The organism is Mycobacterium sp. NGS67 (assembly GCF_059812185.1).
Window position 1 is genome coordinate 228,733 of the sequence record NZ_JCALCF010000003.1, and the last position, 57,053, is coordinate 285,785.

At 66.1% G+C, this 57,053-nt stretch carries 49 protein-coding genes and 2 pseudogenes (2 of these 51 only partly in view); 23 read left to right on the forward strand and 28 right to left on the reverse strand.

Annotation, left to right across the window (positions count from 1 at the left end; all coding sequences use genetic code 11):
* Together AC5Y4D_RS03950 and AC5Y4D_RS03955 are read right to left on the reverse strand one after the other, a co-directional pair.
* On the reverse strand, window positions 1–327 hold the 5' portion of the coding sequence (locus AC5Y4D_RS03950) for a type II toxin-antitoxin system Rv0910 family toxin (RefSeq protein ID WP_499942488.1). 102 nt of this gene lie to the left of the window's left edge; 327 of the gene's 429 nt are visible here — the first part of the coding sequence; its start codon is at window positions 325–327; its stop codon lies beyond the left edge, outside the window.
* A gap of 91 nt (window positions 328–418) precedes the next feature.
* Window positions 419–982, reverse strand: a complete 564-nt coding sequence (locus tag AC5Y4D_RS03955; RefSeq protein ID WP_499942490.1) for a hypothetical protein — start codon at window positions 980–982, stop codon at window positions 419–421.
* Between the two features lie 210 nt (window positions 983–1,192).
* Between AC5Y4D_RS03955 and AC5Y4D_RS03960 the strand changes: the two genes are divergently transcribed.
* Both AC5Y4D_RS03960 and AC5Y4D_RS03965 read left to right on the forward strand, forming a co-directional pair.
* Window positions 1,193–3,034 carry a DUF4407 domain-containing protein gene (locus AC5Y4D_RS03960; protein WP_499942491.1) on the forward strand — a complete coding sequence of 614 codons (1,842 nt, stop codon included), beginning with the start codon at window positions 1,193–1,195 and terminating at the stop codon, window positions 3,032–3,034.
* A 160-nt stretch (window positions 3,035–3,194) separates the two neighbouring features.
* On the forward strand, window positions 3,195–3,641 hold the full coding sequence (locus AC5Y4D_RS03965) for a DUF6941 family protein (RefSeq protein ID WP_499942492.1): 447 nt from the start codon (window positions 3,195–3,197) through the stop codon (window positions 3,639–3,641).
* A gap of 35 nt (window positions 3,642–3,676) precedes the next feature.
* Here the strand turns inward: AC5Y4D_RS03965 and AC5Y4D_RS03970 are convergent, their stop codons facing one another.
* Window positions 3,677–4,891 (reverse strand): cytochrome P450, encoded by a 1,215-nt coding sequence (locus tag AC5Y4D_RS03970; RefSeq protein WP_499942494.1) that lies wholly within the window; start codon window positions 4,889–4,891, stop codon window positions 3,677–3,679.
* 185 nt (window positions 4,892–5,076) lie between these two features.
* Between AC5Y4D_RS03970 and AC5Y4D_RS03975 the strand changes: the two genes are divergently transcribed.
* Entirely contained in the window at window positions 5,077–5,640 is a 564-nt protein-coding gene (locus tag AC5Y4D_RS03975) for a TetR/AcrR family transcriptional regulator (RefSeq protein WP_499942495.1), read from the forward strand.
* A 5-nt stretch (window positions 5,641–5,645) separates the two neighbouring features.
* Here the strand turns inward: AC5Y4D_RS03975 and AC5Y4D_RS03980 are convergent, their stop codons facing one another.
* Both AC5Y4D_RS03980 and AC5Y4D_RS03985 read right to left on the reverse strand, forming a co-directional pair.
* Window positions 5,646–6,455, reverse strand: coding sequence for a DAPG hydrolase family protein (locus tag AC5Y4D_RS03980; protein ID WP_499942497.1), 810 nt, complete (start codon window positions 6,453–6,455; stop codon window positions 5,646–5,648).
* Between the two features lies 1 nt (window position 6,456).
* On the reverse strand, window positions 6,457–7,797 hold the full coding sequence (locus AC5Y4D_RS03985) for an FAD-binding oxidoreductase (protein ID WP_500036429.1): 1,341 nt from the start codon (window positions 7,795–7,797) through the stop codon (window positions 6,457–6,459).
* A gap of 66 nt (window positions 7,798–7,863) precedes the next feature.
* On the opposite strand from AC5Y4D_RS03985, the gene AC5Y4D_RS03990 reads away from it, so the two are divergent.
* Complete coding sequence (locus AC5Y4D_RS03990; RefSeq protein WP_500036430.1) at window positions 7,864–8,610, forward strand: IclR family transcriptional regulator; 747 nt, start codon at window positions 7,864–7,866, stop codon at window positions 8,608–8,610.
* Between the two features lie 48 nt (window positions 8,611–8,658).
* Here the strand turns inward: AC5Y4D_RS03990 and AC5Y4D_RS03995 are convergent, their stop codons facing one another.
* From AC5Y4D_RS03995 to AC5Y4D_RS04015, 5 genes are all read right to left on the reverse strand, one after another.
* Window positions 8,659–8,967 (reverse strand): ANTAR domain-containing protein, encoded by a 309-nt coding sequence (locus tag AC5Y4D_RS03995; protein ID WP_499942501.1) that lies wholly within the window; start codon window positions 8,965–8,967, stop codon window positions 8,659–8,661.
* Between the two features lie 165 nt (window positions 8,968–9,132).
* Entirely contained in the window at window positions 9,133–10,485 is a 1,353-nt protein-coding gene (locus AC5Y4D_RS04000; RefSeq protein WP_500036469.1) for a wax ester/triacylglycerol synthase domain-containing protein, read from the reverse strand.
* 117 nt (window positions 10,486–10,602) lie between these two features.
* A complete protein-coding gene (locus tag AC5Y4D_RS04005; RefSeq protein ID WP_500036431.1) occupies window positions 10,603–11,895 on the reverse strand; it encodes a D-arabinono-1,4-lactone oxidase in 1,293 nt (430 codons plus the stop codon).
* On the reverse strand, window positions 11,892–13,115 hold the full coding sequence (locus AC5Y4D_RS04010) for an amino acid deaminase/aldolase (protein ID WP_500036432.1): 1,224 nt from the start codon (window positions 13,113–13,115) through the stop codon (window positions 11,892–11,894). The genes AC5Y4D_RS04005 and AC5Y4D_RS04010 overlap by 4 nt, the downstream gene beginning before the upstream one ends.
* Window positions 13,116–13,140: 25 nt before the next feature.
* A complete protein-coding gene (locus AC5Y4D_RS04015) occupies window positions 13,141–14,361 on the reverse strand; it encodes a CaiB/BaiF CoA transferase family protein (RefSeq protein ID WP_500036433.1) in 1,221 nt (406 codons plus the stop codon).
* Between the two features lie 157 nt (window positions 14,362–14,518).
* Between AC5Y4D_RS04015 and AC5Y4D_RS04020 the strand changes: the two genes are divergently transcribed.
* Genes AC5Y4D_RS04020 through AC5Y4D_RS04050 form a run of 7 tightly spaced genes read left to right on the forward strand, consistent with a single transcriptional unit; the run spans window position 14,519 to window position 22,284 of the window.
* Window positions 14,519–15,529 carry a thiamine pyrophosphate-dependent dehydrogenase E1 component subunit alpha gene (locus AC5Y4D_RS04020; protein WP_500036434.1) on the forward strand — a complete coding sequence of 337 codons (1,011 nt, stop codon included), beginning with the start codon at window positions 14,519–14,521 and terminating at the stop codon, window positions 15,527–15,529.
* A gap of 14 nt (window positions 15,530–15,543) precedes the next feature.
* Window positions 15,544–16,554, forward strand: a complete 1,011-nt coding sequence (locus tag AC5Y4D_RS04025) for an alpha-ketoacid dehydrogenase subunit beta (protein WP_500036470.1) — start codon at window positions 15,544–15,546, stop codon at window positions 16,552–16,554.
* Window positions 16,547–16,783, forward strand: coding sequence for a lipoyl domain-containing protein (locus AC5Y4D_RS04030; RefSeq protein ID WP_500036435.1), 237 nt, complete (start codon window positions 16,547–16,549; stop codon window positions 16,781–16,783). Before AC5Y4D_RS04025 ends, AC5Y4D_RS04030 begins: the two co-directional genes overlap by 8 nt.
* A gap of 27 nt (window positions 16,784–16,810) precedes the next feature.
* Window positions 16,811–17,683, forward strand: a complete 873-nt coding sequence (locus AC5Y4D_RS04035; RefSeq protein ID WP_500036436.1) for an enoyl-CoA hydratase-related protein — start codon at window positions 16,811–16,813, stop codon at window positions 17,681–17,683.
* Between the two features lie 8 nt (window positions 17,684–17,691).
* Complete coding sequence (locus AC5Y4D_RS04040) at window positions 17,692–19,212, forward strand: acyl-CoA synthetase (RefSeq protein ID WP_500036437.1); 1,521 nt, start codon at window positions 17,692–17,694, stop codon at window positions 19,210–19,212.
* 13 nt (window positions 19,213–19,225) lie between these two features.
* Window positions 19,226–20,587, forward strand: a complete 1,362-nt coding sequence (locus tag AC5Y4D_RS04045) for an aromatic ring-hydroxylating oxygenase subunit alpha (RefSeq protein ID WP_500036438.1) — start codon at window positions 19,226–19,228, stop codon at window positions 20,585–20,587.
* The gene (locus tag AC5Y4D_RS04050; protein ID WP_500036439.1) at window positions 20,584–22,284 is read left to right on the forward strand and encodes an FAD-binding protein; all 1,701 of its coding nucleotides are present in this window, start codon (window positions 20,584–20,586) and stop codon (window positions 22,282–22,284) included. Before AC5Y4D_RS04045 ends, AC5Y4D_RS04050 begins: the two co-directional genes overlap by 4 nt.
* Here AC5Y4D_RS04050 and AC5Y4D_RS04055 read toward each other — a convergent pair.
* Genes AC5Y4D_RS04055 through AC5Y4D_RS04065 form a run of 3 tightly spaced genes read right to left on the reverse strand, consistent with a single transcriptional unit; the run spans window position 22,281 to window position 24,792 of the window.
* Window positions 22,281–23,120, reverse strand: coding sequence for an enoyl-CoA hydratase-related protein (locus AC5Y4D_RS04055; RefSeq protein WP_500036440.1), 840 nt, complete (start codon window positions 23,118–23,120; stop codon window positions 22,281–22,283). The genes AC5Y4D_RS04050 and AC5Y4D_RS04055 overlap by 4 nt on opposite strands.
* Before the next feature lie 24 nt (window positions 23,121–23,144).
* Window positions 23,145–23,684, reverse strand: a complete 540-nt coding sequence (locus AC5Y4D_RS04060; protein ID WP_499942533.1) for a class I SAM-dependent methyltransferase — start codon at window positions 23,682–23,684, stop codon at window positions 23,145–23,147.
* A gap of 10 nt (window positions 23,685–23,694) precedes the next feature.
* Complete coding sequence (locus tag AC5Y4D_RS04065; protein ID WP_499942536.1) at window positions 23,695–24,792, reverse strand: NAD-dependent epimerase/dehydratase family protein; 1,098 nt, start codon at window positions 24,790–24,792, stop codon at window positions 23,695–23,697.
* Window positions 24,793–24,958: 166 nt separating this feature from the next.
* Here AC5Y4D_RS04065 and AC5Y4D_RS04070 point away from each other — a divergent pair, with 166 nt between their 5' ends.
* The gene (locus AC5Y4D_RS04070) at window positions 24,959–25,552 is read left to right on the forward strand and encodes a TetR/AcrR family transcriptional regulator (protein WP_500036441.1); all 594 of its coding nucleotides are present in this window, start codon (window positions 24,959–24,961) and stop codon (window positions 25,550–25,552) included.
* Between the two features lie 33 nt (window positions 25,553–25,585).
* Here the strand turns inward: AC5Y4D_RS04070 and AC5Y4D_RS04075 are convergent.
* From AC5Y4D_RS04075 to AC5Y4D_RS04085, 3 genes and pseudogenes are all read right to left on the reverse strand, one after another.
* Window positions 25,586–26,946: pseudogene (locus AC5Y4D_RS04075) on the reverse strand (HNH endonuclease signature motif containing protein).
* Between the two features lie 88 nt (window positions 26,947–27,034).
* Entirely contained in the window at window positions 27,035–28,261 is a 1,227-nt protein-coding gene (locus tag AC5Y4D_RS04080) for a hypothetical protein (protein ID WP_500036442.1), read from the reverse strand.
* Between the two features lie 208 nt (window positions 28,262–28,469).
* Window positions 28,470–31,773: pseudogene (locus AC5Y4D_RS04085) on the reverse strand (LuxR C-terminal-related transcriptional regulator).
* A 151-nt stretch (window positions 31,774–31,924) separates the two neighbouring features.
* Between AC5Y4D_RS04085 and AC5Y4D_RS04090 the strand changes: the two are divergent.
* The 6 genes from AC5Y4D_RS04090 (at window position 31,925) to AC5Y4D_RS04115 (ending at window position 36,326) form a co-directional block, all read left to right on the forward strand.
* Window positions 31,925–33,148 (forward strand): cytochrome P450, encoded by a 1,224-nt coding sequence (locus AC5Y4D_RS04090; protein ID WP_500036443.1) that lies wholly within the window; start codon window positions 31,925–31,927, stop codon window positions 33,146–33,148.
* Window positions 33,149–33,264: 116 nt separating this feature from the next.
* Window positions 33,265–33,672, forward strand: a complete 408-nt coding sequence (locus AC5Y4D_RS04095; RefSeq protein WP_500036471.1) for a hypothetical protein — start codon at window positions 33,265–33,267, stop codon at window positions 33,670–33,672.
* A gap of 50 nt (window positions 33,673–33,722) precedes the next feature.
* Window positions 33,723–34,919, forward strand: coding sequence for a cytochrome P450 (locus AC5Y4D_RS04100; RefSeq protein WP_500036444.1), 1,197 nt, complete (start codon window positions 33,723–33,725; stop codon window positions 34,917–34,919).
* The gene (locus AC5Y4D_RS04105) at window positions 34,916–35,110 is read left to right on the forward strand and encodes a ferredoxin (RefSeq protein WP_500036445.1); all 195 of its coding nucleotides are present in this window, start codon (window positions 34,916–34,918) and stop codon (window positions 35,108–35,110) included. Before AC5Y4D_RS04100 ends, AC5Y4D_RS04105 begins: the two co-directional genes overlap by 4 nt.
* 44 nt (window positions 35,111–35,154) lie before the next feature.
* Window positions 35,155–35,943 (forward strand): heavy metal-binding domain-containing protein, encoded by a 789-nt coding sequence (locus tag AC5Y4D_RS04110; protein ID WP_499942557.1) that lies wholly within the window; start codon window positions 35,155–35,157, stop codon window positions 35,941–35,943.
* Window positions 35,943–36,326, forward strand: a complete 384-nt coding sequence (locus AC5Y4D_RS04115; protein ID WP_500036446.1) for a DUF5073 family protein — start codon at window positions 35,943–35,945, stop codon at window positions 36,324–36,326. The genes AC5Y4D_RS04110 and AC5Y4D_RS04115 overlap by 1 nt, the downstream gene beginning before the upstream one ends.
* A gap of 26 nt (window positions 36,327–36,352) precedes the next feature.
* Here AC5Y4D_RS04115 and AC5Y4D_RS04120 read toward each other — a convergent pair whose 3' ends face one another.
* Window positions 36,353–37,756: a WS/DGAT/MGAT family O-acyltransferase gene (locus tag AC5Y4D_RS04120; protein ID WP_500036447.1), complete on the reverse strand. Its 1,404-nt coding sequence runs from the start codon at window positions 37,754–37,756 to the stop codon at window positions 36,353–36,355.
* A gap of 192 nt (window positions 37,757–37,948) precedes the next feature.
* Here AC5Y4D_RS04120 and AC5Y4D_RS04125 point away from each other — a divergent pair, with 192 nt between their 5' ends.
* Window positions 37,949–38,875, forward strand: a complete 927-nt coding sequence (locus AC5Y4D_RS04125; protein WP_500036448.1) for an antibiotic biosynthesis monooxygenase — start codon at window positions 37,949–37,951, stop codon at window positions 38,873–38,875.
* On the opposite strand, the gene AC5Y4D_RS04130 is transcribed toward AC5Y4D_RS04125, so the two are convergent.
* A complete protein-coding gene (locus AC5Y4D_RS04130; protein ID WP_500036449.1) occupies window positions 38,865–39,746 on the reverse strand; it encodes an SDR family NAD(P)-dependent oxidoreductase in 882 nt (293 codons plus the stop codon). The two genes, AC5Y4D_RS04125 and AC5Y4D_RS04130, sit on opposite strands and share 11 nt — an antisense overlap.
* A gap of 39 nt (window positions 39,747–39,785) precedes the next feature.
* Complete coding sequence (locus AC5Y4D_RS04135; RefSeq protein WP_500036450.1) at window positions 39,786–42,617, reverse strand: MMPL/RND family transporter; 2,832 nt, start codon at window positions 42,615–42,617, stop codon at window positions 39,786–39,788.
* A gap of 205 nt (window positions 42,618–42,822) precedes the next feature.
* Here AC5Y4D_RS04135 and AC5Y4D_RS04140 point away from each other — a divergent pair, with 205 nt between their 5' ends.
* Window positions 42,823–43,899: a hypothetical protein gene (locus AC5Y4D_RS04140; protein WP_500036451.1), complete on the forward strand. Its 1,077-nt coding sequence runs from the start codon at window positions 42,823–42,825 to the stop codon at window positions 43,897–43,899.
* Window positions 43,900–44,246: 347 nt separating this feature from the next.
* Complete coding sequence (locus AC5Y4D_RS04145; RefSeq protein WP_500036472.1) at window positions 44,247–44,954, forward strand: DUF4344 domain-containing metallopeptidase; 708 nt, start codon at window positions 44,247–44,249, stop codon at window positions 44,952–44,954.
* A gap of 276 nt (window positions 44,955–45,230) precedes the next feature.
* On the opposite strand, the gene AC5Y4D_RS04150 is transcribed toward AC5Y4D_RS04145, so the two are convergent.
* From AC5Y4D_RS04150 to AC5Y4D_RS04190, 9 genes are all read right to left on the reverse strand, one after another.
* Window positions 45,231–46,532, reverse strand: coding sequence for a hypothetical protein (locus AC5Y4D_RS04150; protein ID WP_500036452.1), 1,302 nt, complete (start codon window positions 46,530–46,532; stop codon window positions 45,231–45,233).
* Window positions 46,532–47,296: an SDR family NAD(P)-dependent oxidoreductase gene (locus tag AC5Y4D_RS04155; protein WP_500036453.1), complete on the reverse strand. Its 765-nt coding sequence runs from the start codon at window positions 47,294–47,296 to the stop codon at window positions 46,532–46,534. The genes AC5Y4D_RS04150 and AC5Y4D_RS04155 overlap by 1 nt, the downstream gene beginning before the upstream one ends.
* Window positions 47,293–49,635: a CaiB/BaiF CoA transferase family protein gene (locus tag AC5Y4D_RS04160; protein WP_500036473.1), complete on the reverse strand. Its 2,343-nt coding sequence runs from the start codon at window positions 49,633–49,635 to the stop codon at window positions 47,293–47,295. The genes AC5Y4D_RS04155 and AC5Y4D_RS04160 overlap by 4 nt, the downstream gene beginning before the upstream one ends.
* A 5-nt stretch (window positions 49,636–49,640) precedes the next feature.
* Window positions 49,641–50,609, reverse strand: coding sequence for an enoyl-CoA hydratase/isomerase family protein (locus tag AC5Y4D_RS04165; protein ID WP_499942575.1), 969 nt, complete (start codon window positions 50,607–50,609; stop codon window positions 49,641–49,643).
* Window positions 50,610–50,645: 36 nt separating this feature from the next.
* Window positions 50,646–51,482, reverse strand: a complete 837-nt coding sequence (locus tag AC5Y4D_RS04170) for a mycofactocin-coupled SDR family oxidoreductase (RefSeq protein WP_500036454.1) — start codon at window positions 51,480–51,482, stop codon at window positions 50,646–50,648.
* A complete protein-coding gene (locus AC5Y4D_RS04175) occupies window positions 51,479–52,684 on the reverse strand; it encodes a cytochrome P450 (protein WP_500036455.1) in 1,206 nt (401 codons plus the stop codon). Before AC5Y4D_RS04175 ends, AC5Y4D_RS04170 begins: the two co-directional genes overlap by 4 nt.
* Window positions 52,685–52,807: 123 nt before the next feature.
* Entirely contained in the window at window positions 52,808–53,494 is a 687-nt protein-coding gene (locus AC5Y4D_RS04180) for a TetR/AcrR family transcriptional regulator (RefSeq protein ID WP_499942871.1), read from the reverse strand.
* 84 nt (window positions 53,495–53,578) lie between these two features.
* Complete coding sequence (locus AC5Y4D_RS04185; RefSeq protein WP_499942581.1) at window positions 53,579–53,815, reverse strand: hypothetical protein; 237 nt, start codon at window positions 53,813–53,815, stop codon at window positions 53,579–53,581.
* Window positions 53,816–54,044: 229 nt separating this feature from the next.
* Window positions 54,045–55,271 carry an FAD-dependent oxidoreductase gene (locus AC5Y4D_RS04190; RefSeq protein WP_500036456.1) on the reverse strand — a complete coding sequence of 409 codons (1,227 nt, stop codon included), beginning with the start codon at window positions 55,269–55,271 and terminating at the stop codon, window positions 54,045–54,047.
* Window positions 55,272–55,382: 111 nt separating this feature from the next.
* Between AC5Y4D_RS04190 and AC5Y4D_RS04195 the strand changes: the two genes are divergently transcribed.
* Both AC5Y4D_RS04195 and fadD1 read left to right on the forward strand, forming a co-directional pair.
* Window positions 55,383–56,036 carry a TetR/AcrR family transcriptional regulator gene (locus tag AC5Y4D_RS04195; protein WP_500036457.1) on the forward strand — a complete coding sequence of 218 codons (654 nt, stop codon included), beginning with the start codon at window positions 55,383–55,385 and terminating at the stop codon, window positions 56,034–56,036.
* A protein-coding gene (fadD1, locus tag AC5Y4D_RS04200; RefSeq protein WP_500036458.1) for a fatty-acid--CoA ligase FadD1 crosses the window boundary here: on the forward strand, window positions 56,033–57,053 show its 5' portion. The gene runs 560 nt beyond the window's last position; 1,021 of the gene's 1,581 nt are visible here — the first part of the coding sequence; it begins with the start codon at window positions 56,033–56,035; the stop codon falls past the right edge of the window. Before AC5Y4D_RS04195 ends, fadD1 begins: the two co-directional genes overlap by 4 nt.

The following is a 57,053-nucleotide window of genomic DNA, read 5'->3' on the forward strand; positions in this document are numbered from 1 at the left end:
ATCCGCGGTGAGATCGAACTTCGAACCCGGGTCCTTCGGTGTCACCTGCATGGCGACCGTGATGCGGATCCCGCCTCGGCCGCGCCCTTTGAGCTCAATGGATTTCGGCTCGTCGTACTCCGTCACTTCCCAGTGCACGACGTTGCGGAAGCCCTTGACCTTGATGCACGACGAGACGCAGGTGCCCTTTTCGATGGTGTCCGGGACCTCGCCTCGCCAGCCGTTGAAAATGGTCATCCATTCGTCGAAGCGCTGCAGATCGGAAGCCAGCTTCCAGGCGGCTTCGGGGTCTACCTCCGAGGTCGTCGAAACATCTACGCGTGCCAACTGATCCGCTCCTCATCTGCCGTCGACGTCCGGGGTTGCATACCCGGGCGCGCTGGGCCGAAAACCCCGGCGGACCCCCGCGCCGGGTTTCCTAGATACCGGTCCAGGCGCTGGCCACTTCGGTCGCCACGTCGATCACCTGCGCGGCCTGCGACTCTGGCTTGTCGATCTCCTCTTTGACGTACTGAGCGATGAAGCGCCGGATTTCGCCGTCCACACCGGCCAGGATGCGCAGCACCTCGCCGCGGATCGACTTGGACGACACATTGACCGTGATGTCGGAGGGCCGCGGCTTGGAGACGTCGACGATGAGCAGCAGCGGCTCGGCGGCCCGCGCGGTGGCCCGCAACGCGATATCCCCGGCGACCACGAACCGCTGCTTGTCCAGCCGCAGGTCCAACAGCAGGTCGATGGACAGCGGGATGTGGATGACGAAGGTGATCAGATCGCCGAGTTTGCGCGTCACCCGGGGCTCTTGGATCTTGACTTTCGCGCTGACCTTGGCGATTCCGCCCGGCCCCTGCGCGATCGGTTCCATCTCGAACTCGCTGCCGGCGATCTGGGCGAATGCGGCGGCCACCCGGTCCGGCGTGACGGCGACCTCGAAGAATCTGCGGCCGAACTCTTCGTAGCTGAGGAACTCGTGATTCTGCATAGATTGAACGGTCTCATGACACCAGTGCTCTCGGTCGTTGATCCGTTCGCGTCGCCGAAAATCGCGCTGCGGATCGTCATCTCGGGTCGCTACCAGCGTGATCCAGGCCACTCCCGCCGGATTTGTGAACAACGCCACAAGGGGCCGATCTGATTCGGTGTGTCGCCGCTGACCCTGCCACCCTGGAAACCATTGGAGGTGTTAGGTCTCATGCGCGCGCACGAATCAACCGAGCAGCGCTCGATAGCAGGGCTGCTGACCTGGCTCGGCGGCGGACACCGGCGCGAACTCACCGAACGCCATGAGCGATCCACCCACGCCGTCTCCGGCGCGGTGGTGGTGCTGGGCGCGGTGCTGGCCTGGCTGGTCGCCGCACTGGCCGTGCGGACATCGGTGCACGCCGCTCCCCTGTGGGCGGTCCTCGCGCCGGCCGTCGTCTTCGGGCTGCTGGTCGGCGCGGTAACCCGCGCCATCGCAAGCGGCCCGGCGCGGGGGTGGGCGGATGTCGCGGGTCGTGCGGCCGTTGCCGTCGCCATCGGCGTGCTGGTCGGCGAGCTGGCCGCACTCGTCGTCTTCTCCGCGGCCATCGACGACCGCCTGAACGAGCGGGCGCTGCACGACGCCGACTCGTCGCCCGCGGTCGCCCACGCCTCGGCCGACCTGCGGCAGGCTCAGGCGGCACGTGCGGCGCTGGATACCACCGTCGATCAGGCGCGCGAACACCGGGATCAAGCCTTGGTGGTGGCACGCTGCGAGTACAACCCCAGCCCGGCATGCCCCCAGACCCGCATCACCGGCGTTCCCGGTCAGGGCCCGGAGACGCGGACGGCCAACGAGTTGCTCGCCGACACCCAGCGCGAACTGGACAACGCGCTGGCCACGCGGGACCGTCAAGCACCTGACCTGGACGCACGGGTCGCGCGCACGGAGGGGGCCGTCGCCGAGGCCCGGCACGGGGTGGTCGTCGACGCGGGCCGAGGCCTCGGCGGGCGCTGGGTCGCGATGAACGACCTGACCATGTCGAATATCGGCGCACTGCTGTTGCGGGTGCTGACCATCGCGTTCTTCGCGCTGTTGTACCTGTTGCCGCTGATCCTGCGCGGCTGGCGCGGTGAGACCACCCATGATCGTCACGCGACGGCGCGCGCGGAGCGGGAACGGGCCGAGTTGGATGCCGACACCGCGATCGCGATCAAGCGGGCCGAGGTCCGCCGTGCCGCCGAGATCATGTGGGCCGAACACCAGCTGACCCAAACCCGCCTGGCCATCGAGGCCCAGGCCGAGATCGACCGGGAACACCAGCGCCGCCGGGTCGTGGAAGCGATTCAGGCCCCGGTGCACGCGACGTCCGAACGCACCTTCGAACCCGTGGAGGAAGACATGTACCTGCCGATCGCCGCCGAGGCGGAGGCGGCCAGCCGCGCGGTGGCGCAGTTGCCTGCCGGCGACGAGGCCGACGCCGCGCCGATCGACGTGCCGAAAAACCTGCCGGCACCCGTCGAGCCCGTCCAGCAGCAGACTCTCGAGCAGTACGAAGAACCCCAGGAACGGACCCCGTTGATCCCGTCCATCCCCGACGCCACCAAGGCGGCCGCCCGGTGGATTCGTCCGTTGGTGCCGCCGTTCGTCGCGCGCGTCATCGACAACACGACCCAGCCCTTGCGCAGCGCCCGTCAGGTGTTCGAGGAGGTCGAGGAGATCGCGTTCTCGCTCAAGCGCACCCGCAAGGTGACATTCGGCTCGGAGAGCACCGAAGGCGCCGGGCGTGAGCAGGTGCAGGCCGCGAGCCCCGACATCACCGAACGCCAGGACCCCGCCGCGAGCAACCGGATCGAATCCTCGCGCGGCTGGGCCGCCGGCCCGCCTCCTCCCGGCGCACACCACGAGCAGGTCGACACCGGCGCGGAATACGCCCGCCTGGGTGGGGTCTCCCGGTCCGACCTCGCCGGCCTGACCGTCGGTCCGGATGGTCGGCGAGAACTGGTCGAGCGCAAGGGTCCGCGTGAGTTGCGTGCACCCGAGGGTCCGCGTCAGCTGCCGCCCGGCAAATAGGGAGACGTGAGGCCCCAGAGCGGTCGGCTCGGCACACCGGTCGCGGCGTAGTATCGGGCCGGCAACAGCACATTGACGGGGAACGGGACGGGAGTGGATTCGTGACGGCAGCGATCGCGGATCGGCAACGCGCGGTGTCGACCGGGGCGCCGGCCGCCGCATGAAGGTCAGCCTTTTTCTCGCCGACGCGGCACAGGCCGACGCCCAGTCGGGGAAGGTCCACACCCTCGGATTGGGCTGGCGGCAGTGCCAAACACCAACGCCCCCTTTCGCTTTGGTGATGTTTCTGGACATCGACTGGGACGAGACCAACAAACGGCACAAGCTGACCTGCCAGCTGCTCAACACCGACGGCCAGCCGGTGATGGTGCCCGGACCGCAAGGGCCGCAGCGGATCTCGTTCGAGGCCGCGGCCGAAGCGGGGCGCCTGCCGGGAGCGATTCACGGCACCGCCGTGCGCATGCCGCTCACCCTCAATATCCCGGGCGGCATTCCGCTGGATCCGGGCATCTACGAATGGCGGGTAGAGGTGGAAGGTTTCGAACACGCCACCACCGTCGAAGCATTCATCGTGCTGCCGGGGATGCTCACGCCGAACCCGGGATAAACCGCACCGAACCGCGAGAGCCGTTGAGCTGGAGGCTAATCGACGGCGAGTTCCAGACGCTGCAAACGACGCACCAGGATGCTGGGCAGCCATCCTCCGACCTCGGCGGCCTCGATGCGCGAAGTCCGGTCCAGCAGCAGCCGCAACACGATCTGCGCTTCCAGCCGGGCCAGCGCGGCGCCGACGCAGAAGTGCGCTCCGCGACCGAAACTCACGTGGTTCTTGCCCGTTGCCCGGTCCAGTCGGAACTCGTCCGGCGTCTCGAAGTGGGCCGGATCGCGGTTGGCCGACCCCCACAACAACAGCAGCCGCGTATCGGCGGCCAAGTCGACGCCGGCCAGGGTGGTGTCGCGCAGGACGTGGCGGTAATGACCGCGGAACGGCGGCTCGAAGCGCAGGGTTTCCTCGACGAATGCCCCGAGCAGCTCCGGGTTTTCCCGGACACGGCTCGCGATGTCGGGCCGGACGGCAAGTATGCGCGCCGCGCTGCCCAGCAGGGACGCGGTCGACTCCCCCGCGGCGGCGAACAGCGTGATCATCATGACCTGGGCGGTGAGCGGGTCCAGCTCGCCGCCATGGCAAGCCCGCGCCAGTTCACCCAGCAAGTCGTCGCGCGGGTGGCCGGCCGCTCGGGCAAACTGCTCGGTGATGTAGCCGCTGAGTCCCAGGACGGCCCCTCCGGCGGCGGCCAACTGTTCCTGGCTGCCCAGGCCTTCCAGCAATTGAGTTGCCGCGCAACCCCATTGCACCAACTGGTCGACGTCGGTGTCGGGAAGTCCGATCAGTTCGGCCACCACCATCATCGGCAACCGGTTGGCCACGGCGCTCATCCATTCGATGCGTCCATCCACCATGCCGTCGTCCCACAACCGTTCCGCGGTCCGGGTCGCGAAGCGTTCGACGGCACGGATCCGCTTGGCTGCCAGGTAGCGCACCATCAGCTTGCGGTGCACCGCGTGGGCGGGGTCGTCGGCAGTGGCCAGCACATGGGTCGGCCCACCGAGCGGATCCATCTGAAACGGCACGACGGTGCCGTCGGCGGTGTACAGCATCGTCGCGGTCAGGTTCGACGAGAAATCTTCGGTCCGCAGGACGGCTTCGTTCACCGCGTCCCAGCCGCCGACCGCGTAGAAGCCGGAGTCGCCGATCCGGTGGACCGGGCCCGCGGCCCGCATCCGTTCGTACAACGGGTACGGGTCCTGGATGGCGGCGGCGCCGAACAGTTCGACCGCATCGAGGGTTACGTTCATCGTCCCAGGTTGATGAACCGGTAATCGCAGGTCAATGGCATCGGTCGAGGTTGATATCCGGACTCGCCGGGCCCGGCGGCCGGATGTCTCAGCGAATCCGGCCGACAAGCGACTATGCTGAGAAAATTCTTGATGTTCGTCTCAAACCTGAGATGTTCGGCAGAGGTGATCTCGATCGGAGGCGGATGCCGGCGCGTCGCGACGACTGGCTGGTCGGCGGTGATCGCCGCACGGTTGCGGCCGAACGCATCTACGACGCGGCGATGCAGCTGATCGCCCGCGAGGGTTCGGACGCACTGGACATCGACCGGCTGGCCGAGCAGGTGCACTGTTCGCGGGCGACCGTCTACCGCTACGCCGGGGGCAAGGCCGAGATACGCGATGCCGTCCTGAACCGGGCCGCGGCCGGCATCGTCGAAAGCGTCCGTGTCGGCGTCGACGGCCTGACCGGCCGGGAACGTGTCGTCACCGCGGTCCTGGTGGCGCTCAGGCAGATTCGCGCCGATCCCCTGAGCAGGTTGATGGTCGGCTCGATCCGCCGGCCTGAGGCGATGACGTGGCTTACCGATTCACCGCTGCCGGCCGCCCTGGCCACCGACCTGTCCGGCCTGACCGACGGCGATCCCGTTGCCGCGCAATGGATTGTCCGCACGGTGCTGTCCCTGCTGTACTGGCCGGTCGAGGACGACGAGCTCGAACGCGAACTGGTGCGGCGCTTCGTCGGTCCTGCGTTCGACGAAAAGCTCTGAGCCGCTTACTCGTTGCCGAACGACTCGTACAGTTCGGGCAGAAACCCGGCCAGGTGGTTCATTTCTTGCGCGCAGTGCACCAACAGGTTGCGTGCCGTGGACTCGGAGACCCCGATGACTTTCGCGGCGACCGGGCGCACCGCCCTGGAAGCCAGATCGGGCGCGTTGCGGACGGCGATGTGCGGTCCGCCCATCCAGAACCGGGAGCGCATCTCCGATCCCGTCGCGGTGGAACGGATGTGGTGGACGAACCAGCCGGCGTCCACCGGCGCGTCCCCGGAGCCCAGTCGAGCGCAGATCGCGACCGCGTCATCGCTGTCGGGCGGCAGGCCCATGGTCGACGGATCCGCGAATTGTATTGCGGCACTGAGCAACGTGGAGCCGATGTACTCACTGATCATCGACCAGCGACCGACGTAGCGCGGGGCGCCGCGGCGTCCCCCGTCCGTGCCGTCCTTCCAGCGCGCCGACAGGTGCGCCCGCGGGTGCCACAGCTTGTAGCGGCGGCTGTCGCTGCCGTGCCAGCCGAACCACCACGACCACATCGCCGGCGTGACGCCGGGCATGTCGGTCAGCACCGAAACCTGCATGCTGCCGTCCTGGAGCAGGCCGTAGCCGTTCTCGGTCTGCTGGTAACCCTCGTCGGCGACACTGGCCGCGTCATCCAGGGCCAACAGCGTCGGTCCGGCCTGCGGACCGTGTTGCAGCGCCGTCACGACATGCGCTGGCAGCGGTGCCATTTCGGGCCTGAAGAACTTGGCCCACGGCGTGTCCACGTCGTCACCCCGATAGCCGAGGTAGGCGTCATCGGCCATCTCAGATCCGTCCCATCCAACTGTTGAACAGCCCGTCCGGGTCGTACTCGGAGCGCACCCGGTCCAATCTGGTCATCGCAGCGTCGCTGGCGAACCTCGCCGGGCGCTGGCCGAGATTCTCGTCGGCCAACTGGATCCCGGTTGCCAGGTGGGACATGGCAGCCATGTTCGACCGCGCCCAGTCGCCGTAGCGGTCATCGTCGGCGGGGTCCTTCCATGCCCCGTACAACGCCAGGTACACCTCGTCCTCGATGCTGTAGGCCATGTCGGGCCGCTGCGGCGACGGCCCCCAGTTCAGCCACAGGAAGTGCGACGGGTGATCGGGGATCGTGTCGATGATGGTACGAATCCCCGGCAGCAGGTCCTCGGCCGCCGCCGAGGTCCACATGTTGTCTGCGGCGTAGCGGTAGTCGGACAGGTAGTTGCTCATGACCGCGTCGAACCAGGTCGGCATATCGGTCGGCATATAGGGCACTTTGACGAGTGCCTTGTCGAGCACCGGGACGGTGCCGAAGATGGACAACGCCTGTTCGGCTTCCTTCTCGGTGTCGGCGAACGCGGGTGAGGCGAACACGATGGCGGGGGCGTCGAGTCCCATGTTCGGCACGCTTCGCGTTGCGACGATCTGCATCTCGACGCGCCGGTCCACTTCGGCGCTGACGTTGCGCGCCCAGGTGTAGATCTCGTCGGCGTAGTCGATCGGGTAGACGTACACGCTGGTACCGCAAGCACCCGGGCGCGGGTACAGCTTGAGATAGAACGACGTGACGACCGCGAAGAAGCCGGGTCCCGCACCGCGCGCCGCCCAGTAAAGATCGGCGTGATTGTCTGCGTCACAATGGATCTTGTCGCCGTCGGCGGTGACCACGTCAAGTCCGACGACGCTTTCACAAGCCAGGCCCCACACCCGACTGTTCCAGCCATACCCACCCTGCAGCAGATATCCGCCGACGCACACGCCCCGACAGTGGCCGCCCGGGAAGAAAAGATTCTGGGCTTCGAGTTCGCCGAGCAGGATGCTGCCGCCCTTGCCCGGACCGACGACGGCCACCCCTTTCTCCGCGTCGATCGTGGCGTGGTCGAGGCGGTGCAGGTCGAGCAGCAGGGCACCGTCGCGCAGGTGGTTCGCCGCCCAGCTGTGCCCACCCGATCGAATGCTGACTTTGAGGCCGTTGGCTTTGGCGTAGCGGATCGCGCCCACCACCTCGTCGGTATCCACCGCCTGCACGATCACTTCCGGGTAGCGGTCGGGGACGCGCTGATTCCACACCGTTTCGCGGCGGGCCGCCTCATACCCGTCGTGGTTGCGAAAGAAGTGCCGTCCGGCGGGCAGACCATCCATGAATCAGCTCCTTGATCCACATAACGGATCTATATAGTCCGTGATGCGGCCGACTATAGTGGACTCGTGGGGCAAACGGAACGGAAATCGCCGACGAATCGCGACGAGGGAATCCAGGTGTTGCGGCGCGCCGCGGCCGCATTGGACGAGATCGCGGCGGAGCCGGGCCAACTGCGCCTGGTCGATCTCGGCGAGCGCCTCGGGCTGGCCAAATCGACCGTCCGACGACTGTTGGTGGGGCTGGTCGAGGTCGGTCTGGTCGGCGTCGACGCCGGCGGCCGGTTTTCCCTCGGTGAGCGGTTGCTGGGATTCGGCAGCGCGACCGGCGCACACATCGCGGCACGGTTCCGCCCGGTCATGGAACGCGTCGCGGCCGAGACGGACGGTGAAACGGTCGATCTGTCGCTGTTGCGCGGCCAGCGGATGTGGTTCGTCGACCAGATCGAGTCGTCCCATCGGCTCCGCGCGGTCTCGGCGGTCGGCGTCCGGTTTCCACTGTTCGGGACGGCCAACGGCAAGGCCGCGCTGGCGGCACTCGACGACCTGGACGCCGAGGCGGCGCTCGCCAAGATGCCCGCCGTCGAGGTGGACGCGCTACGCCGACAGCTCATCGAGATACGGTCGAGCAGAATAGCTTTCGATTACGACGAGCACACCCCCGGAATCTCCGCGGCGGCTGTCGCACGCCGCACGGCCGGCGGCACGGTGGTCGCGATCTCGGTACCGACTCCCAGCGAGCGCTTCGCGGACAAGCGGGAACGCATCGTGGCCGCGCTGCTGGCGGCGGCAGACTCATCGGTCTGGACGCGCTGAGGGCCGCGGCACTTCCCCGTTGCCGCGGCCGAACTCAACCTGTGGTGGCTATCGGGCCACCCGCTCCGCCAGCGACCGCAGATGGTCGGCCACGAACAACTCACCCCACTCGTGACGCGCGGCGGACTGCGCCTCGACGAAGCTGGGTGTTTTTTCTCCGTCGCCGGCCAGGTGCACCAATGCCCAAGCCATCGCGAACACCGGAACCCGGTGACGCTGTGCAGCACTGTGCAACTCGTCGAATGCGGTGTCCGACCTACACCGGCGCAGACCGATGAGGATGCCTTGCGCGGTGTCCAGAATGCGGCCCGAACTCGGGCTGTGCGAGGTCTGGGTGGGCGCCCAGCTTGCCGTCATGCCTTGGTACCTCCTGCTACTGCTACCCAAGTACGCCCGGCGGCGCGCGCCGCGATTGGCATACCGTGCCATGATTTGCGGGTCTTTCCCGTCGCGCCAGACGTGCGCCGACATCGATACGCTCCTGTGAGCGTGCTGATATCGGCCGGATGCCGCGCCGGTGAATCAGTCTGCGAGAGCCAGGACTTCGTCGAAACCGGCGACCAGGGCGTCGTGGAAGACCTGGTAGTCGGGTATGGCGGCGCTGTCCACGTTGATGCCCAATGCGCAGGTGTCGCAATAGGACAGCAGTGTGACGTTGACCGACGCGCCGATGGTCGGACCGAAGGCGTACTGCTCGCGCACGGCGGCGCCGCCCAGAAAGACCGGGATCGGCACGCCCGGCACGTCGCTGGCCACGAAGTCGACGTGGCGCAACACCGACCCGATGTACCAGCGCGGCATCAGGTTCAGCACGCCGGCGATCAATTGCGTGTAGGGCAGGGACTTCTCGTCGCGTACCGCGCTGACACGCCGGTGTATTTCCTGGATCCGCCGGGCCGGATCGGGTTCACCCACCGGCACGTCGAACCGCATCAACGTGATCCGGTTACCGCCCATGTCGTCGTTCTCGGTGCGCAGACTGATGGGCATCGACAGATGCAGTTCGCCGACGCTGGCCCCGTGTTTCTCGTGGTAGCGACGCAACCCGCCGGTCACCCCCGCGACGAATGCGTCGTTCAGCGCGCCACCACAGTTGTGGGCAGCCGCACGCAACTGCAGACGCGACACCTCGTGCACCGCCAGATGGCGAATCAGGCTGCGTTCCTTGGTCAGATCGGAACCGGTGCGGTTCAGTGGCCGCACGGTGCGGTACACCGAAGCCGCGTTGGCCGCGGCCGAACGGACGGTGCCCAGCGGGCGCCGCGCGCCGTCGTACATCAGTCGCGGCATCCACCTGGCCGCCCCGGCCACCGCATTACCGACCAGGGAAGCGTTGTAGCGCAACGTGTCACGATAGCCGCCGAGCCGGGGTGGCCCGGGAACCTGCGGCAATGCCGGGAGTTCCTCGACCTCGAAATGTTCGGCGGAGAGATCGAACAGCGTCATCGCGATCTGGACGCCGCCGACTCCGTCGGTCAGCGCATGGTGGAACTTACAGATCACGGCGGCGCCGCCGTCCTGCAGACCCTCGACCAACGTGATTTCCCACAGCGCGCGGGCCCGGTCGAAGTCCTGCATGTGGGCCAGCCGGGCCATTTCCAAGACGTCGTCGAGCGTGCCCGACCCCGAAACGGCGGTCCGGCGCAGGTGATAGTCCAGGTCGAAGTCGCGGTCGTATTCCCACCGCGGTGGGGCGGGCGGCGGCGATTCCACCACTCGCTGGCGAAAGATCGGCAGCTTGCGACTCAGTAGGTCGAACCGGTCGCGGACGGCGTCCCAGTCCGGCGAACCGTCCAGCACGATGACACTGACCACGGTCGAGCGCAACCGTGGATCGGTCTCCATCGCCCACGTGAAAGCGTCACTGTTGCGCATGAATTCGGTCAGGATCGGTTCCACGATTCAAACCTACGACCGTCGGCTGCCGATTTCGCTGGGTTGTTGGCAGCCAATGACTTTGGTCCCTGGAAGTCGGGCCCTTCGTCTCGCAGGTCAGGGGCCGAGCACGCGGCGGGTGTAGTCGTTGCGGAAGACGCGATCGGGGTCGAGTCGATCGCGGACGGCGACGAACCGGTCCCAGTCGGGGTAACGCGGGCGTAGCGTGGCAGCGCTCTGATAGTGCCGCTTGCCCCAATGCGGCCGTCCCGCATACTCGTCCATGATCTCCTCGACGGCACGGAAGTAGCTTTCGAACTCCATACCGGTGAACTGGTGCACCGCTATGTAGCAGGTGTCGCGGCCGTACGCGGTCGACAGAAAAGCGTCGTCGGACGCGGCGAAGCGCACCTCGAGGGGGAACATGATCGGCAACCGGCGCCGGCGCACGACGTCGATCACCCGCTGGACGGCGATCTGCGCGTGTTCGCGCGGAATCGCGTACTCCATCTCGGTGAATTTCACGTTGCGCTCGCTGGCATAGACCTTCCAGCCGTGGTCCTGGATTTGCGCCGGCGACATCAGGCCGGTGAGCAACCGGTTCAGCGCGGGCGCGGCGTGCGGAAACCGCCGTCCGGCGCGGCAGATGACGTTCAGGCCGATGTTCTCGAACTCTTCGCCGAGTTTTTTCCGCCACCGCGGCTGTGGTCGGGGTTCCTCGTTGCTGCGCCGCGTGCTGCGGGTCAAGGCGGTGTCGCCGTAGGGAAAGACGAAGAATTCGAAGTGGTCGTTGCCGTCGACATGTTCGTCGAGCTGCTCGAGCGTCTGGCTCAGCGGCCGCAGCTCGTCCTGGCGGTGCAAGGTGAACAGCGGAACCACCTTGAACGTGACCTGGGAGATCACGCCCAGCGCCCCGAGCGACACCCGCGCGGCCAGATAAGCCTCCTCGTCTGACCGAGCGGACACCTGCAGGACGTCACCGCCAGCGGTGACCAGCCGCGCCCCGACGAGCTGGGCGGACACGTTCTGGAACCGGGCGCCGGTGCCGTGCGTAGCGGTCGCCGTCGCTCCGGTGATCGACTGCTTGTCGATATCGCCCTGATTTTCAATCCCGAACCCGCGTCGGGCCAGCTGCCCGAACAGCGAATGCAGTTGTGCGCCACCCTCGACCGTAGCCAGCCCGTTGGCCGCATCGAGGTCGACGATGCGCTGCAGACCGGTCATGTCGATCATGACGCCGTCAGTGCAGGCGCAGTCGGTGAACGAGTGCCCGGTCCCCACCGCACGAACCGGTTCGCCGCGTTGCGCTGCGCGGGCGACGATCTCGACCAGTTCGGCTTCCGAGGTCGGGCGTTCGATCGCCGCCGGCGCGCAGATCTGATCGCCGGCCCAATTGGTCCATGTCGTCATAGGAACGTCTGCCCCTCCCCGCGGTACGTCGGGACGGTGTCGACGATCGCCGCGCCACGTATCAGGTACAGCCGGTCGAACCGCTCGCACAACTCGCCGGCCTTGGTGTGGCGGAAATACACCTTCTCACCGACTTTCAGCCGCCGTGCGGCTTCGCCGGTCAGAGGTGTCTGGACTTCGCCGGTGCCTTCCAGCGCATTCAGCTTCAGACCGGTCGGCAGGTACGGCGTCGGCATCCGGTCTTTGGCGCCCACCCCGCTGGCCAGATAGCCACCGCCGAGCGCGGTCACCGTCTTGTCGTCGGGACGGCGCGATACCGGCAGCGCGAACATCGCCGCCGGCTGCAGGGTGAAAGTGGAATAGGAGTCGAACAGTGTCGGAGCGTAGAACCCCGAGCCCGCGGTGGCCTCCGTCATTGCCGGTTCCCGGGCGACCAGTTGTAAGTCTCCGGTGCCGCCGGCGTTGACGATTTCGAGATCGGCGACTTCGCGCACGAGATCCACTGCGCGGGCGCGACGTTCACTCAGTTCGGCGATGGAACGGCGCTGCATCCAGCCCACGACCGCATTCTGCGCGCGTTTTCCGGAAACCTGGTCACCCAGCCCGGCGATGTGCCCCTCGTAGGACATCAGCGCGACGAGCTTGAGCGCCGGGCGTCTGGCGATCTCCTCGGCGAGCGCGCGGGCCTGTTTCGGAGTGTGCAACGGCGAGCGTTTGGGCCCGATCTTCAGCCGGCCGCCGGCCCACCAGAGACCCGCGTCCAAGTCCAGGCATAACCGGATGGGCTGGTCGGTCACCGCCTGGATCAGGTCGAGATGTTCGACGCTGTCGACCATCACGATCGGTGCTCTCGTCGGATCCGCGGCGGTGAGCTCGCCGAGTTCGCGCAGCGCCGCGCGGTCTGTCGTCGGGTAGGCGAGCAGCAGGTTGCCGAAACCGTGACCGGCCAACCACAGTGTCTCGCGCAGGGTAAAGGTCATCAGGCCCTCGAAGCGCGGGCTGGACTCGAGGATCTCACGCTGTAACGGCCTGCACCGCAACGACTTCGACGCCACCCGGATCGGCTTGTCGCCCGCCCGGCGCAGCATCTGCCCCGCGTTGTGCCACATCGCGTCGAGGTCTACGAACGCAAACGGCGCATCGAGATCGGCGAAGGCATGCTCGTAGCGTTGCAGCCGGCCGGGTGAATCCAGCCTGACCTGCTCGTCACCGGCATGCACGCCGTCACCCTAGACGAAATCGCGGTCAAAGGATCGCTTTGGCGTCCTTCGCGGCCGCGATCTCGTCCCAACCCAGGTCGAGTTCGAGCAGTATCTCTTCGGTGTGCTGGCCGTGTTCGGGCGCACGCGTGGGGCCGGGCGGGGTCTCGTCGAATTGGACCGGCGCGGCCACGGTCCGGTACTTCTCGCCCCGGTCGTCGACATTGGTGATCACGTAGCCGTTGGGTTCCACCTGCGGATCGTCGAGGGTTTCCCGCGGCGTGGCCAACGCGCCCCATACCCCTGGCTCGTCCTCCAGCACCTGGCGCCAATGCGCAAGGTCTTGGGCGGCAAAAGCTTTGACGAAGATGTCCGTCGCTTCGGTGGCGTTGGCGATCAGATTACTCGACGGCACGAACCGCTCGTCGTCGACGAGTTCGGGCAGACCCATGCGACGGCAGAAGTCGGCCCAGAACTTGTCGGGTTGCAGGAAGACCAGCTGAATCCACCTGTCGTCCTTGGTTTTATACCGGGTTACCAACGGATTGATCGCCAACCCTGGTGGTGCGCCCGGGATGCCGTCCATGTCGAACAGGTCGGCCACCGAAATGGACGGCGCGATGGCCCACATCGCCTGCGCCAGCAACGACGAGTCGACGATACTTGGCGCACCGGTGCGTTCCCGGTGGAACAACGCCGCACACACGCCGCCGGCCAGCGTCGCGCCGCCCTGCAGGTCACCGAACGCCGGACCCTGGACCGCCGGGTTCTCGGTGCCGAACGGAGTGAGCGTGTAGGCCACCCCGCCCCGGGCCAGGTAGGTGGCGGCGTCGAATCCGCCACGGTCCCGATCCGGACCGCGCACGCCCAGGCCGGTGCCCCGGGCAATGATGATGTCCGGGTTGAATGCCCGAATGTCGTCGACCGTCAACCGGGCCCGCTCCAGCGCGCCGGGCAGCCAATTCGTCAGAAACACATCCGCCGAAGCCAATAACCGGCCGAACAGCGCTCGGCCGGTGTCGGACTTGATGTCGATCGCGATGCTGCGTTTGCCCCGGTTGCTCAGCTCCAGGATGAAGTCGACGTCAGCGCGTGCCGCCGCACGGGTGAAGCCGCCAACCACCAGCGCGCGCCCCGGGTCTCCGGAGGCAACGCCTTCGACCTTGATTACGTCGGCACCCCAGTCAGCCAGGGCGACTCCGGCCGACGGCACGTACGTCCAGGACGCCAGTTCGACCACCCGCACCCCGGAGAGCATGCCCGCCATCGCCTACCCCTTTAGTGACGTACGTCATTTCTTGCTATTTTAGATATTCTAGCTACTGTAAGGAATGAGTTGGCCCGGCTGGCCGGACCACGTGCACACGGAGCCGGACATGGGGGCAGCGCTGACGACGAAAGACTCTGCGAGGCAAGCAGTTTGCATGCTGGCCGCCGAGGGTGCCGGCAGCCCCAAAAGTCCAGCCGGGTCGGTCGAGCGGCGCCTGTATGAGTTGATGGCGCTGATGAAGGCGGCCGACGACCGGTTGTCCAAGGGCATCGGCACCGGTGAGTTCATGTGCGTGTACTGGCCGTCGCGCGGTCAGGAAGCCGTCGCCACCGCCATGGCAGTGACCCTGCGCCCCGGCGACCAGTTGGTGACGACCTATCGCGGGTTGCACGATCTGATCGGCAAGGGCGTGCCCCTCGAGGAGATCTACGGCGAGATGATGGGCCGGGTCGTCGGCGCTGCCCGGGGCAAGGGCGGCACCATGCACATCGCCAATCCTGGTGTGGGAGTGATGTTCTCGACCGGGATCGTCGGAGCCGGGCCGCCCGTGGCGGTGGGCCTGGCGATGGCGGGCAAACGCAGGGGACTCGACCGCGTCACCGTGGTCAGCTTCGGCGACGGCGCCACCAACACCGGCTCGTTCCACGAGGCGGCCAACATGGCCGCGTTGTGGGATCTACCGCTGGTCTTCGTCTGCCAGAACAACCTGTACGCCGAGATGACGCCGACGTCGGACACGATGAAGCTCGAGCACGTCGCCGACCGCGCCGCCGGGTACGGGATGCCGGGCGTGCGGGTCGACGGCAACGACCCGCTCGCGGTGAAGGCGGCGCTGGACGAGGCACTGGACCGGGCGCGGCGCGGCGACGGACCGACCTTCGTCGAGTGCGTGACGTTCCGGTTCCGCGGTCACTATTTCGGGGACCGGATGCCCTACATCCCGAAGGATCAGCTCGCCGCGGCGCTGGCCGCCGACCCGGTGCCGCGGTTCCGCGGGTATCTGGTCGATGCCGGAATATGCGGAAGCGACGAACTCGACCGCATCGACACCGACGCCGCGGCGAGGGTCGAGGCGGCGCTGCGCACGGTGCTGAGCGCCGACCCGCCGTCCACCGGGGAACTCGACCAGGACGTGTATGCGACGCCGATCAGATTCCCGGCATGAGGCTGGAAAACCGCATGGCAGAAGAAGAAATGACGATGCGCGAGGCGCTCAACCTCGCGCTGGACCAGGCGCTGGCAGCCGACGATCGGGTGTTCCTGCTCGGCGAGGACATCGCCGACCCGGGTGCGTCCGGACCCACCGCGGGACTGTCGTCGAAGTACGGTCACGAGCGGGTGCTGGACACGCCGATCTCCGAAGCGGCCATCGTCGGTGCCGCGATCGGTGCCGCGATCGACGGGCTGATCCCGGTGGCCGAGATCATGATCATGGACTTCATCGGTATCGCCGCCGACCAGCTGATCAACAGCGCCGCCAAACTGCGGTTCATGACGGCGGGTCGCACCACCGCGCCGATCACCATCCGCACCCAGGTCTACGCCGGCCTGGCGACCGGGGCGACGCACTCCCAGTCCCTGGAAGCCTGGTTCATGCACATCCCAGGCATGAAGGTCATCGTCCCGTCCACCCCACGCGACGGCAAAGGTCTGCTGACCGCGGCGATCTTCGACCCGGACCCGTGCCTGTTCGTCGAGACGATCCGGTTGCAGAGCCGCAAGGGACCGGTCCCGCTCGACGCCGGCTTCGCAATCCCGTTGGGACAGGCCGATATCAAACGTCCGGGAACCGACGTGAGCCTGATCGGCTACGGCCGGGCGGTGCACGACGCGCTCGCGGCGGCGGCCACGCTGGCCGAACAGGACGTCAGCGCCGAAGTCGTCGACCTGCGCACCCTGGTGCCGCTGGACGTCGAGACCATCGTCGAATCCGGTCGCCGTACAAAGCGAGTGGTGATCGTGCACGACGCCGTCCAGTTCGCCGGGCCGGGAGCCGAGATCGCTGCGATCCTGCACTCCGAACTGTTCGGCGAACTTGCCGCGCCGATCGAGCGGGTCGCCGCCCGGTTCGTGCCCAATCCGGCCGCGCCGGCATTGGAAGCACAGATGTATCCCTCGCCGGCGCGGATCGTCGCAGCGGCCCGACGCACCCTGGAAAAGTCCCGCGAGAAAGCCAGAGTGCGTGGCTGACTTCATCATTCGGATCCCCCGGGTGTCGGTGGCCGTCTCGGAAGCCGAACTCACCGACCTGCTCGTCGACGCCGGCGACTACGTCGACGAGGGCACCCCGATCTACGTGATCGCCACCGAGAAGGTGGAGCAGGAAATCGAGGCCGGCGCCGCGGGAACCGTGCAGTGGACCGGCCAGGTTGGGACGACCTACGACATCGGCGCCCAAATCGGCGTCATCACTTCATAATCCGGACTAGCGAAAGGTACTCCCCCGATGGACCTCAACGAGACCCGCGAGCGGATCATCTACGAAAAGGAAGGTGCGATCGCGCGGGTGATTCTGAACTGGCCGGAGAAGGCCAACGCCCAGGACCAGAAACTGGCCGAGGAGGTCGACGCCGCACTGCTGGACGCGGACCGCGATTACGACATCAAGGTGCTGATCCTGAAGGCGAACGGCAAAGGCTTCTGCTCGGGTCACGCGATCGGCAACAACGCCGTCGACTACCCGGATTTCGTCACCGCCGCCGGGGTGATGGGCACGCCGTGGAAGCCGCAGACCGACCTGTTCGTCAAGCCGATCCTCAACTTGTGGGAATTCTCCAAGCCGACCATCGCGCAGGTACACGGTTACTGCATCGGCGGCGGCACGCATTACGGGCTGACCACCGACATCGTCATCGCCGCCGATGACGCCTACTTCTCCTATCCGCCGCTGCAGGGCTTCGGTATGCCATCGGGCGAATGCTCCATCGAGCCTTGGGTTTTCATGAACTGGCGCCGTGCGGCGTATTACCTGTACCTGGCCGAGGTGATCGACGCCAAGAAGGCGCTGGAAGTCGGTCTGGTCAACGAAGTGGTTCCCCGCGACCAGCTGGACGCGCGGGTGGAGGCGATCGCCCGCCACATCGCGCAGGCCCCGATGACGACGCTGCTGGCCACCAAGGCCAATCTCAAGCGTGCCTGGGAACTGATGGGCATGCGGGTGCACTGGCAGAGTTCCAACGACCTTGTCGCGCTCGCCTCGATCAGCAAAGACGTGCAGCAATTGATTCAGACCGTGTTCAAGGACAAGGTGCTGCCGTCCGAGCAGGCCCGGCGCCAGGCCGCCGCGGCAGCTTCGACCGACGGCGCCGCCACTTCCTGAGTCAGCCGATGAACATCGCCGATCATGCGAGCACAGCGCCGGATTCGCCGGCACTGCTCACCGATGACGGCGTGATCACGTTCGGTCAGTTGTACGCCCGCAGCCAGCGGGTCGCCGCGGCGCTGCACGATGCCGGGTTGCGCCGGGGTGACGGGGTGGCGCTGATCTTGCCGAATCGCCCCGAGTTCTTCGAGATCACCTGGGGCTGCCAGCTTTCCGGTTTGTACTACACCGCGGTCAACACTCATTTCACTGCCGACGAAGTCGCTTACGTCATCGACGATTCCGACGCCAAGGCGGTCTTCGTGGATCCATCCCTACAGGGACTTGCGCGAGGTCTCCGGAAAGTCGACGTGCAGGTGGCTGTCGGGGATCGCCTGCCGGTCCCGAATGCATACGAGGACCTGCTGGCGGCGGCCGGCGCGGCGCCCCCGGTGTCGGACGGGTCGGAGATGCTGTACTCCTCGGGCACCACCGGGCGGCCCAAAGCGGTACGTCGCCCACTTCCCGTCGACGGCAACGGATCCTGGGCGCAAGCGGTCCTGCAACTGGCTCTGACCCACAGGTACGGGATGGACCCGTCCAGTGTGTATCTCTCCCCCGCCCCGCTGTATCACGCCGCCGGCGTGAACTACACGATGGCCGTCAACCGGGTCGGGGCCGCCTCGGTGATCATGGAGAAGTTCGACGCCGAAACGGTGTTGCGCCTGATCGAGGAACATCGGGTCACCCACGCGCAGTTCGTGCCGACGATGTTCGTGCGGATGCTCAAGTTGCCCGCGGCCGTCCGGGCGAAGTACGACGTGTCCAGCCTGCAGTGCGTGATCCATGCGGCCGCGCCGTGCCCGGTGGACGTCAAGCACCGGATGATGGACTGGTTCGGTCCGATCATCCACGAATATTACGGCGGCACTGAGGGTTTCGCCGGCACCACGATCGGGCCCGAGGAGTGGCTGGCGCACCCGGGTTCGGTCGGCATCCCGATGACGGCCGTCCACGTCGTCGGTGAGGACGGCAGCGAGTTACCGGTCGGCGAATCCGGTGAGTTGTACTTCGAGGGCGGCCCCGACTTCGAGTATTTCAAGGACCCCGCCAAGACCGCCTCGGTCTACAACGAACGCGGCTGGCGCACACTGGGCGACGTCGGCCGGGTCGACGCGGACGGGTATCTCTACCTCACCGACCGTGCCACGTTCATGATCGTCTCCGGCGGGGTCAACATCTACCCGCAGGAAGTGGAGAGCCTGTTGGTGATGCATCCCAAACTCATCGACGCAGCCGTGTTCGGCGTGCCCAACGAGGAATACGGCGAGGAGGTCAAGGCCGTCGTACAGCCGGTAGCCGGCATCACACCCGGCGCCGACCTGGAGGCCGAGCTGATCGACTACTGCCGGACGCACCTGGCGACCTATAAATGTCCGCGCACCATCGAATTCGATGTCGAACTGCCGCGGGACCCGAACGGCAAGCTCTACAAGAGGCGCATCCGCGAACGCTACTGGCAGGGACGGATGTCGCGGATCTTATGAACGAGGACGAGGCATGGATGTGAACTGGACGCCGCTTCCGGTGCCGTGGGCGGTGCAGTCGCCGGATCGGATCCCCAAGCAGCGGTACTACGACCCGGACTTCTACGCGCTGGAGAACGAGAAGTTCTGGCCACGGGTGTGGCAGATGGCCTGCCGGCTCGAGGAGATCCCGAAGACCGGTGATTTCGTGGAGTACGAGATCCTCGACCAGTCCGTCATCGTGGTGCGGGTAGACGCCGAGACGGTGCGGGCCTACCACAACGCGTGCCGGCATCGCGGCGTGAAATTGGTGGAAGGCTCCGGGTCTCTGCCTGGATCCCGGCGCACCTTCGTCTGCCCGTTTCACGGCTGGTGCTGGAACATCGAGGGCCGCAACACGTTTGTCCTCCGGCCGGACGCGTTCGACGAGTCCAACTTGGACCCGCAGGATCTCGCCCTGGTGCCGGTCCGATGCGAAGTGTGGGGCGGGTGCGCGTGGATCAACCTCGACGACGACGCGCCGGGCCTGCGGGACTGCTTCGAACCGTTCGCGACGATCTACGACGCCTGGCGGGTCGAATCGCTGCGCACCGAATGGTGGCAGTCGTGCCGGCTCCCGGTGAACTGGAAGCTCGCGACTGCCGCGTTCATGGAGGGATACCATGTCCCGCAGACTCATCCGCAGCTGCTGCCGTCGGCGCAGCCCGGTGCCACACCGCCCGGGCTGATCGGAACCAGCCTGTATTTCATGCGTACTTTGGGCGAAGGCATGGCCGGCATGACCCACGCGAACGACATCCGAATTGCCGAGGGCCTGCAGGACATCGACCTGCCCGCCGACCCCGCCGAGGCGATGGCGGTGTGGAAGCGCACTTTGAACGACGCTGTGGTGCACTGGCATCGGGCCCGTGGCTGTGACATCCCCGACCTGAACGAATTGCAGCGCCGCGGCATCGTCGATGCGATCGGCTTCTGCTTCCCGCACTATTTCCTGTTGCCGCAGTACAGCAGTGCCTCGTCGTACCGCATTCGTCCCCTCGGCCCGGAGGAGACGTTGTTCGAGATCTGGTCGCTGACCCGCATCCCGCCCGATCAGGTCACCGGCAAACCGATTCCACCCGAGCCCATGGCACCCGATGATCCGCGCTGGCCCCCGATTCCGGCTCAAGACTTCTCCAACCTGCCCAAGCAACAGAAAGGACTGCACTCCAAGGGATTCGAGTTCATGCGGTTGTCCAGCCAGATCGAGGGGTTGATTTCCAACTTCGAACGCGTCATCGACGGCTTTCTCGCCGGCCTTCCGTACCGGGCGCTGGTGCCGGCGATCCAGAAGACCAACACCACCATCGACGTCCCGATCGCCGATCTCGGCTTCCAGGCAGGTGTCCGCCGATGAGTACCGTCAACTGGGACCGCTCCGTCGACCTGGTGATCGCGGGCAGCGGTGGCGGCGGCATGGTCGCCGGCCTGGCCGCTTTGGACGCTGGACTGCAACCGCTGATCGTCGAGAAACAAGGTCTGGTCGGCGGTTCGACGGGACTGTCCGGTGGCATCGTCTGGCTGCCCAACAACCCACTGATGCGCGCCGACGGTATCGCCGACTCACACGAGGACGGCCTGGCCTACCTGGCCGACGTGGTCGGTGACATCGGTGCGGCCTCCTCCCCCGCACGACGCGAGATGTTCCTCACCGCCGGCTACGAGATGATCAACTTCCTGTTGCGCAAGGGAGTTCGGCTCATCCGCTGCGCCGGCTGGAGCGACTATTACCCGAACCACAAGGGCGGCAACGAGTCCGGTCGAGCGGTCGAAGGCATCCCGTTCGACGCCGCCGAACTCGGTTCGTGGCGCGACAAAGTACAGCCTTCGCTGGCCAAGAATTACGGGTACGTGGTGCTGACCAACGAGCTGCGTTCGGTGCAGTACTACAACCGCGCGCCGCGCGCATTCGCGGTCGCGACCAAGGTATTCGCCCGGACCAGAGCCGCGCGCATCGCCCGTCGCCAGATCCTGACCAACGGTGCGTCGCTGATCGGGCAGCTGCTCAAAGTGCTGATCGAACTCAGCGACGGTCAGCCTCCGCTGTGGATCAACGCCGCCATGGACGATCTGATCGTCGAGGACGGCCGCGTGGTGGGCGCACGCATCATCCGCGACGGCACCCCGGTGAATGTCGAAGCGCGCAAGGGAATTCTGTTGGCCGCAGGGGGTTTCGGCCACAACGCGGATATGCGCCGGCAGTATAGCGGTGACCAGCCGAATGACGGCAAGTGGTCGATCGCCAACGCCGGTGACACCGGCGAGGTGCTGCAGGCCGCGATGCGCCTTGGTGCCAAGACCGATCTGCTGGACGAAGCGTGGTGGCTGCCCTCGGTTTTCATCGCCAACGGCGGCGCGGCCGCGGCGTCGCTGGGTTCGGGCCGGCAACGTCCGGGGGCCATCTACGTCGACTCCACCGGCCGGCGGTTCTGCAACGAGTCGAATTCCTATGTCGAGGTGGGCAAGGCGATGTACGCCAACAAGGCGGTGCCGTGCTGGATGCTGTTCGACGACGGGTATGTGCGCCGCTATGTTGCCGGGACCAATCCGCTCAATCGTCAGCACCTGCCTCCCGCGCTGATCGAGAGTGGTGCGGTCAAACGCGCCGATACGCTGAGCGACCTGGCCCGCCAAATCGACCTTCCCGCTGACGAACTGACCCGAACCGTGCAGCGGTTCAATGCCTTCGCCGCCAAGGGGCTGGACCCCGATTTCGGCCGGGGGCAGTCGGCCTACAACGACTGCCTCGGCGATCCCGGCTACCGGCCCAACGCCGCCGTGGGCCCACTGGACCGGGCGCCCTATTACGCCACCAGAGTCCTGCCGGCCGATGTCGGCACCTGCGGCGGCGTGATCACCAACGAGCACGCCCAAGTTCTCGACGAGCAGGACCGGGTGATCGAGGGGCTGTACGCCACCGGGAATACCACGGCGACGGTGATGGGCCGAACCTATCCGGGGGCCGGGGCGAGCATCGCCAGCTCGATGGTGTTCGGCTACGTCGCCGCACGACACGCCGCGGGCCGCAAAGTCGCCGGCCAGATGAGCCGCTAGCCGGGCGCTTCGTCCCGGCCGATGAAGTCGCGGGGCTTCATGCCCGACTGCATCAGTTCGGCCCGGCGGGCCTGCACGTCGGACGCGGCGCCGACCATGTTGGTCAGGATGTGACTGACCTGCAGGTGCACCCGCATGCCCATCAGCTCCCAGGCCCGCTTGACGTTGTTCTTGACCGCCATCAGGGTGGTCAGCGGGATCTGGGCGATCTTGCGCGCCATCTCCTCGACGGTATCCTCGAGCTGATCACGCGGCACCACCTTGTTGAGTAGACCCCAGTCGAGGGCCTGCTCGGCCGTCAGCGTCGGCGCCAGCAGTAACCAGTCCATGGTGCGGTGCCAGTTCATCAGCAGCCACGGCTCGATCATGGTGTGACCGCCGGGCTCGCCGAGGCTTTGGGCAAGGGGCATCTGGAAATACGCGTCTTCGGAGGCAACGCAGAAGTCGGTCAGCAGGCCCAGATAGATCCCGCCGCCCATGCAGTAACCGTGGATCTGCGAGATCGTCGGCTTCGGGAACTCCCACAGGTACAGCGTCGGCCACAGGAACAGGTCGGCGGTGCCCTTGTAAAGGTCCTCGAAGTTGTCGCCGAAGTCGGGATAAGGGTTTTCGTCCGGGCCCCAGCGTGCGACGTGGCCGCCGCAGAAGCCTTTGCCGTTCGCCTTGAGGATGACGACCTTGATCTCCCGGTCACGATCCGCTTCGTGCAGGCAGGTGTCGACTTCTTCGACCAGTACGGCGTCTTTGGTGTTGGCCTTGCCGACCCGGTTGAGAATGATTCGCGCGATTGGTGGTTCGCGCTCGTAGATGACCGCTTCGAGGACGCGCCGCTCCATCTTCGTGACACTACATCTCGCACGTCAGGCACGTGCCAAAAGCCACGCGTGACCGTCACCCTCGCCGCTCGCCACTACGTCCAGTTGGGCGAACACAGCCGGTAGTTCACCGGCTGCTGCCCGGAACTCGCCCGGTGCGGCGTCGACCTCGCTGAGCGTCGCGATCGCCAGGAGTCCGCCCGGTGCCAGCCGACCGATCAGGTCTTGATCGAGGCGACGGTCACGAAACTTGTTGCACAGGATCAGGTCCACCGGTTCGCCGGCCGGCAGCCCCTCGTCGAGGTCGACGACGTCGAAGCGGCAGCGACCGTCAACACCGTTGCGCCGAGCCAGATCTCGGGCGTGCCGGATGGCGACGTCGGAAACGTCCAGTCCCCACACGTGCAACCCCCGGATCGCCAACCAGACCGACGCCAGTCCCTGGCCGCAGGCGATATCCAACGCCCGTCCTGTCTCGGGTAGTAGATCGACATGAGCGGCAAGGACTTTCGGTGCAGCGACGGTCTGCGCGGGCCCCCGCCGGGTATAGCGTTCGTCCCAGCGGTGACGGTCCTGCGCGGTCATGGTGCCGACGTTACCGGCGCGCCGCCCCGGATTCCGCGGTCTCCGACGGGCGTGGGTCGCCGAATCGCTGGTGGATCGCGCGCATCGGATCGGCGGTGGTGCCGGGAAATCCGCGATAGGGCGACCGCCTGCGCAGATACCAGCGGACAACGGGAGCCGCCAAGCGCAGCGGGAAGCGCAACCAGCCGACCGCGGCGCGGGTCTCGTCCAGCATGCTGGAGAGTGAATGATGCTGGAACGCAAGCGCTTGCTGCGCGGGGCCGGTGTCCAGCCAGTCGGTGGCATACCAGGTCAGATCGTCGTCGGGATCGCCTGGCCGGCCCGCCGGGATGGCACCGGGCAGACCCATCGCTGCCGCGTAGTCGGATCCGATCTCGGCCTGGGTGATCCGGTGAGTGTGATCGCCGCCGATCAGGAAGATCTGCCGCACCTCGTCGGTGACGGTGGCCGCGCAGCACGCGTGGGCGACGTCGCGGACGTCGACGGTGTGGATGCGCCCGTCGGACGGCAGTACAGCCTCGAAGAACACCAGGTCGCGGTCAATTTCAAAGCGCGGTTTGGCGGTGAGCACGCCGCCCAGACGCAGCACCACCCAGTCCAGGTCGGACGTCACGACGCACTGCTCGGCCAACGACTTGTGCTGTCCGTACAGATCGGTCGGCCGCACCGGCGTGGTCGCCGTCAGCAGCGAGTCGTCACGATGGGGGTTGCGCGCACCGTAGACCGCGATACTGGATACCTGCACGAATCGCGGAGGGACCGTCAACTGCGACGCGGCCCTGACCAGGGTCGCGGTCGCGCTGACGTTGACGGCGAACGCAAGTTCAGGACGGGCATAGCAGAACGGCGGGATGATCGCCGCGAGATGAACGATGGCGGTTGGGGCGACAGTCTCGAGCAGAGCGGTGACGTCGTCGGGCGACGTGAGGTCGGCCCACCGGATCTGTACCGACGGATGTGCGGCGAGTTGCTGTGCGCGCTTGCGGTGCGCGGGCGCGTCGAGATCAGTGGCGATTACCTGACGGCCCCGCTCGGCCAGGGCGGCCACCACCGCGGAGCCGACCAGACCGAAGGCGCCGGTCACCAGTACCCGCTCGGCCGCACTCATACTGCCCCCACTCGTTTCTGGACACCTGTCTAGGTATTGCTTGTACGGTATCAATCGTCACCGCGGTACGGCAAGCGAGGACGATCTGGTCCGCAATCAACACGTGACGGTCCACTGTCTTCCGATGTGCTTGTCCCGAACGTTCCGCTTTTCCTACACTGGACGGGTGTCTAGAGAAGCGACGTCGCCTGCGACGAGCGACGTCAGCACTGCGCGTCGATCCGACCGGCGGCCGGGTCAGACCATCCGCAAAGTGCTCGACGCCGGGTTGGAGGAACTCCGCGAGTCCTCCTACGCCAACCTCACGATGCGCGCCGTGGCTCAGCGCGCGGGCGTGTCGCCGGCCAGCGCTTACACCTACTTTTCCTCCAAGAGCGCTCTGGTCGCGGCCGTGTATCTGCGCTTCCTGCGTGAGCTGCCGTTGCACACCGACGTCAACGACACCACCAAGACCCGGGTCAGCGCGACGATGCGGGACATGGCGCTGGTCGTGGCTGACGAGCCAGAGTTGACTGCCGGGTGCGGCGCTGCCCTGATGGCCGACGACCCCGCCGTCGCACCCTTGCGGAATGAGATCGCGGTCGAGGTGGCGCGGCGGATCGGTGCCGCGCTCGGCCCCGGCTGGCCCGGCGCAGTGAAGTCGACGCTGCAGATGACCTTCGCCGGCGCCTTGATGAGCGCGCGGTTCACCACCTATGGGGAAATTTCCGGGCAACTCGACGAGGCGGTGAATCTGATACTCGGGGCTTCCGTCGCGTAGGAATCTAAATCGGTTGTCTGACAGCAGTTCTGGCTACGGGCCGTCGTCGTCCTCGGGGATCAGGAGTTTCTCGGGGTGGTGGAAGGTGTTGATTCTGGGTTGGCCGTGGTCGAGGTGTGCTGGTGGGATCCATTCGGTGTGGCCTTGGGTGTTGGTGCGGGTGGTCCAGCCTTTTTCGGCTAGCCTGTTATCGGGGCCACAGGCCAGGGTGAGGTCGTTGATGTCGGTGCGGCCGGTTTTGCGCCAGGCGGTGACGTGGTGGACTTCGGAGTGGTAGGCCGGGGCGTCACAGCCGGGTCTGGTGCAGCCGAGGTCTTTGGCGCACAGCATGATCCGTTGGGCCGGGGGGCCAAGCGCTTGGTGTGATAGAGGGCTTGGGGTTTGGCGCCGTCGAAGATCGCCAAATAGTGGTGGGCGCCGCCGCCGGCCATGCGGATCAGATCACTCATGGGTAGGCGGGAGCCGCCGCCGGTGCGCGCCCACCCGCTAGCGGCTTCGAGTTCTGCCACGGTGGTGGTGGCGATGATGGTGACCGGCAGGCCGCGATGGCGGCCTAGTTTCCCGGAGGCCAGCAGTGCGCGTAGCCCGGGCAGCGCGTCGTGCTGGCGTTGGGGTCCCGAGCGGGTGTCGCGCTGCGCCTCATCGGGATCGGGTTCGCCGTCCACGCGTGGTGCCTCGTGTGCCGGGTTGCACATCCCCGGTGCGGCCAACTTCGTCCACGCCGCTTCGATCGCGGCCCGCAGCTCGGGGGTGACCAGCCCGCTTAGGCGCGACATGCCGTCGAACTCCTGCTTGCCCAGGATCAGGCCGCGTTGGCGGGCGCGTTCCTCCTCGGAGTAGTTGCCGTCGGGGTGCAGATAGGCCATCACTTCCTGGGCATATTTCTGCACTTGTTCGGGGCGAAAGTGGGTGGCTTTGTCGACCAGGTCGGCTTCGGCGTCCGCGCGGGTGCCCGCATCGACCGTCTCGGGCAGATGGGCCAGGAATTTGCGGATCAATCTGATGTGTTCATCGCCGATGAGTCCGGCGCCTTGGGCGGTCGCGGTCGCGGTGAGCAGCGGCGCCAACGCCTCCCCGGACAGCGCCTGGCGCGCGCCGAGGTCTTTGGCTTCGGCGATGCGCCGGCCGGCTTCGGCTTTAGAGATCCGCAACCGATCCGCCAACGCACTGCGCAACTTGCCGCCCAACTCCTCCTCGCCGGCGTGGGCGGCGAGTTGGTTGATCACCGCGTGCTGGGGTGTGCGCAGTTGGCGGGCTGCCCGTTCCAGGCGCTCTAGAGCCCGCATCCGCTCCGGGGTGGTGAACACCTCAAAGGACGACGCGCACAAACGATCCACGTCCGAATCGAGTGCGTCAAAGACCTCCACGATCTCTTCCCGCGTGCTCGCTGCCATACCTCAGATTCTAGGAACCGGCACCGACAACTCCCCGGCCCCGAGGGCGCACCTGTGCATAAACACTGTGAATAAGTCGCGGCAGTGATCACACGGGCGTGAGCGGCAACGACTTTCGTGGCTGGAAGACGAACGTCGACCCGCCGCTGAACTTGGCCACCGCGACTTCGGAGAATTCCTCTGCAGCCGTGTCGGTTTCGTGCACGATCGCAGTCCAGTCATCGGACGTGCCGCTGACTTCGACGGTCAGATGCGGATCGACCGCGGCGACGATCGCCTGCAACGGCTCGACCGACTCGGGCGAGACCAGCGCCGGCCACGCAGCGTCGTCGTGTGCAGGGGACCGATGCAGGTGCACGCGGTCCTCTTCGAACGAAGCCGATACGTACAGCGCGGGATTGAACAACGGATGCAACTCCAACACGCGCACCGCACCTTCGACGCCACCCGGCAGACCCATTGCCCGATGAATTCGCTCGGCGGCCAGACCCGCAAGGCCGATCAGCTGTTTGGTGCAGATCATGCGGGTCTTGTCCGCGTCACCCTGCGCGTGCTTCTCCACCGCCAGGACGAAGGAGAGGTAGAGCAGATGCATTTGCAGGCACACTTCGTCGGCGATCCGCACCAACGCGGACTGCGAGAACGCAGCAAAGTCGAAGTCGGACACCAGCGGACCGGAGTAGTCCGATTGCCCTGGCTCACTCTCGTCGATCGGGTCGAGTTCGGCTGTCGCCGCGCGGGTTCGGCCGATGATCTCGAGGGCTGGTATGAAACCGACTTCCGGGTACGACTCGTCGATGATCACCGTCCAGGCGCAGTGCGGGTGCCGATCCGCCGGCGTCCTGGGCGGCCGGTGGATCGGACGAACCTGCGCTTTGCGGTTGGTGGCCAGCGCGGTGGCGTCGAACGTCGGATCCTCGATGTCATGGCACATGCCACGCACGTACTCCTCGCCCATCGGTTCGACATCCAGCAGCGCACCGCAGTGATCGAGCTGGAACTCGCCGTGCCAGCGATCGTGCACCGTGTAGCGGAAGTCCATGAACTGTGGCGGGGCGCCGATGTCGAGTTGCAGGCCCTTGAAAATGGTGATGACGTCGACACCTTCGTACTTCAGCGCTCGCTGCATGCGCTTGGTGTAGATCGGGCTCGCGCCGGCCCATTCGTCGATGGCGATCTGCAACATGGCTTCGCGGCCGAATTGCTGTATGCACCAAGCCATTCCGGATCGGTCGATCATCTGGCCGATCAACAGCAACTCCGGCACCAGGATGGTGAGTTGCTCACGGGTGAGGGCGGCGTACCTGCTGGTCATACGCGATCCTTCGGTCTGCGTCGTGTGGCGGTCCGGCGGTGACCGCGGGTTCGCGCCTAGTTGCCCAGTTCGACGGCTCGAGTGGGCTGCACTCGGCCCCAATTATGGACAGGTGTCTGATTATCCTTCGAACTCTAGCCGACCGCTTTCCCAACGGCAAGGACGATCGATCCGTCGAAAGTCCCATCCGAACCACCATATGGACTGCTCATTCTGGACAGGTGTCCATCAGCCCCTGGCGGGACGCTTCCTGCGCCAGCTGAATGCGGGAGGCGATACCGAGTTTTGTGTAGATATGCGAGAGATGGGCCTGCACCGTCCGCGGCGATACGAACAACCTGGTTGCGATTTCCTTATTGGCCAATCCTTCGCAGACCAGGCGCGCCACGTCGCGTTCGGCTGGTGTCAGCGACGCCCAACCGGACGTCGGCCGTCTGCGTTGGCCGCGGCCGCGCAGCGCGTAGGCGATCGCTTCGTCGATGGACAGTGCTTCACCTTCCGCCCAGGCGGTGCAAAAGGACTTCTCGTCAAGGAGTTCTCGAAGATCGGTTACCGACTGTTGATACGCTGCCTCGTGAACCTTGAAGCGCACCAGACTCATTCGGTTCCTCATTGCCTGTGCCGCCCCGAATAGCCGCGCCGCTTCTATGTGATTGCCCGTCCGCATCACTGAACCGCCCAAGTATTCAAGAATGTCGGGGACCGGCAGGAAGACACCACTACGCCCAGCGCACGCCAAAGCCTCGAAAGCATCCCGTTCCCCCTCCCCCGGCTTGTCCTCGGCAGTAGCGACGCGGGCACGGGCAAGCCAGGCTGCAACTAGATGCCAGCCCTTCGCCACCGCGACGGCGGCATCGGCGTACTGCCGCGCCAGACCCAGATCTCCCTGCACCAAGGCAACCTCTACGGTGTTGAACGCGCGTTGTGCAACGGCCATGTCCGGCTGCGCCAAATGTGTTCCCCGCCAAGCGGCCTCGCCTGCCTCCTGAGCGGTTGCGATGTCACCTGCCGCGAGACTTGCCTGAGACAACTGGGCATAAGCCAGCCCGACGAGGAACTCACTGAGGTCCGCGGCTCCCTCTATGGCGTCAGCTGCTATACGAAGCGCTGAGTCGGTCTGGCCCTGATACCCGAGCGCAATCCCCAAGCCCATCAGAGTGAGCTGTCGGTGCACTTCATCGCGCACTCTCTCACACTCGACCGCTGTCTCGTCGAATTGTGCGACTGCTGCGACGAGATCGCCCCGGAACAAGTGCGCCCAGCCCAGTCCCAACCGCGACAATCTCGAGTTCGCCCGGTCGCCGATCGCGTCAGCCAGATCTCGGCCCTCTTTTCCGGCTGAGGCTGCGATGACCGGATCACCCGTTCCCATTCCTGTCGTGGCCTGCCAGGCAAGTATTTGGCTCAGAGCCCACTTGTCGTCTAGTTCTCTGGCCAACTCGATCGCTTCCGTGTAATAGCCGGCGGCTCCTTGTACGTCGTACTTCGCGCCGGGCGATGTAGCCACACGCGGTGAGTGCGCGCACCAGTAGCGCACGGTCGTTCAGTTCGTGAGCTATCTCTACGGCACGCAGAGCTCGCTTCGCGGGCTGGTCTCCGATGTACAGATCGAGAACCGCTTCGTCGGCGAGCGCCCGCGCGCGCACGGCGGGTGCCATCTCCGCAGCACCGTCCGCTGGGCAAGCACGAAACCATGCGAGACCCTCGAGGATGCGGCCTCTGGTCAGCCACACCGGCTGCAGCGACGACGCCAGCGCGAGAGCACTTTCCGTATCACCGTTCTCCAGATCCCAGCCCAAAGCATTGCGCAGATTGTCCATCTCGAGTTCAACCTGCTCGAGCCGCTGCTCGTAATCGGTGCGCGCCGGCGCGTCGAGCAGGGCGGCGATGGAAGTGTAGTGGTCGCGGTGACGCGACCGCACGGCGTCGGCTTCGCCGGACCCCCCCAGCTTCTCCAGCGCATATTGACGCACCGTTTCCAGTAGTCGATACCGGGTGCGACCGCTACTTCCGTCCGCGACCACCAGCGACTTGTCAACCAGCAGACTCAACTGATCCAGTACCTGATACCGCTCGATCTCACCGTCCCCGCACACGAATTGTGCTGCCGCCAGATCAAATCCCCCGAAGAACACCGCGAGCCGACGGAACAGGATGCGCTCGGTCTCGGTGAGCAGGGCGTGTGACCAGTCCACTGATGCGCGCAGTGTCTGCTGTCGGCGGACCGCGGTGCGGGAGCCGCCGGTCAACAGTCGGAACCGGTCGTGCAGGCTGTCGACGATCTCGGTCAGCGACAGCGCCCGCACGCGTGCCGCGGCGAGTTCGATCGCCAGCGGCATACCGTCGAGCCGACGGCAGATCTCGGTTACCGCAGCACCATTGGCGTCGGTGACCGCGAAATCCGGCCGGGCCAGCCGGGCGCGCTGAGCGAAGAGTTCGACGGCCTCGTCAGCCAGCGACAGGGATGGCACCTGCCACGTCGCTTCGCCGGTCACGCTGATGGGTTCGCGGCTGGTGGCCAGGACGATGACTCGCGGTGCAGCGCCTAAGATTTCGGATACCAGTGTCGCGCACGCATCGAGTAGGTGCTCACAATTGTCCAGCACGATCAGCAGGTGGCGGTCGCGGACAAACCGCACCAGCGTCTCCATGGTGGAACGCCCCGGATGGTCAGGCAGACCGAATGCGCGCGCGACCGTCACCGGGACCACCTCGGCGGCGGTGATGGGCGCCAGGTCGACGTACCACACCCCGTCGTCGAACTTACCGGCTACCGCGGCGGCCACTTGGACCGCCAGGCGGGTCTTACCCACGCCGCCGGTCCCGGTCAGGGTGACCAGCCGGTTGACCGTCAAAGCCGTTCGTATGTCGGCGATTTCGGACTGGCGGCCGACAAAAGCCGTCAACTGAGTGGGAAGATGTTGCACAGCAACGTTACTGGAAGTGCGTAACGGCGGAAAGTCGTTGCGCAGATCCGGGTGGCACAGCTGCACCACCCGTTGCGGACGGGCCAGATCCCGCAGCGTGTGAGCGCCGAGATCGGTCAGCCACGCATCGTCCGGGAGTGTCTCGGCGACAAGGTCTTCGGTGGTACCGGACAGCACGGTCTGACCACCGTGGGCCAGGTCCCGCAACCGCCCCGTGCGGTTGATGGTCGGTCCGACGTAGTTGCCCTCGTCACGAAGACGTACCTCGCCGGTATGCAATCCGATGCGTAACCGGATGGGAGTCAGCGGCGCCCGTTGCAAGTCCAGCGCGCAGGCAACCGCGTCGGACGCGCGGGAGAACGCGATCACGAAGCTGTCACCCTCGCCCTGCTCGACGGGACGAACCCCGTCGTGCGCTTCTACCGCAACCGTCAGCGTCTGATCCAAACGCGCGATGGCGGCCGCCATTTCGACGGGCTGTGTCTCCCACAGCCGCGTCGATCCCTCGACATCAGCCAGCAGCAGGGTGACTGTGCCGGTCGGAAGCCCATTCACGCCAACGTCGCTCCACTCGGTCGTGCTCATGCTAACCAGGATGCGGTGACCGAGATCGCAGAACATCAGCGAAATGGCCTACCTACGCAGCTACGCACGTCCGGCCAATAGGCACGTTGGCCGATGGTCGCCGGCCGTTTTCCCCGGAGAGTGAATCCATTCCGATCCGAGGAGCGACGCCATGCCCACCGATATTTTCAATCTCGCCCTGCCGGCCATCACCTATCACGACGCCCGTGACCCCGACGAGATCCACCGTCTGATCGGGCAGGCACGCCGGCAGTCCCCGATTGCTCAGGGACCGTACGGACCCGAGGTGCTGAGCTATGAGTTGGTCCGCGCGATGTTGCGCGACCCCCGGTTCGCGATGCCTCGCGGGATCGGACTGGCGGTCCAGGGAATCGAGTCCGGACCCGTCTGGGACCGGGTCTGTCGGTTGCTCATCAGCCTCGACGGTGCCGAGCATCATCGGCTGCGGCGCCTGGTGTCGCGGGCATTCATTCCCCGCGCGGCAGCGCGGATGCGCAACGCGTGCACGAAGGTCATCACCGAACTGATCGACACGTACGCCATCGAAGGGCGCTGCGATCTGGTCACCGACATCGCGCGGCCGTATCCGGTCCCGATCATCTGCGAGCTGTTGGGCGCGCCCCGGCAGGACTGGGAATTGTTCTCGACCTGGGCCACCGACATCAGCAAAGCGTTCGGGGCCAACGTCGCCGCCGAAGAAGACGCGATCGTGCGGGCCTGGCAACAACTCGAAAACTATGTCGAGGAGCTGATCGCGCGCCGACGGGACTGTCTGGCTGAGGATCTGATCTCCGAACTGATTCGTGCCGAGGAAGACGGCGACCGCCTCACCCATGACGAGATGGTGAATCTCGTTGCCATCCTGCTCAACGCCGGAACCGACACGACCCGGAACCAGTTGGCGGCTGCGGTGCAGGTGTTGTGCGAGCATCCCGACCAATGGGCGAAACTTGCCGCGCATCCCGAACTGGCCGCGCAGGCCGTGGAGGAGTTGATCCGCCACACGCCCATCGTCGTCGGCGCAATACGGCTGGCCACCCAGGACATCGAGCTCGGCGGTTTTCTGGTGCCGGCCGGCACTGTCGTCGTCGCCAACACGGCTTCCGGAAATCGCGACGAGACGGTCTACGACAGTCCCGACCGGCTCGACATCACCCGGGCGGCACCACCGCCCATGCTGAGTCTCGGTGGCGGCGTGCATTACTGCCTGGGTGCACACCTTGCCAAAGTCGAACTCGCCGAGGCACTTCGAGTGATCACCCAGGGCTTGACCAACCCACGGCGCGTCGGTCCGGCCCCGTGGAAGGCGCCGACCGAACTCAGCGGACCGATATCGCTACCGATGGCGTTTGACACCCGACACCCCACATCTTGATCGGCTTCCCCGGTTCGGCGATCCTCATCGAAGGATTCGTGGACGAGCCGAAGGAGGCCGACGTGGCCGGTGTGGGGCAGATCGCGTTGAACAGCGCACCGGTCTTGGGTGGGGTGATGCTCGCCGTCGCGGCCGGGCAATTCCGGGGGCCGGACTTTCGCGGCCTGATCAAGCAGGACATGGATCTGCTCGACCGGCTCCCTCCGGAAGCCACCGAGCGCCGCGCCGAACTGCAACGCACGATCGACGCCCGCATCGACGACCTGGTCGAGGCGGCGGACCGCGGACGCGCCATGCGCAAGGCAGCGGTGTCTTACCACGGCAATTGGCGCGACATCGTGCTGCTGGTGTGTGTCCTGTTGTTCATCGTGATCTGGTGGGACGTCGACCACAGCCGCAGCAACTGGATGGTGACGTTCATACTGCTGATCCTGCTGTCGATCGTGACGGCGGCGTACGCGTTGCGCGGTGTGCTGCGGGCGATTGCTTCGTTTCTGCACCGACGAAGCAGCGACGCCGGCTGAGAAATGAAAAGGTAATTGCCCCCCGTCGGCGGCGGTGCCAGGCTGACAACATGACCGAAGCCGAGGGGTTCGTCGACCAGGAGTATGTAGACCAGTCCATCGTCGGTCTCGCCGAGCCGCAACCGATGTACAAAGCGCTGCGCGAGTCGGCCCCGGTGTTCCGGTCTCCGCAGGCGGTGGTGCTGAGCCGGCTTGCCGACATCGAGATGGCGCTCAAGCGGACCGATCTGTTCTCGTCGAACATGGACGCGGTCGATCTCGGCACCATACGTCCGCTGATCCCGCTGCAGATCGACCCGCCCGACCATGCCAAGTACCGGCGCATCCTGGATCCGCTGTTCACGCCACGGGAAATGGCCAGACGCGAACCGCAGGTCACGGCGCTGGTCAACGAGCTGATCGACAACTTCGCCGGTCGCGGCGAATGCGATTTCCACACCGAGTTCGCGGTGCCGCTGCCCTGCACGGTGTTCCTGCAGTTGCTCGGCCTGCCGCTGGACGATCTCGACCAGTTCCTGGAGTGGAAGGACGGCGTCATCCGGCCGGACGGCGCGGCTGACTGGGACGAACGGCATGCGGCCTCAGCGCCAGTGGCGCAACAGATCTACGAATATTTCGACCGCGCCATCGACGACCATATCGCCAGTCCTCGCGACGACGTCCTGTCCGCAATGATCGCGACCCACTTCAAAGACGACAAGGGCGCAACCCTCACCCGCGAAGAGCTGCTCGACATCTGTTTCCTGTTCCTCATCGCCGGACTGGACACCGTCACCGATTCGCTGGACTGCTTCTTCGTATATCTGGCCCGACACCCCGAACACCGGCATCAACTCGTCGAGCAGCCCGACATCCTCCCGCATGCCGTCGAGGAGTTACTCCGCTGGGAGACACCGGTCCCGGGCGTCGTCCGCGTGGCCATGCAGGACGTCGAGGTCGGCGGCTGCCCCATCAGCAAGGGCGACCGGGTCAGCCCGCTGCTGGGTGCGGCCAACACCGACCCGGCCGAGTTCCCCGATCCCGAATCGGTGGACTTCAACCGCAACCCGAATCGGCACCGCGCCTTCGGGGGCGGCCCACACCGCTGCCTCGGGTCCCACCTGGCGCGCATGGAGTTGCGGGTGGCACTACGCGAATTCCACCGCCGCATACCCGATTACGAGATTCCGCGGGGTACCGAACTGAAGTACACCGCCGCGCTGCGCTCGGTCGAGGCGCTCCCGCTAACGTTCCCGGTGGCGCGGTGAAGCACATCGCGGTCGATGCCGACCGCTGCGTGGGCCATGGCCGGTGTTATTCGCTCGCTCCCGACGTCTTCGACGCCGACGACGTCGGGCATTCGATCGTGCGGGTCGAGGAGGTGTCGGGCGAGCTGGAGCAGCACGCGCTGGCGGGTGCGCAGAATTGTCCCGAAGAGGCGATCACCCTCACTCCGTGAGCCCCTCGCTACGCTGACGCAAACCAGAGAAGGGACGCCTGCCCATGGAGCCAACCTCGCTCGATCCGGTCGCCAGCGAACGGTTGTCGCATGCCGAGAAGTCGTTCACGTCGGATCTGTCGATCAACGAGTTCGCGCTGCTGCACGGCGCCGGGTTCGAGCCGATCGAGCTGGTGATGGGTGTCTCCGTATACCACGTCGGGTTCCAGTTCACCGGCATGAGGCAGCAACAGGAGTTGGGCGTGCTCACCGAAGCGACCTACCGGGCGCGCTGGAATGCTATGGCGCGCATGCAGGCCGAGGCCGACGCGCTCAAGGCGGACGGCATTGTCGGGGTCCGACTGAACTGGCGCCACCACGGCGAGGGCGGCGAACACCTGGAGTTCATGGCGGTCGGCACCGCGGTGCGCTACACCGACAAGCCGGGCGCGTTCCGGCGACCCAATGGTCAGGCTTTCTCCAGCCACCTGTCGGGCCAAGACATGGTGACGTTGCTGCGTTCCGGGTTCACGCCGGTGGCGTTTGTGATGGGCAACTGCGTGTTTCACATCGCCGTGCAGGGTTTCATGCAGACGTTGCGGCAGATCGGCCGCAACATGGAGATGCCGCAGTGGACGCAGGGAAACTATCAAGCACGCGAGCTGGCGATGTCACGCATGCAGACCGAGGCGGAGCGCGACGGCGCGACCGGTGTAGTCGGGGTGCATTTCGCGGTCTCCAACTACGCCTGGGGTCACCACACGGTGGAGTTCTACACCGCGGGAACTGCGGTGCGGCGCACCGGAAGTGGCGAGACCATCAAGCCCACCTTCGTGCTGCCGATGGACAAGTGATGAGTGACCTTGACACCGAACGGGTCAGCCGCACCGTCGCGGGCGCGCTGGCCGGTCCCGGCGGGGTCGCGTTGGTGGTCAAGGTGTTCGCCGGGCTGCCCGAAGTGATACACACACCGGCCAAACGTGGCATCTTCTCGTCCAATCCGGAGCGCATCCAGATCGGCGACTGGCGCTACGAAGTCGCCCGCGACGGACGACTGCTCGCCGGTCACATCGTGAACGGGATCGTCATCGCCGAAGACACCCTGCTGGCCGACGCCGTCGGTCCGCACATCACCCGTTCGCTCAGTCAGATCGTGGCACGCTACGGCGCATCGGTCATCCCGAACATCAATGCGGCCGTCGAGGTGCTGGGCACCAGCACCGGATACCGGTACTGAGATCCGGAAAAGGCTGCGCTGCAACCCTATTCGTCACCGTCCACCGGGCGGGCGCGGCGGTCGGGGCACTCGAGCAGTTCTTTGAGCGCATCCGGGAACGCGTCGGCTATCTCCCAGAGATCGGGCAGCAGGTCGGGACAGGACAGGATGCCGATACCGAGTTCGCCGTTGAGCGACATGACGGTGATGTTGAGACCGGCGCCGCCCAGCAGCGGGCCGACTGGGATCATCGAGTCGATCTTGCTACCCAAGAAATACAGCTGCCCTTGCGGTCCCGGCACGTTGGACAGGATCAAGTTGTAGACGGGGCTGGTGCTCAACGGAATTCGCGGCAGTATCCGCATGGCGGCGCCGAACATCGTCTGCCCGCCGAACTCGGTCCAGTCGTGCAACAGGGTCGGGCCCATGGCTGCGGTGTGGTCTTTGGCGGCGTTGTTTCCCGCAGCGATCGCGCGAATACGCTCGGCCGGGTCGCTGATCTGACTCTCCATCCGGCAGAACATCCACGTCGTCTGATTGCGTCCCGGACGGTCGGACTTCTCCCGCACCGACACCGGCACCGTGGCGACCAACGGAATGTCCGGCAGTTCGTTCCGCTCCAAGAGGAAGCGGCGTAACACCCCGGCGCACAACGCCACCACCACGTCGTTGACCGTCACCCCGAACCTGTTCTTCGCCCGTTTGACGTCGCGCATGTCGAGTTGGGTGTAAGCGATGTTGCGGTAACGCGTCAGCGTGCCGTTGAACGGCGTCGACGGAGCGCTGAACGGTGCGGCCATGGTGCGGCCTTCACGCGCTCGCAGCACCGTCTGCAAAAGCGTCAGCACCGTCGCCGGCACCACCGTCGCCAGTCGCAGCGGTCGCTTCGCGAAGTTCCACAACCCGCTACCGGCAATCTGCAGCGCAGTTGCCGGCCCGGCTCCGCGGACCGGCAAGGGTTCGGGCGCCTCGGGCTGCAAACTGCACAGCTGCGCCAGCAGGTTCGCTCCGGCGACTCCGTCGACCACGGCGTGATGGACTTTGAGCACCACGGTCAATTTCTCCGGGTGTGCGGCGCCTTCGATCACCCACATCTGCCACAGCGGGCGATCGCGGTCCAGCGGCAGCCCCGCGACGTGTCCGCAGATCTCGGAAAGTTCCCGGCGGCCTCCCGGCGCTGGCACCGCGACCCGGTGCAGGTGGCGTCGCAACGAGAAGTCCTCGTCGTCGACCCACACCGGGTGATCCGGATTCAGCTGTGTATCAGCCAGTTTCATGCGGAACTCCGGGACTGCCTTGACCTGCTTGGTCAGCGCAGCCCGCAACCGGGCATAGCTGTAGCCGCGCGGCATCGTCGACGTATCGAGTTCCAGGACGCAGCACACGTTCAACGGTTGCGTCGGTGTCTCCATATAGAGGAAAAATGCATCAAGTCCGCTTAAACGTTCCATTTAGTCGCCTGCTCAATAGATGGCGTGCAGATTTCGCCCGAAGTCCCCGGCTCCCCGTCGAGTCCGCGCCCCGGGGTCCCGCGACGCTTACCCGCTTGATCGATTCACTAAACCGATGGCCCGCGGCCGGCGAGCTGTTCGACTGCCGAGTCGGTCCGGATCCTCGTACGACGGCGGTGGTAGACAACTGACATGACAGCTGGTGCCACCGCGATTTCCATCTTCCACCCACCAACCGATCCCGGCGCTTTCGACCGGTGGGTGGATGGCTACTGCGCATCGGCTCGTCGCGCTGCGGGCTTCCTCGGCGCGCGCCAATCCGTGCGGCACGGCGAAGAGCTGGATTACGCCGTCGCGGTCTCGTTCGACAGCGCCGACACGCTGGACGCCTGGCTGGACGGGGCCGACCGTCGCGAAGCGCTCGCCGAAGGTTTGACCCACGGATTCGGGCGGTCGGCGGCCGACCTGGTGTTGGCACACGGCGAGCTTCCGCCGGACAGCGCGGCCGTCTTCCTGCACGACGTGGCTGCGGGTAAGGACGCCGAATTCGTAGCCGCGCAACATGATCTGACGCTGGTGAGCTCGGCGTTTCCCGGTTACGAGGGAACCGCGCTGTTTCCGGCGGACCCGTCCGGGCAATGGATGTCGCTGCTCCGCTTCCGCTCCGCCCGGCACTTGAGCGGATGGATGCGCTCCCAGGAACGTCGCCAAGCGTTGCCGCGCCTGCGCGACGAGTTGACCCGCGACTTCGCCGAATTGCCGCGCAGTGCGCCGTTCGGTTCGACCGTCCGCATCGCCGACGGCCAGACGAAGATCACGCCGGGCTGGAAGACGGCGATGCTGGTGGTGCTGTGCCTCTACCCGACGGTGATGCTGCTCTCCGCATACTTGGCGCCCGCGCTCGATCGGCTCGGGCTGGCGCAGTCGCCGGCAGTCTTCGTGGGCAACGTCGTCAGTGTCGTTCTGCTGCAATGGGTTCTCGTCCCGGCCGCGTCACGGCCCTTCAGGCGCTGGCTCGATCCGATCGACGGGGCGCCGCCGGGAATAAGCCTCACCGGGGCCGCGGTGGTGACCGTGGGCTACGTCGCGCTCGTGCTGCTCTTCTCGCTCATCGGGTAGCTGAAGCGCCGATCATCTCGTGCAACTCGGCCAGCGACCACGGCGGGCTGACGTTGTGGTCGCGGTAGCCCAGCAACTGCGGCTCCGGCCGCTGGTATCGGCCGACGAAACCCCCTGCGGCAACGAAGATCTGACCGGTGACGTCACGCGCGAGATCCCCCGCGAGGTACCCGTAGAGAGGTGCCACGAATTCGGCGGGAGCGGGGTGCAGCGACGCGCGCATCGTCATCTCGTCGAGGAGTCCGCGGTGGTGCAGATCGGCGATGTGCGATTCGTATTCGGGTCCGGTCGACAGGCGTGTCCGTGCGCCGGGACACACCACGTTGGCCCGCACTCCGTCGGCTTTCAGCTCCGCGGCGATCGCCATCGTCAGCGCATTCACTGCACCTTTGCCGGCGGGATAGCCCGTGCCCCCGTAGTCGCCGAGGAACGCCGCCGATCCGGTGTTGACGATCGCGCCGTGGCCCTGCTCTGCCATCAGCGGCGCCGCCAGCCGACAGGTGTGGAATACCGTGCCCAGATGCGAACCGATCAGGAGATCGAACTCCTTCGGGCTGATCCGCAGGATTGAGGACTGCGGCGGTTCTGCGATACCGGCGCAGTTGACCAGGATGTCCAGCCGGCCGAACGAACTCGTGCAGGTCTCGATCAACGCGGCGGCGACCCGTTCGTTGTCGGCCGCCCCGCTGACCGCAACGGCTTGACCGCCGGCGGCGGTGATCGCGTCCACGGTCTGCGCGACGGCATCCGGGTCACGGCCGTTGACCACCACGGAAGCACCCAGACTGCAGAGCAATTCGGCGACCGCACGCCCGATACCGCGGCTGCCGCCGACCACCACCGCGGCCTGGCCTTCCAGCCGCAAGCTCATAGCGTCTTTCCTCCCAAAAATGTTGGGACAGAAATAGATTCACGCACCGACCGGCTCGAGTTCCTCCTCGGCGGCGACCGGTCGTCGTGGCCACCAGAGAAAGCGGTCGAGCACCACCATCATGGCCGGCAGCACGAACGCGCGCACCACCAGGGCGTTCAGCAACAGCCCGAGGCCTACCGTGACGCCGATCTGCGACACGCTCAACACACTGCTCGGGGCCAGCGCGATCATCGTGATTCCCACCACCACTCCCCCGGCCGCGACCACCCCGCCCGTCGCGGCGAACGCGCGAATGATGCTGGTGCGCAGGCCCGCCGGCAGTCCCTCGCGGATGCGCAGGGCGAACAGCAGATTCCCCCCGGATGCCATGCCGACCATCGACACGAACGCGATCGGCGGTACCGACCAGTGCAATTCGTGCTGCAGCAGGCGGTGCCAGATCAGCACGCTGGCACCGAGGGCACAGACATAGGACGTCGCGATGGTGCCCAGCACCACCAAACCGGCGATCGGACTGCGCAACAGCGCTGCGGAGATGAACAGGATCACGCCGAACGTCAGCACCGCCAGCAGAACCAGATCACCGCCGATGACGTCTTGAAGGTCGCGGGTGACCGGTCCGACGCCGGTGAGTTGTATAGCGGTGGATTTCAAAGTGCCGTCCCGGGTTGCATCGGCAACCGCAGCGGCTATCGCCCGGGCGCGTACCGCACCCTCGTCCCCCCACTCGTGCCCGTTGCCGTAGACGTACAGCCGGGTCGCATGACCGTTCGGCGAGAAGAACTCATTCAGCGCGGGACGCATGTTGGGGTCGGTCAGGATTTTCCGGGAGGCGTACAGGTCGACGCCGGGGCTGCCCTGGGAGATGGAGACGAGGCTGTGCAGGTAGGTCGGCAGTTCTTGCGCCGATACCGGACGGGGGTGGTTCAGCACCTCCTTCACACTCGCGGCCAGCGCCCGCGTCTGGTCCATCTGGCCGCTGAGACCCAGCAACGCACTCGGCAAACCCGGTAGACCGGACACCGCTGCCGCGTCGGCGATCTGCTTGGCGAGTTGTTCGGCGGTGTCGACGAGGTTGTTCGAGCCCTCGACGACGGCGCCCGACCACTGCACCGCCTCCTGAGCGGCCGAACACACCGGAGTCGTGCGGCAGCCGGTGATCGCGCCGACGAACCGGCGCAGTGGATCGAAGATCTCGGAGACTTCCGCGGAACGATCCCGGATCTTGGTGACGGCTTCCTGCGTCAGATGAACCGCCAGGCTGACACCACCGATCGCGTAACTACCCGCATAAGCGCCGGACTGAATCAGATCGAGTCCGTGGACCAGCTCGCCCACCGCGGCGTCGAGTTTGACGAAGGTCGTGTCCCGTGCCGCGACCAGGTCGCCGAATTCGTCGAGGCGGTCACCGACATTGCCTCCGGTCGCGGTCAAAGCGGCCTGCTTGGAGACCATTCCGCCCGGGTGACTGGCGGACTGCACCATGCGCACACCCGAGATCGCCATGACCGTGCCGGTGATCTGTTCGATGGCGGTCACGCCGGCGGGGTTGCGGATGTCGTGGTCGGTCTCGATCGTGACGACGTTGGGCAGCAGTTGGTTGGGCGGGAAGTGCCGGTCGACCAGGTCGTAGCCACGGCGGGATTCGGATTTGGCCGAGGTCGCCGTGATTTCGTCCCACCCGATCGGCACACCGGGCAGACCGATGATCAGGATCAGCACCAGGATGCCGCTGGCGACCAGAATCGGCGCCGGCCAACGCGCCACCTGGATTCCGATTCGTCGCCACCGGCGCCTGAGTCGTTCTGCCTGCGGCGGTCTGATCAGATCCGCCCGGCCGGCGAGCGCGACGATGGCCGGCGTCAGGGTCAGCGCCGACAGGCCCGTCGCGAGCACGCCGATCGCGCACAGAAACCCGGTCGTGGCGAACATGCTGATCCGGGACAGGCTGAGCCACGCCAAGGCACCCAACGGCGCGACGACCATGATTATCGAGCCCACGATCGCCGGCGCCACCGCCCGGTACGCGTCGGCCAGCGCGTCAACCGGCGGGAGATCCTGTCGTCGGCGTTCGTGGTAGCGCCCGATCAGAAAGATGGCGAAGCCGGTCCCCGCCCCGACGGCCACCGCGACACTGACCGACAGCGAGAACAGCGAAATGCTGATGAGCTCCTGGGCGGCAAGATGGGACACCACCGGCTTGGCCACGGCCAGCGCGACGATGACCGACACCAGAGGCACCATCGCGGTGATCATCGACCGGTAGACGATCAGCAGCAGGACGAGCAGCACCACGACAGTCGTGGCGGTGATGACCTGCGTCTGCCGGTCGATTGCCTCGAACTCGTCCATGATGGTGGCGCCGGGTCCGCTGACGTAGACACGCAAACCGTCGGGCGGGTGCGATTGCGCGACGACCGCGCGCACCGCGTTGATCGAGTCGACGGCTTCCGAGGTGCCGATCATGCCCACCAACCGCAGGGGCGCGGTCATCACATGACGGTCCTCGCTCATTGCCGCGTCCGCCGTGACCGGTACCTGCCACCAATCCGTCACCTGCAGGACGTGCGCGGTGTCCGCGCGCAGGGCCGCCACCAGCTTGTCGTAGAACGCCCGGTCCCGGTCGTCGAGAGTTCCGTTGCGCGCCAGGATCAGGTAGTCGACGTTGTCGGTGGGCGCTCGCTCGAAGGCCGCCGCCGAACGCTGCACCGCCAACGATGTGGCGGTGCCCGACGGCATGAACGTCTGGTCCTCGTCGGCGACGACCTGCTCGAGCGGCGGAGTGAGGCTGTTGCCCGCTACCGCACACAGCGCCCAGACACCGACGATCAGCAGCGCAAACCGATAGATGAACCGGCCGATCAGCACGTGAACCTCAGCCGCGCCGCCCCAGCGGTGTCACGCGGCGCCTCGTAGGAGTGCAACGGGTGCATCACCTTCTCATTCAAGACCGACCCCCGGACAAAGTCGGCTAATTCAACCACCACCGTAATCAGATCGACAGTGGTTGCGTGGTCGACGCAGCCGCTGTCGTCAAACCCGGGCGTATCCGGGCTCGATAGGGTCTTGCGTCATGGGTGCCGGGCAGTTCCTGTGGCGACGGGTGCTGGCCTTCGACCGACTCGGTTCCCGCATCCCGCAGCTGATCCAAGTCTGGCTGTTGGAGTTGCTCTTCGCGCTGCCGTTGATGTTCTTCATCGGAAAGTTGATCGACATCCATGGCGCTTTCGGGGTGCCCGGCACCGGTGAACGACTCGACACGGTGTTCTGGGGAGCCCTGGTCGTCGCGCTGATCTTCGGGGCTCTGTTCGTACGGTCCTTGGTCAAGCCCCGAATGGTCGAGGGATCCTGGACGCCGACGGTCCACGCCGACGTGGGGCCGGTAACCGTCTACGGCGGGAACCGGGCCTGGACGGTGACCTATCCGTTTCTGACCAGCCACCCGTCCTACGCCCTGCTGTTGCTGCTCACGGCACCGATCCCGGCCGTGATGGTCGCCGCGACTGCCAACCAGGGCGACAGCACGTTCTACTTCCGGGTCTGCGGCATCGTCGGACTCACCATTCTCGCCGTCATGGCGCTGGCGCGCGTGCTGTCCTGGTACGTCTTCCGGTTCGGGCGCCGCGACCTCGACGAGCAGCTCGCCGGAATGCCGATCTCGCAGGCCCGCCTGGGTTGGGAGATCGCGTGGAAGCCGGTGCTCGTCTTGTTGGCGATGATGTACGCGATCGTCTGTCTCCCGCTCGGCGTCATGTGGGTCAAGGAGCAACGCACCATCGCCGCCTTGCCCGTCGTCACCGTCGTCGACGCGCAGCATCCCGGCGACTACCGGCGGGTGCGGGGGACGGTGACGTCGGGTCCGATCTATTGGGCGCCGCGGGGCACCGGCCGAGGCGGCAACAACTATGCGGGCGCCGGCGTGCTGGTGCGGCTCCCGTCCGGCGGTGACGCATTGTTGCTGGCCGAGGCGTTGTCGGTGCCCGACTTCCGGGGGGTGATGGCCGACGTCCGCGGCGGGGCATTGCAGGCCACCGGGAAGGTGGTCGACGACATCACCGCCGAGCAGCGGCGGTATTACGGCTTCGACGAAAGCGCCTTCCCCGAGCCGACATCCGGGGGCCGGGTGATACTGCTCCTGTCGAATCCTTGAGCCGTCCCGAAAACCGTTCAACGACCTGCTGACCGGGTTCGCCGCGCAGCGGATCTACGCCGCGAAACGCCCATCTCGCTGCGGCGTTTACCCTCTTTCTCGAGGCCGAGTGTCGTAACGTTCTCACCGGTCCCGGGCAGACCACGAGAAACGGCACCGCATCATCGAAGGGGGCCAGCGGCATGCGCAGGCCAGTCATCGTCGTCGCCGCCTGCGCCGCACTGCTGGCGGCCGGGTGCAGCGGGTCGAAGAGCACCTCGCACCATTCCGACGACAGGTCGCCGGCGGCCGAATCGGCGGAGACCACGTCTATCACCGCGACCAACGAGCCCCCGGTGGCGGCCAAGATGACAATCCGTTACGAGGACGCCACCACCCCCGAGGCGCAGCGCGGCCGCCAATTGATGGTTGACGCCAAGCTGCTGGAGAGCGTCGCCGGGCACGTCAACGACACCCTGAACCTGCCGCACGACGTCGGGGCGGTCGGCAAACAATGCGGTGAGGCCAACGACTACTGGGACCCCAACCTCAACGAGATCCAACTCTGCTACGAGGACATCCAAGAGAGCGAGACGCGATTCGCGCGATTCGAGAATCCCAATCCGGCGCTGGCCGCGGTCAACGCGACGATTTCGGGGTTCTATCACGAGCTCGGCCACGCCACCCTGGCCATCTACGAGCTCGCGTTCACCGGGCGGGAAGAGGACGTCGCCGACCAACTGTCGGCCTTTGAACTGCTGGACCCCGGCGCAGACGGAAAGCCCTACCCCAACGGGGTGCGCATCGCGACCGATACCGCGCAGGACTGGAAGCTCAGCGCCAGGGAAGCGGGCGATGCGAACGAGCTTCCCTTCTGGGACGGGCATTCGATGGACATCACCCGGATGTACAACTGGGAGTGCTGGATCTACGGGTCGGACACCACCGCCAATGCCGACATCGTCAGCTCCGGAGACCTGCCGGAAGACCGCGCCGGCAATTGCGAGGAGGAGTTCCGCAACATGTCGAAGGCGTGGCACCAGATGTTGGGGCCGCATCTGAAGAAGCCCGGTTAACAACGTCAGCAGCGACACCAGTTGCTGCCGTGTGAGCGTGAAGCCTGGGTTTTGAGTGTGAATCCTTGGCGTTGCGGGTGAAGCCTGGGCGGGATTTTTGCCGATTTCCCCGCCCTGGGCTCACTCTGAAAGCCGTGACTTCACAATCGAATCCAACGTTTCACACCGAAAACCGTGCAGCGGCCGACGCGCCTCACCCCGCGGCAGGAAACACGCTGGAACTCATCACGACCCCTCAGCGTCAGCGTAATCGCCGCGTCCTGGAGCAGCTATAGCTCAGCGCCGTGCTGATTTTTCTTCGGCCAGAGCTACTTCGAGCAACTCACCAACCCGGTGCCGCTCCCACAGGTTGAGCAGATTCGACAACATCTGCAGTGGCGCGCGAACACTTTCGTCGTCCCTGATGCGCGGGTCCTTGCGTTCAACGGGAACGTCCGCGCCGAATCGCTTGCCGATCAACGCCGGTACGTCCAGCAGCCAGGCGACACCCATCGCGGCCGCATAGAGCAGGGTGTGGCGGCGCAGCCTGTCCGGGTCCAACTCCGGTCCGCCGTGACCGCGCACTTCGTTGGCGACCAGCCGCAGCAGCGCGTCGAAATGATCGTTCCACAAGTCGGTTTCGGCGCCCGACATGGCTCCCCAGATGGCCATACCGAGGTTCATCTGGCCCACACAGCCCCAGTCCAGTAATCCGCAGCGCAGCACGCCGCCGGGGTCGCGCCAGAACCAGGCGTTGTCCACGTTGGCGTTCCAGTGGCACAGCGCAACGTAGTCGGAGTCGTTGGCGAGCAACCGCATTACGGTGCCCTCGTGCTCGGCGATGCGTGGCACGTCCTCGCGCAGCCGGGCCACAAACATCGGATCCGCCACGTTCGCGGGCAGCAGCCCAGGCGCGACGTCGACGAAATCAGCCAGCTGGGACAACCTGCGTTCGAGCTGGTCCGTACTGAGCACACGGCGCTCCCCCACCGTGGCGCCCCGTACGTCCAGCGGAAAGTGTGCGGTCAGGTATGTCGGCAACCGACCGGAGCGGTGAGTTCCCGCCAGCCGGGCCAGCGCGGCCAACAGTGCTCCATAGTGTTCGGCGGGCGCGGGCATCTCGTAGTCGAGGCACTTGTGATATTGACGCTCAATCCCGTTGCGGCCGAACTCTATCCGCTCGGTGATCAGAATTCCGGTGCCGCTCGCCCGCTGATAGTCGGCAAACAGCGCGTGGGGCACCGAAATTGGGAACGCGGGTGCGCGGGACAGCGCCGCGAACCGGACTTCCGGCTCCATCTGCGTCTTGCCGCGATCCCGAATCGGGTTCCGCAGATCACGGGAGAACTTCACGAACAACTCGGTATGCAGCGCCGGGCCGGGGCTGGCGTATTCGACCGACAGTGCCGCTTTGCGTCCGGTACTGCCGGCGTCGATCTCGTCGAAAGCCGTGACGTCGGAGACGAAGTTGTCGGCCGCCAACGCCCCTGACGCCCGGAATGCGTCGGTCAAGAACCGTGGGCCGCTGTCACGTAACGCGCTGGGCTCTAGGGGAATCAGCAGCCCGCTGTCGTCGCCGGGGATCCATCGGTCGTCCATCACCAGGTCTGCTCGGCCGCACGCACCAGCATGTGGTTGACCGCCACCCGCCGGTCACGAGTGACCATGTACAGCACGGCATCTGCGATGTCCTCCGGAACGAGCTTGACCATATCGGCGGTTTGCCGCTCGAACGCGTCGCGGGAGGGCGCGGCCAGATGCGTGAAGATCTCGGTGTCGACGGTCCCGGGTCCCACCACCCCGACCCGGACCCGCTTGGCGATCATCTCCTGCCGGATGCCCTCGCTGAACGCGTTGACACCGAATTTCGTCAGCGAGTAGACCGCTGTGCCCGGCCGGGCCACCCAGCCCGCGGTGGAGCTGACGGTGACCAGGTCGGCCACCCCACGCGGTGAATCCGCAGCCGCCGCAACGAGATACGGCAAGGCGGCACGGGTGACGTACAGCACCCCCTGGACGTTGACCGCGACCATGTCGTCCCAGTCCCGCAGTGATGCCTCGGTCGCGGCTCCCGGCTGCATCAGGCCGGCATTGTTCACCACGATGTCGAGCCGGCCCAGCTCGGTCACGGCGCGTTCGACGGCGGCGGCTACCTGCTCGGCATCGGTGACGTCCGCGGGCACCGGAAGCGCTGTGCCGCCGCTGGATTCGATTTCGGCCTGCAGGGCCCGCAGGCGGTCGGCCCGCCGCGCCAACAACGCCACCGCGGCGCCTTGCGCGGCCAGCGCTTTCGCCGTCGCAGCACCGATGCCGCTGCTCGCGCCCGTCACCAGTGCCGCGGTGCCGGCCAGTTTTGCCGTCATGTTCGGGCATCCGATCGTGGTTCGGTGCGCACGATCTCGCGCAGCACATATTCGGTGTCCTCGCCCAGGTTCGGTGCGCCGCGCGTGATCTGCGCCGGGTCACGGGCCATCCGCCAGGACGGTCCCACGATCGGGCGCTGACCCTCGCGATGATCGCTGACGAACCGGTACAGCTCGCGGTCCCAGAGCCGTGGGTCGCTGATCACATCCAACGAGGTGGCGCTCTTGCACGCCGCGACACCCGCTCGGCGCAGCCGGCCGCTGAGTTCGGCGGCTTCGTGGTGTCGGGTAAGCAGCGCGATTTCGGCATCCAGCTCCTGCGCGTGCCGGAGCCGACCGCCCGACGTCGCGTAGCGCGTCTCGGTTGCCAGCAGCGGCGCATCGAGCACCCGGCAAAACCGTTGCCATTCAGCGTCATCGGCAATGGCCACACTGATCCACGTGTCGTCCGCGCACGGGTAGCAACCGTGCGGGCACATGTCGGGGTTGGTGTTGCCGACGGGTACCAGCGGCTTTCCGGTGAGGCTCTGTTCGAGCAGGCTGTCCCCGATCATCGAGGACAGCGTCTCGACCGCCGACACGTCGACGAATTGACCGGTGCCGGTGAGTTCGCGATGCAGTAAAGCCACCACGGCCGCATAGGCCGCGGCCGCACCGACCGTGGAATCGCCGTAACGCATGCTCATCCCGAGCGGCGGACCACCCGCATAACCCACCAGCGCGGCGAGCCCGGCCAACGCGGCGAAACACGGCGCATACCCGGTCTGATGCGCTTGCGGACCGTCGTTGCCCCACATTTTGATCGATACCGCGATGATGTCCGCATTGATCGCCGCGAGATCCTGAAAACCCAGACCCTGGCGCTCCATAGCCCCAGGGCGCAGGTTGTTGATCACGATGTCGCTCTGCGCGATCAGCTCACGCAGTCGCGCCCGTCCGTCCGGCGTCTTGATGTCGAGGTCGACGCTGCGGATCTCGGGGTTGATGCTCAGGAAGTAGGGCGCGTGGTCGATGTCGGTCCCCCCGTAGGCGCGCATCTCCTCGGGACTGCTCGCGGTCTCGACCTTGATCACTTCGGCACCCAACAGCGCCAGCAACTTTCCCGCGTATGGGCCGGCCCACACCTTGGTCAGCTCGACGACCCGCACCCCTTGCAGTGGTCCGCCGCGCTCCGTGCCAAGCCGGGCGGGCCGCGACCGCGGCGCCGGTCCGACGCGGCGATCGGGGCGGTGCAGGATCTGATCGGTGTGCTGCCCGAGAGTTGGTGCGGCGGAGACGAGTTCGGCAGGAGAGGCACTCAGCGCATACGGGACGCCGGGATAGGATCCGGTGCCCAGCACCGGGTGCCGCAACGTTCGGAAGAAGCCGCGGTGCCGGTACTGAGCGGATCGACGCAGATCCTCGGCGTCGTTGACCGGGACCAGCGGAACCCCCAGCCGCTGTGCGCGTTCGGCAGCGGACTCCTTGTCCAGGTTGCGAACCCATCCGGCGAATCCACGCTGGAAAGCGTCGACCTTCGCGGCCGTCACCGAGAACTCCAACCAGTCGTCGTCGAACTCGTCCAACCACACCGGGTGGTCCAGCAACGCTTTGATGCCCAGCCAGTGCGCGCGGTTGGTCACGTACAGATAGACGAAGCCGTCCGCGCACGCGAAGAATGACGCCGGGCCCCGCTGGTCGTAATCGCCGCGGTCACCGGTGGCGGGATCCTCTCCGGCGAGGAACCGACCGACGATGCAGTCGGCTCGCGACACCAGCACGGCCTGTGCGGAGACGTCGATGGATTCACCCTGGCCGCGTCGCAGCCGTCCCAGCAGTGCGGACACGACGCACAATGCCGCGTCGAGCCCGGCCTCATAGTCGGCGAGAAATCGACCGGGACCCTGCAGCGGCGGCGCGGCGCGGTCGGCATGACTCGGGGTGTGGTAGCCCCAACCGCTGGCGTGGAACACGTTGATACTCTTGGCGTTCTCGAACTCTCCCACGCCGAACGGCGTGATCGAACAGCACACCACGGCTGGGTGCCGGGCGGCGAAGTCCGCGGCGCCCGCACTCAGCACGACGTCCGCTCCGCCGATCAACCGCTCCAGACGGTGCATACCCGCGGAATCGGTGACGTCCAGCTCCACCGAGTACTTGTTGGTGTTCAGGTAGCCGAACAGCGCACTGCCGTCGCGTGTTTCGGCGACGACCGGTGACATGACCCGGGTGCGGCTGCCAACCCCCGGCGCTTCGATCTTGACGACCTCGGCGCCGAAGTCCGACAACAACTTTCCGCAGTACTCGACCGCCACCGAGTCGTCCAACTCGATGACGACGATGCCGGTCAAGGCCGACACGGCGATCAGGGCTTCTGACGACCCGATCGGCTCAGCCGCCACTCCGGGGGAAAGTTCATGTCGTTGTCCTTGACCACATTGTTCAAACCCTTCTCGAAGGTGCCGGCGGTCAGGTCGACCTCTTGCGCATCGTTGGCGATCATCGGCAGCATTCCTTCCACCATGCCGGTGAGCAGGCTGCCGAAGTATTCACCCTTGTGCTGCTTGTAGAGCTCCAGGAAAGTCTTCTGCACGGCGACGGTGTCGGTGGGGCGGGAGCGCGAACAGGCGAGGGCGTATTTCTCGGTCTCGGCTTCCAGCTTGTCGCGGGGCACCACGCTGTTGACGAACCCGCAGTCGTACATCTCCTTGGCGCTGAACGGCCTTCCGGTGAACAGCATCTCGGAGAACTTGCGCAGCCCCATGGTTTCGGCCCACCACCATAACCGCGGACCCCAGCCCACGTAGCGGAAGGCGGGGTGACCGAAAAGCGCGTCGTCCGAAGAGATCACCAGGTCGGCGTCGCCAGCCTGGTAGAAGTGCCACCCGTAGCAGTAACCCTTCGCTTCGATGATGCTGATCTTGCGTAGTTCTTGAAGCGGGCGGTTTCCGGCTCGTGCCTTGGCGTAGAAGTCGGTGACGGTGGACAGGTACCGGTACGACCCGCCCGGTGGGTATTTGACATCGTCGTCGTTGATCGCGAGTTCGTGCAACAACGGCATCCCCGGGTTCTCGAGCATCCCGCGCTGTTCGGGCAAATCCCCGCCACTGCCGAAATCCTCGCCCTCACCCCGGATCACCACCACCTTGACGTCGTCGTCCACGTTGCATTTGTGGATCAGGTCGGCGTAGTTCTGCCGCATGCCCAAGGTGGTGGAGTTCTGGGCGTCGGGACGGTCGAAGGTGATGTAGGCGATCCGGTTCTTCACATCCTTTTCGAACTTGATGTACTGCTCGGCTTCCTTCTTCATCTCTTCGTAGTCGTATTCGGGCATGGGTTCTCCAGTTCTGTTGCGTGGTTGAGTCAGGGATTACTTGAGCAGTGCGCCCGCGTCGACGGGCAGCGAAACACCGGTGATGTAACGGGATTCGTCTGAGGCCAGGAACAGCACCGCGTTACTGATGTCGACGGCCTCCACCCACGGCACCGGCAGCGTGTGCGTCATCTGGGAGAACGGCGCGAAGTCCTCGGGTCCGGGATTTTCCAGGTCCGGCCGAAACAGCCGAAACGTCACCTCGTTCATCGTCATTGGGGTGTTGACCTGGCTGGGGTGCACCGAGTTCACCCGGATCATGTGCTGACCCAGTTCGACGGCGAAGCTGCGCATCAGACCCATCACACCGTGCTTGGCGGCGATGTAGTGTCCGGTGTAGGCAAGCGCCTTGTGCGACCCGACCGAGCCGGTCAACACGATGGAGCCGCCCCGCTTGCCGGCGATGATATGTGGCACACCGGCTTTCACGGTTTTCCAGACGCCGGAGAGGTTGACGTCGATCATGTCCTGCCAGACGTCCTCGCCGATCTTGTGCAGCTTGTTGCCGAAGGTGCCGATGCCTGCGTTGGCCACGACGACGTCGAGCCTGCCGAGTTGCTCCACCCCACCGTCCACCGCCGACTTGAGGGCGTCGTAGTCGCGGACGTCGACCTGGGCGGTCACGATGCGCCGGTCGAGTGCCTTCACCAGGTCGGCCGTCTCGGCGAGATCGTCGGGCGTGGCATGAGGATAGGCGAGATTCTCGACGGGCCCGCAGATGTCGACCGCGATGATGTCGGCGCCTTCCTGGGCCAGGCGCACCGCGTGACTGCGGCCCTGGCCGCGCGCGGCGCCGCTGATGAGCGCCACCTTCCCTTCGACCCGACCGGTCATCGAGACACCTGCGCCGGCATGGATTCCCAGCCTCGCACCGTCGACGTCGGGCTGAGATGCGCGTTCGTGAGATCGACCTCCCACTCCGGGAAGCGTTTCAGGATTTCCTCCAAAGCAATACGTCCTTCCAGGCGAGCTAGGGCCGATCCCAGGCAGAAGTGGGTGCCGACGCTGAAGGTGAGGTGCGGACGAGCGGGGCGGTGAATGTTGAATTCGTCGGCGTCAGGCCCGAATTGGCGCGGATCCCGACATGCGGCGCCGATCAGCATCATCATCACCGAGCCCTCCGGCACCGTCTGTCCGTGCCAGGTGACGTCTCGGGTCACGTACCGCGAAACATGCGGAGCGGGCGGCTCGTAACGAAGCAACTCCTCGATCGCCTGCGGGATCAGTCCGGGATCCTGGGCGAGCTCGCGACGCTGGTCGGGATGCTCGGCCAATACCTTGCCCGCCCAACCGATCAGCCGGGTCGTCGTCTCGTTGCCCGCTCCGGCGACCACGTTGAGATAGACCAGGATTTCGTCTCGCGTCAGGTGCCGCGTGGTGCCGGATTCGTCGACGAACTCGACGTTGAGCAGTTCGGTCATGATGTCGTCGGACGGATTGTCTGCGCGCCAGTCGATATAGGCCGCGAACTGCTCCCCCACCGACACGCCCTGTTCGGCAGCCCGCATCGGTTGGCCTGCTTCGGTGCGCAGCTGGGCGTTGCCCCGGTCGCGGATATATTCCTGATCGTTCTCGGGAATCCCCAACAGCGCGCTGATCACCTTCATCGGCATCTGAGCCCCAAGGTCGGTGACGAAGTCGAACTGGCCGGTGCCGATACAGGGATTGAGGCACTGCGCGCAGAAGTCACGGATCATCGGCTCGAGTGCACTGATCTTGCGCGGGGTGAACATGCGCGACAACAGCTTGCGGTGCACGTCGTGAACCGGCGGATCCTCGAAAATCAGTAATCCCGACGGGATGTCGAGGTTGGCCTTGATCAGCTCCAAGATCGCACCGCGCGCGGAACTGAAAGTGGCGTGGTCGACGAGCGCCTTGTTCACATCGGCGAACCGGCTCAGCGCAAAGAAGTCGAACTGCGCGTTGTAGTAGAGCGGCGCCTCTTCCCGCAGCCGCGCGAACATCGGGTACGGATCGGCGATCAGGCCGACGTCGTAGGGGTCGAAGCGGACCTGGCTGTCGGTGCTTGTCGTCACGAAAGCTCTCCTACCACTGGCGTTTTGACCCGACCCGGGCTGCGGGCGAGGTCATAGAAAGCCATTCTCTATACTCGTAGAGAACCACACGCCGGGTGCCGTGGCAAGACCGAATCCGCGCATCTAACCCGGTGCTTTGGTGTTGCGGCGGCGCGGCGGCGGGGGGTCGCCGGCACCGGTCAATTGGCCCTTCATCGGGCTTTTGAGAACACCGCTGGCGATGGCCGCCAGGATCCGGTCGAGTTGCTCTGCGCTGTCGATGATTCGGTCGCCGTGGGCGAAGCGCAGCAGCAGACCGTTGATGAAGGTCAGCGTGACGTTGCTCAGATCTTCCACAACGGCCGATTCCAGCTCCGCCCCATGGGGCATCAGTTGCACCAGGATTTCGCGGTGCAGCTTGGTGAACGCGTCGGTTCCCTGGGCCAGCGTGGCCGCCAACTGAGGATCACGCGCGGCCTGCATCGTCAGCTCGTATCTGGCCCGGGTCCGGGACAGTTCCGGCTCCCGGCCGGACTGGATCACTACCTGCGACAGCAACGAAGGCGATCGCTGCGCGCGGCCGGCGTCGGGATCGTCGGCCACGGACTGCAAGTTCGCCAGATCCAACTCGGCCAGGCGTTCGGCGACCGCGAGCAACAGCGCGGACCGGGTCCGGAAGTAGAAAGACGTCGTCCCGGCGGGCACCGCCGCTTTGCGGTCGACCTTCAGATGGCTGAGCCCCTTGGCGCCGTCATCGGCCAACAACTGGATCGCCGCGTCGCAGAGATCACGGCGGCGCTCGGCGGGATTGGGTTTGCGGCGCTTATCCACGGCGCCGTCGACGGGGTTGTCGCACGGGTGCACTCTACATTAGTAGAGCCACCCTGCGACAGATGTGCGTTGATCAGGCCGAACTCAAGTGCAGGGAATGCCGTGCGGTCCGCCGATCCAGTGTCCAGGCGGCGACTGCCACGGGCAGTATTGCTTGACCTGACCAGGCGCAGGCTTCCATCCGTCGACCTGACCCGGCGGAATCGGCGGGGGTCCCGGCACGTGCGGTTTCGCTGACGCCGTCCCGATGCCCATTCCCATCGACCCGGCGACCAAAGCGCCGCTGATCAGGGCAGTTCCAGTGATCTTCTTGATGTTCATTACCGTATTCCCTTCGGCTCATTCAGCGGTTGCGACGAGCCTTGTATTCGTGGGATACCCGAATGATCCGCGGCCGAATCGTGCCGGGATGGCGTGCCACCTGGTGGTCGAGATCGAGGGTCCACAACGGTCGTTGGCATCGGCCGGGGGTGAGTCCGATCGACCGGCTGCGGCCGTGCGCCGGCTGCTCCCGGAAATTCGTTGAAGGATCAGAGGATTCGCGTAGCGTTCACGGACGGCGCGCGAAGGCCGGTGCATGCTCGGGCAGCACACCCACCCCGATGAAGTATGCCGGCACCACCGACAGCCATGGCAGCCGTTCGATCACCCGGAACAGCGCAGCGGGCGGTGCGGGGTCCTCGCCGCGCAGCAGCGGGCCGAGCAGCCCCCGGTGCAGCATCCGCTGCACGAATTGGGTTGTCGCGGTGGGAAACACACGGCGTCGCCGGACCGCCGCCAGGTGACGGCCGGTGACCCGACGTCGTAGCAGCGGCTCGGCCAGAATGGTGGCGGCAGCCACGGCGTCCTGTACCGCCAGGTTGATCCCGACTCCCCCGAGCGGGGACATGGCGTGAGCGGCGTCACCAATGCACAGCAACCCGTCGCAGTGCCAGCGACGCAGTCGATTCACCCGGACGTCGAGGTGCTTGACGTCGTCCATCGACGCGAGTCCGTCCACCGAGTTCGCTGAACCAGAGGCCTCGGGCACCAACTCGGCGACGTCGCGACGGAAGGCCTCGATACCCTGCGCGCGCAACTGGGCGTCGGTGCCCTTGACTCCGATGTAGGCGATCTGGAAATAGCCTTCGCGCGGGATGACACCCAAAGCCTTGCCCGGGCCGGTGCGCGGCAGGAAGGAGAACTCCGTGTCGTCGTCGCGCGGCAACTTGAACCACCACACGTCGAACTTCACCGGATAGTCGTGGGCGGGCAAACCGGCTTCCTGACGCGCGATCGACCAGCGGCCATCGCAACCGACGGTGAGGTCGGCGCGGAGTTCGCCCGGCCCGTCCGGGCCTCGGTAGCGGACTCCGGCGACTCGGCCCCCGTCCCGGATCAACCCGGTGACCTCACTGTTCATCCGCAGCGTAAAGGTGGGTTCGGCGCCGGCTGCCTCGGCGAGCAGGTTCAGCAGGTCCCATTGCGGCACCATCGCGATGAACGGGTGCGGTTGACGCAGCCGCTCGAAGTCGATGTAGGTCACCGAGCGTCCGTCGGATCGGAAAGCGGCCTTGCGCACCTCGGTAAAGGGCAAGGCCGAGAACGACTTCCACAATCCGAGCTCGTCGAGTAACCGCATCGTCGAGCAATGCACGGTGTCACCACGGAAGTCGCGCAGGAAGTCACCGTGCTTCTCCAGCAGCGTGACGTCCACACCCGCACGCGCCAGCAGGAGACCCAGGACCATGCCCGCCGGGCCGCCCCCGATGATTGCGCACGTCGTCTTCTCCGCCATTGCCGCAAGCATAGGCGGGCACTGCCCGAATGCGGTCCCGTCTACCCCCATCCGCCGGCGTTGTCATAACATCACATCCGCAATGTTTTCCACCTCGGTGTCCGCGCGATGATGTCGCGGCGAAACGCTCCGACCCGGCCGGCGCACGGCAATCAGATCAGGGCCCAGCGCACCCGCGCGATGGTGATCGACGTGACCGTCCAGATCCTGCTCAGCGAAGGCATTGCCGCGGCCAGCGGCAGGCACATCGCCGACACCGCCGGGGTCACCTGGGGAGTGATCCAATACCATTTCGGCGACCGCGACGGTTTGTTGATGGCGGTGGTAGACCGTGGTTTCGCCGAATTGCTGGACGCGCTGAAATCGTTGCCGCCCGCCACGCCCGGCACTCCGACGCGGGAGCGGGTGAGCGCAGTGGTAACCGCTGCCTGGCAAGCGATGTCGAGCCCCACCGCACGCGCGGCGACCGAGATCCTGATCGGCACCCGCGCAACCCGCGGCGCCGCGGCGACCGGGCACATCAAACGTCTGGGCAAGGCTTTCAGCACGCTGGGCGCGGAGCTGGACCGCGACCTGGACCCCACCCAGAGCGCGGCCATCGGTGGGCACCTGCTGACCACGTTGCGCGGCATGGTGGCCAACCAACTGGTCATGCACCGTCCGGTCGACACCAGCAAGGAACGTCGCGTGCTCGTCGACATCCTCAGCAGCTACCTCGAGCTGCAGCACAGCGCGACCCGACTACGGACGGAACCGAATTCATGAGCGACACGATCCAGGCACTGCTGCGAGAGCGGCTGTCAGACTCCGCGATTGCAGTGAAATACGGTGAGCTGCAATGGACTTGGAGTCAGTACCTCACCGAATCGGCGGCGCGGGCCGCGGCCCTGCTGGCGGCCGCCGATCCGGACCGTCCCATGCACATCGGGTCGCTGCTGGCCAACACGCCGGACATGCTGACGCAGTTGGCGGCCGCCGGGCTCGGCGGTTATGTCCTGTGCGGACTGAACACCACGCGGCGGGGTGAGGCGCTGGCCGCCGATGTGCGGCGGTCGGACTGCCAGATCGTCGTCACCGACGCCGAGCACCGAGGGCTGCTGGACGGGCTGGACCTGGCCGGGGCACGGATCCTGGACACCTCGACAGCGGAGTGGACGGACATGGTCGCGGGCGCCGGCCCGCTGGTCCCCCACCGTGAGGTCGAGATGATGGACCCGTTCATGATGATCTTCACGTCCGGGACCAGTGGCAACCCCAAAGCCGTGCAGTTTCCGCACCTGATGCCGGTGTTCTCCGGGCGCAACCTGGCCGAGCGCTTCGCCCTGACTTCTGCAGACACCTGCTATGTGTCCATGCCGCTGTTCCACTCCAACGCAGTGGTCGCGGGATGGGCGCCCGCAGTGGCCTCCGGCGCTGCCATCGTGCCGGCGAAATTCTCGGCGAGCCAATTTCTCGACGACGTCCGCCGGTACGACGTCACCTACATGAATTACGTCGGCAAACCCCTGGCCTACATCCTGGCCACACCTGAACGCGACGACGACGCTGACAACCCGTTGCGAGTGGCGTTCGGTAACGAGGCCAACGAGAAAGACATCAAAGCGTTCGGCCGCCGCTTCGGAGCCCGGGTCGAGGACGGTTTCGGCTCCACCGAGAACGCGGTCATCGTGGTGCGCGAACCGGGCACCCCGTCGGGCTCGATCGGCAAAGGCATGGCCGGAGTCGCGGTGTACGACAGCGACACCGTCACGGAGTGCCCACTCGCCCGGTTCGACGAAGACG

Bases quoted from the DNA above. Each gene is read 5' to 3' on its own strand.
- AC5Y4D_RS03955 (WP_499942490.1), bottom strand. From the start codon at position 982: ATGCAGAATCACGAGTTCCTCAGCTACGAAGAGTTCGGCCGCAGATTC.
- AC5Y4D_RS03960 (WP_499942491.1), top strand. From the start codon at position 1,193: ATGCGCGCGCACGAATCAACCGAGCAGCGCTCGATAGCAGGGCTGCTG.
- AC5Y4D_RS03965 (WP_499942492.1), top strand. From the start codon at position 3,195: ATGAAGGTCAGCCTTTTTCTCGCCGACGCGGCACAGGCCGACGCCCAG.
- AC5Y4D_RS03970 (WP_499942494.1), bottom strand. From the start codon at position 4,891: ATGAACGTAACCCTCGATGCGGTCGAACTGTTCGGCGCCGCCGCCATC.
- AC5Y4D_RS03975 (WP_499942495.1), top strand. From the start codon at position 5,077: ATGCCGGCGCGTCGCGACGACTGGCTGGTCGGCGGTGATCGCCGCACG.
- AC5Y4D_RS03980 (WP_499942497.1), bottom strand. From the start codon at position 6,455: ATGGCCGATGACGCCTACCTCGGCTATCGGGGTGACGACGTGGACACG.
- AC5Y4D_RS03985 (WP_500036429.1), bottom strand. From the start codon at position 7,797: ATGGATGGTCTGCCCGCCGGACGGCACTTCTTTCGCAACCACGACGGG.
- AC5Y4D_RS03995 (WP_499942501.1), bottom strand. From the start codon at position 8,967: ATGACGGCAAGCTGGGCGCCCACCCAGACCTCGCACAGCCCGAGTTCG.
- AC5Y4D_RS04000 (WP_500036469.1), bottom strand. From the start codon at position 10,485: ATGCGCAACAGTGACGCTTTCACGTGGGCGATGGAGACCGATCCACGG.
- AC5Y4D_RS04005 (WP_500036431.1), bottom strand. From the start codon at position 11,895: ATGACGACATGGACCAATTGGGCCGGCGATCAGATCTGCGCGCCGGCG.
- AC5Y4D_RS04015 (WP_500036433.1), bottom strand. From the start codon at position 14,361: ATGGCGGGCATGCTCTCCGGGGTGCGGGTGGTCGAACTGGCGTCCTGG.
- AC5Y4D_RS04020 (WP_500036434.1), top strand. From the start codon at position 14,519: ATGCTGGCCGCCGAGGGTGCCGGCAGCCCCAAAAGTCCAGCCGGGTCG.
- AC5Y4D_RS04025 (WP_500036470.1), top strand. From the start codon at position 15,544: ATGGCAGAAGAAGAAATGACGATGCGCGAGGCGCTCAACCTCGCGCTG.
- AC5Y4D_RS04035 (WP_500036436.1), top strand. From the start codon at position 16,811: ATGGACCTCAACGAGACCCGCGAGCGGATCATCTACGAAAAGGAAGGT.
- AC5Y4D_RS04040 (WP_500036437.1), top strand. From the start codon at position 17,692: ATGAACATCGCCGATCATGCGAGCACAGCGCCGGATTCGCCGGCACTG.
- AC5Y4D_RS04045 (WP_500036438.1), top strand. From the start codon at position 19,226: ATGGATGTGAACTGGACGCCGCTTCCGGTGCCGTGGGCGGTGCAGTCG.
- AC5Y4D_RS04050 (WP_500036439.1), top strand. From the start codon at position 20,584: ATGAGTACCGTCAACTGGGACCGCTCCGTCGACCTGGTGATCGCGGGC.
- AC5Y4D_RS04055 (WP_500036440.1), bottom strand. From the start codon at position 23,120: ATGGAGCGGCGCGTCCTCGAAGCGGTCATCTACGAGCGCGAACCACCA.
- AC5Y4D_RS04060 (WP_499942533.1), bottom strand. From the start codon at position 23,684: ATGACCGCGCAGGACCGTCACCGCTGGGACGAACGCTATACCCGGCGG.
- AC5Y4D_RS04065 (WP_499942536.1), bottom strand. From the start codon at position 24,792: ATGAGTGCGGCCGAGCGGGTACTGGTGACCGGCGCCTTCGGTCTGGTC.
- AC5Y4D_RS04080 (WP_500036442.1), bottom strand. From the start codon at position 28,261: ATGACCAGCAGGTACGCCGCCCTCACCCGTGAGCAACTCACCATCCTG.
- AC5Y4D_RS04090 (WP_500036443.1), top strand. From the start codon at position 31,925: ATGCCCACCGATATTTTCAATCTCGCCCTGCCGGCCATCACCTATCAC.
- AC5Y4D_RS04095 (WP_500036471.1), top strand. From the start codon at position 33,265: ATGCTCGCCGTCGCGGCCGGGCAATTCCGGGGGCCGGACTTTCGCGGC.
- AC5Y4D_RS04100 (WP_500036444.1), top strand. From the start codon at position 33,723: ATGACCGAAGCCGAGGGGTTCGTCGACCAGGAGTATGTAGACCAGTCC.
- AC5Y4D_RS04110 (WP_499942557.1), top strand. From the start codon at position 35,155: ATGGAGCCAACCTCGCTCGATCCGGTCGCCAGCGAACGGTTGTCGCAT.
- AC5Y4D_RS04115 (WP_500036446.1), top strand. From the start codon at position 35,943: ATGAGTGACCTTGACACCGAACGGGTCAGCCGCACCGTCGCGGGCGCG.
- AC5Y4D_RS04120 (WP_500036447.1), bottom strand. From the start codon at position 37,756: ATGGAACGTTTAAGCGGACTTGATGCATTTTTCCTCTATATGGAGACA.
- AC5Y4D_RS04125 (WP_500036448.1), top strand. From the start codon at position 37,949: ATGACAGCTGGTGCCACCGCGATTTCCATCTTCCACCCACCAACCGAT.
- AC5Y4D_RS04130 (WP_500036449.1), bottom strand. From the start codon at position 39,746: ATGAGCTTGCGGCTGGAAGGCCAGGCCGCGGTGGTGGTCGGCGGCAGC.
- AC5Y4D_RS04140 (WP_500036451.1), top strand. From the start codon at position 42,823: ATGGGTGCCGGGCAGTTCCTGTGGCGACGGGTGCTGGCCTTCGACCGA.
- AC5Y4D_RS04145 (WP_500036472.1), top strand. From the start codon at position 44,247: ATGACAATCCGTTACGAGGACGCCACCACCCCCGAGGCGCAGCGCGGC.
- AC5Y4D_RS04150 (WP_500036452.1), bottom strand. From the start codon at position 46,532: ATGGACGACCGATGGATCCCCGGCGACGACAGCGGGCTGCTGATTCCC.
- AC5Y4D_RS04155 (WP_500036453.1), bottom strand. From the start codon at position 47,296: ATGACGGCAAAACTGGCCGGCACCGCGGCACTGGTGACGGGCGCGAGC.
- AC5Y4D_RS04165 (WP_499942575.1), bottom strand. From the start codon at position 50,609: ATGCCCGAATACGACTACGAAGAGATGAAGAAGGAAGCCGAGCAGTAC.
- AC5Y4D_RS04170 (WP_500036454.1), bottom strand. From the start codon at position 51,482: ATGACCGGTCGGGTCGAAGGGAAGGTGGCGCTCATCAGCGGCGCCGCG.
- AC5Y4D_RS04185 (WP_499942581.1), bottom strand. From the start codon at position 53,815: ATGAACATCAAGAAGATCACTGGAACTGCCCTGATCAGCGGCGCTTTG.
- AC5Y4D_RS04190 (WP_500036456.1), bottom strand. From the start codon at position 55,271: ATGGCGGAGAAGACGACGTGCGCAATCATCGGGGGCGGCCCGGCGGGC.
- AC5Y4D_RS04195 (WP_500036457.1), top strand. From the start codon at position 55,383: ATGTCGCGGCGAAACGCTCCGACCCGGCCGGCGCACGGCAATCAGATC.